Raw genomic sequence first — 57,671 nt, forward strand, 5'->3', positions numbered from 1 at the left:
GGCGTCTTGCACTTGCGGCACTTGGCGCCCAGGGCAAGCCAGCTGATCACCGGGATGTTCTCGACGGCCGTGATCTGGTGGCCGCAGCAGGGGCAGCGCGAGCGCGGCACCATCAGGTTGAAGCGGTCGGTATGCGGCGGCTCCTTGCCGCTTTCCTGCGCCACGTAGTTGTCGGATTCGCGTTGCATCATCTTCGGGACGCGGTAGATGACCACGTTCAGGAAGCTGCCGACCAACAGGCCCAGCAGGGCGGCCACGAGGGTGGGACCCAGCAGGGCAGGGGGCGCAAACAACAACGATTCCAGGGGCATGTCGATCCGGTCCGAGACGAATGGGCGGCGCCATCCGACTACCGGCGGCCTACCGCAGAGTAATTCCTTACAACAACCTCATTGTAGGGGTTTTCCCCGCGTTTGGCGAAGGCGTTCGAAGACCGAAGCCGCACCGACGGCATCGCCACACGATTGCGGTGCCTCATGTGTGGCGCGTGGCGGGCGGCTAGGCTGAAGCCGATCCTTTGCCCTGCCGCCGCCATGCCGCCATGCCGAGCCCGACCTTCACCTTCCTCAACCACGCCGGCTTCCTGCTGCGCACCGACAATGCGCTGCTGCTGGCCGACCCCTGGCTGGACGGCACGGTGCTCAACGACGCCTGGAGCCTGCTCGACCGTTCCACCAGTACCGCCAGGCTGATCGCCGAGCTCAATGCGAGCGGCTTGCCGGTGTTTATCTGGTGTTCGCGCGCCCAGCCCGACCGCCTGTCGGCGCCTTTCCTGCGCCGCTTTCGCGCCGAGTTCCGCGGCATCGCCACCTTCCTGTATCGCCAGGGCCGCGACTGGCGCCTGCAGGGCGAGTTGCGGCGCAACCGCTTCGCCATGGCCGAGTGCCCCGATGGACAGGCGCGCACGCTGGCGCGCGACCTGCGCCTGACGGCGTTCGGCAACGGCGAAGGCGACGCCTGGTGCCTGGTTCGCTGCGGCCGGCGCACGCTGCTGCACCTGGGCGAGCGCGCGCTCGCCACCCGCGCCGCCTGCCGCGCCGTCGCCGAGCGCCTGCGCAGGGCCAACGTGCGCGTCGATGTGCTGCTGACGGGCTTCGCCGACATGGCCTGGTGCGGCAATCCCGACGATTTCGCCCGGCGCGAAGCGGCGGCCGAACAGGGCCTCGAGCGCCTGGCCGTGCAGGCCGAGACCTTCAGGCCGCGGCTGATCGTGCCGGTCGCGTCCTTCGCCCGCTTCAGCCGCGTCGACAATGCCTGGCTCAATCACGGCCGCCGCACGCCGCTGGGCGTGCTGGAATCGCCGCGGCTGGAAGCGCAGCGCGGCCTGATCCGCTTCTTGCAGCCAGGCGCGCGCTTCGACCTCGAATTCGACAGCCCGGCCAGCCTGGCGGCCAAGCACGAGCAGGCACTGGCGCACTGGATGCGCTGCTGGCGCGAACGGCCCGAGCCGCTGCCGCGTCCACGCCCGGCCGCGGTGGCGGAACTGAAAGAGGCTTTCCTCGGTTATCGTGAGCGGGCGGTAGAGCGGCTGCATGGCCTGCCGCGCCTGCTGGAGCGCTTGCGCCTGCTGCGCCCGCTCGTGCTCGCGCTGCCCGACCTGCGCCAGACGGTCGAGTTGTCCTACCTGCGCGGCCTGCGCCTGCTGGCGCGCGATGCGCAGGCCGACGTGGCGATGTGTTCGGGGACGGCGCTCTACCTGCTGCGCGCGGAGGACGGATTCGATACGACCTATGCGGGAGGGTGTTTCTGGGTCATGCGCGGCAGCGGGCTGTCGGCGTTCGGGCGCTTCTTTCTGCCGCAGCGGATGGGCCGGCGCGGGCTGGACCGGCAGCGGCCCTGGGCGACGGGGAGGGTACTGCTGCGCGCGACGTTGGCATGGACGATGCGGAACATTCGGACCGCCTTGAGATAGGCCGTGCAAGGCGCCGGGACGCTCGTCGATGGGCCATGGACTTGGCCATGGCCCCTGCAGGAACATGCTGCATCTCTCACGCCATCTGACAGTCGCTTCCTCCGAACGGTGAACATGATCGGCTGGTGATGAGCGGCTGGTGATGAGCGGCTGGTGATGATCAGCTGGTGATGAGCGGCCGGTGATGAGCAGCTGGTGATGAGCGGCGCTGCATGACGGCGCCGGTCGCCCGCGCGCCGTCATCGTCACATCAGGTTTTCCATCCTGATCGGCAAGTCCCGGATCCGCTTGCCCGTCGCATGAAACACGGCGTTGGCGATGGCCGGCGCAACCCCCACCACCCCAATCTCGCCCACCGACTTCCCGCCGAGCGGGCTCGCATACAGATCCGGTTCGCCCACGGAAATGACTTGGATGTCTGGAATATCCGCGTTCACCGGCACCATATACTCCGCAAAGTTGTCGTTCGTCACCCGTGCGAATCGCCGATCGACATGCATGGCTTCGTGCAGCGCTTCTCCCACCCCCATGATCATGCCACCCTTCCACTGGCTCTCGGCCAGCCTCGGGTTGTACAGTCGTCCCGAATCGAACGCGCCGACCATGCGGCTGACCCGCACCGTGCCGTAGTCTTCGTCCACGCGTACCTCCACGAACTGCGCACACCAGTCGTAGATCGAGCGGTCGCTGGAGGGCGGCTGCATCAGCTTGAAGCTGGCAAAGGCTGCGCGCCGGTCTTCGCTGCTCGCGCCATCGGGCAGCGTATCGCGCACCACGTCGAGCCGCTCGCGTCCGGCCAGCCGCATCAGGTCCGCCATGCCGAGTGGCTGGCCCGAGCCGGCCGCCGGCATGATCATCCCGTTCCTGACCGTGAGCTGGCCCGCCTGCATGCCCTTGAGCGGCGACGCGCTGTGGCTGGTGGCCAGGGTCATCAGTTCCTCGCGCGCCGCCAGCGCCGTCTTGTGCACCGCGCGCGTGAGGATATTCGAGATCTGCGACACCCCGGCGACCGGGGCCAGCGGCAGGCTGCTGTCGCCGAGGCTGACATGCACCTGGTCCAGGGACACGCCAAGGACGTCGGCAACGGTCTGGCTCAGGATCGTATAAGTGCCGGTCCCGATGTCCGGGCCGCTGCTGGCGACCAGCACCGAGCCATCGGCAAACAGCGTGACGCGCGCCGAGCCCGGTGTGTGCACCACCGGGAACGCGCCGCCAGCCATGCCCCAGCCGATCAGCGTGCGTCCATCACGCATCGAGCGTGGCTCGGGGGTGCGCCGGGACCAGCCGAACTTCTCGGCGCCGGCCGCATACGCTTCGCGCAGGCGCCGGGTCGACCACGGCTTGTGCGATTGCGGATCCTCGCTGGCATAGTTGCGCAGCCGGAGCTCGATCGGATCGAGCTTCAGCGCGTAGGCCAGTTCATCCATTGCGCTTTCGAGCGCGAAAGCCCCGATCGCCTCGCCCGGGGCCCGCTTCCAGCTTGGCGTAAACGAATGGACGCGCACCAGGTGATCCGCCGTGCTCAGGTTGGGCACCGCGTACATGACCTTGGCGGTGCCGGAACCGCTTTCGGTATACACGTCCTCGATCGAGGTCTCGTTGAGGTTGTCGTGGATTAGCGCCTGCAGCTTGCCGTCGGCGCTGGCCCCGAGTGCAAGGGTTTGCCGGATCGCCGGCCGCGGCCCGTAGCCGCCGAAGGTCTGGGGCCGGGTGAGCGCCAGCTTGACCGGACGCCGCACCTCGCGCGCCGCCAGCGCCGCCAGCGCGGCATCGGCGTGGGCCGTCACCTTGGCCCCGAATCCGCCGCCGACAAACGGCGCAATCACCCGGATGTCGTCGATTGGCAGCCCAAACCATTCCGAAAACGTGCGCTGCGACCCGGCCACCCATTGGCTGGGCTGCCAGACGGTCAGCTTGCCGTCGCCGCTCCAGGCGGCGACCGTCCCCAGCGGCTCCAGCGGACTGGCGCTCGCGCGCGCGGTGTTATAAACCGCCTCCACGCGCACCGCCGACGAGGCGAGCGCGGCTTTCGGGTCGCCCCTGACGTTGTCCGCGCCCAGGCTGCTTGCGCTTTCCACGCAGTTGCCCGAATGCGCGTCCGCCGTATCGTCCGGTCCGCCCTGGGTTTTGCCGGCAGGGGCACCATGCATGTGCGCGCCCGCGGCGTCATCGATGTCGGCGATCGCCTGCTGCGGCTCATAGTCGACGCGAATCTTGCGCACCGCCTCGGCCGCCTGCTCGATGGTCTGGGCAATCACCACCCCGATCGGCTGGCCGAAATAATGGATGCGCTCGTCCTGCAGCGGCAGGAAGCTTTCCATGACGCTGCCTTCCGGGACCATGGTGCAGCTGTGCAGCTGCAAGCGGTCGGCGTGGGTCAGGATGCGCAACACGCCTGGCATTGCTTGCGCGTCGCTGGCGTCGATCTGGCGGATGCGCCCGGCCGCAATGGTGCTGGCGAGGACGGCGGCATGCGCCACGCCGGGCGGGTCGTTCTCGATTGCGTAAGCGGCCTGGCCCGTCACTTTGGCCACGCCGTCGACGCGGGGCAGCGGATGCCCGAGGCCGGCGCCGTTGCCGGCCGGCGCCGCCGTTGTCTGGTCAGCCATCACTCGATCCCTCCCACGGTCAGGAGCGCCCGCGCGACCACGCGCTGCGCCAACTCGATCTTGAATCCATTCATGCCATGCGAGACGGCGCCGTCGGTGGCGAGCTTGCTGGCCGAACGCACGATCTGCTCATCCAGCGGTCGTCCGTTGAGCGCCGCCTCTACCTGCCGTGCCCGCCACGGCTTGGTGGCGACGCCGCCCATCGCTACCCGCACGTCGCGCACGGTGCGTCCGTCCGCGTCGAGTTCGAGCCCGACGGCGGCGCTGGCAACGGCGAACTCATACGATTCGCGGTCCCGTACCTTCAGGTAATGCGAGCGGCGCAAGGCCGCGGACACCGGAATGTCGATTCCGACGATCAGCTCGCCTGGGGCGATCGGGTGCTCGAACTGCGGGCGGTCCTCCGGCAACAGGAAAAAGTCATTGGCCGGAATGCTGTGCGGCTGCGCGCTGCTCACATGCACGATGGCGTCGAAGGCCACCAGCGCGACCGCGAAATCGCCCGGATAGGTGGCGATGCAATGCTCGCTGGTGCCCAGCACCGCGTGGCCGCGGTTGATGCCTTCGCGCGCCGCGCAGCCCGAGCCGGGACGACGCTTGTTGCAAGCGGCATACGAGAGATCGCGGAAATAATTGCAGCGCGTGCGCTGCATCAGGTTGCCGCCGATGGTCGCCATGTTGCGTAATTGCTCGGAAGCGCCGCGCCACATCGACTCGGACAGGGCCGGAAAGTCGCGCCGGATGTCGGGATGGTTGGCCACGTCGCTCATGTGCACGAGGGCGCCGATGCGGATGGTGTCGGCGCCGATGTCGATCCGGTCCAGGCCTGGCAGGCGGGTGATGTCGACCAGCGCGGTCGGGTCTTCGACGCCGCACTTCATCAGGTCGAGCATGGTCGTGCCGCCGGCGAGAAAGCGTGCGCCGGTGTGGGAGGCAGTCGCCTTCATGGCGTCGGGCACCGATTCGGCCCGCAGATAAGCGAAGTTTCTCATGGCGTGGCCTCCTGTTTCGTGGCCGCCGCGCCGGCCATGTCGCGGATCGCCGCGACGATGTTGGTGTACGTCCCGCAGCGGCAAAGATTGCCGGACATGTATTCGCGGATGCTGGCGTCGGAATCGGCGTGGCCTTCGGCAATGCAGGCGACGGCCGACATGATCTGGCCCGGGGTACAGTAACCGCACTGGAGCGCGTCATGCCGGATGAACGCCTCCTGCATCGCATGCAGCTTGCCGTCCACGGCCAGGCCTTCGATCGTGACCACCTCCTGGCCCTCGACCTGGGCCGCGAGGGTCAGGCAGGACAGCACACGGCGGCCATTCACATGCACGGTGCAGGCGCCGCACTGGCCCTGGTCGCAGCCTTTCTTGGTGCCGTACAGGTGCGCGTATTCGCGCAGCGCATCGAGCAGGGTGACCCGCGATTCGAGCTGCAACGGATAGTCGGACCCGTTGATTTTCAGGTTGATCGTCGAGGCGGTGGTGCCCGTCGCCGCTCCCGCCAGCGCCCCGGCCGGAGCGCGCGCCAGCTTGCCTTCGTCGCCATGGCGGACGTCGAGCCGGGTTCCGGTTGTTTTTCGCGGCAGCCGCAATACCAGCACGCCGTTCGCCACGCTGGCTTCGGCCCGCGCTTCGTCGATTTCCTGCGGCAGGGTCAGGGTACGCCATTGCTCGCCATGGATGCGCTCGAGGGCGAGCATGCGGCGGTACGCCACCGCCCGTTCCTTGTCTGCCTCGGCCCGGATCGAGACGGTATTGCCGTCCACGATCACCGTGATGTGCTCGCGGTCCGCGCCAGGCACATCGGCCATCAGTATATAGCCGTCGTCGCTCTCCTCGACATCGACGAACAGGCGCGGCGCTTGCGCCAGTTCTTCCATCAAATCCGCCTTGCCCGGCGGCCCGCCGGAAAAAGCAACGTTGCTCCTTGGGCCGGAGCGGGTGAGGTTATTTTCCACAATCAGTCTCCTTGTCTGGTTCTGGGCAAGAAAAAACACGGTGGTGTTTGCAGTCGGGGAGCCTCGGGCGAACGCGGGCGCCACCTGCGGCGACGCACTTGGCAATCCAGGGCGGAGGGGGCGGGGAGGCAGGGATGCAGGCTTGGACAACATTCGTGCGGCTCCGTTTCGAGCAACCAACACCGGGAACAAGCATTACCTTGCAGTGTAGGCGAATCGGAGAGGATAGCCAGAAGATTCAGCCAGCGGCGCGGCGCGCCAAGCCTGGATCGGCTGGCGAGCCGCGCGGCGCCAGCCTACCGGTCGAACTGCCGGCCACGTCGAGGCCGGTCAGGCCATTGGTATGGATAAAAGCGGCGACATGCACCGGCAGTCGTTGCCAGAACCAAGCGGAATTGCTGCGAATCGCATGGGAACACTGCGACTTCACAGCAAAGTTTTCTGAGACACTGCGAAGTATTCTGAGAACCTACAGCTCCGTCTTCACACCACCGACCCCAGCTTGAAGATCGGCAAATACATCGCGACCACCAGCCCGCCGATCAGCACCCCGAGAATGACCATGATGAGCGGCTCCATCAGCGACGACAGCGCCGCCACCGCTTCGTCGACTTCATCCTCGAAGAAGTCCGCCACCTTGCCCAGCATGGCGTCGAGCGAGCCTGACTCTTCGCCGATCTGCACCATCTGGATCACCAGGTTCGGGAACACGTCCGCATTCTGCATCGACGTGGTCAGGCTGGTGCCGGTGCTGACCTCGTTCTGGATCTTGCGCGTGGCTTCCAGGTAGACCGCATTGCCGGAGGCCCCGCCGACCGAGTCGAGCGCTTCCACCAGCGGCACGCCGGCCGCGAACATGGTCGACAGGGTGCGCGTCCAGCGCGCGATGGTGGCCTTGCGGATCACGCTGCCGAAGATCGGCAGGCGCAGCAGCACGCGGTCCATCACCTGCTGCATCCTGAGCGAGCGGCGCCAGGCCTGGAAGAACAGGTACAACCCGCCGAACAGCGAGCCGAAGATCACGTACCACCATTGCACCACGAAGTCCGAGATCGCCATCACCACCACGGTCGGGGTCGGCAAGTCGGCGCCGAAGCTCGAGAACACCTGCTTGAAGGCCGGCACCACCCAGATCATGATCACGGCCGTGACGACCAGGGCCACCGCCAGGATCGCGATCGGATAGGTCAGGGCCGACTTGATCTTGCCCTTGAGCGCCAGCGTCTTTTCCTTGTAGATCGCCAGGCGCGTGAGCAGGTCTTCCAGGATGCCGGCCTGTTCGCCGGCGCCGACCAGGTTGCAGAACAGCGGATCGAAGTACAGCGGGAACTTGCGGAAGGCGCGGTTCAGGCTGGTGCCGGTCTCGACGTCGTTGCGCAGGTCCTGGATCAGCTTGGCCATCGACGGATTGCTGTGGCCCTTGCCGACGATGTCGAACGACTGCAGCAGCGGCACGCCGGCCTTCATCATGGTCGCGAGCTGACGCGTGAACATGGTCAGGTCCTTGTCCGTGATCTTGCGGCCGCTGCGGTAGACCTTCTTCTTGACCTTGGTGACCATGATGCCCTGGCGGCGCAGGGTCACGTTGACGATCGCTTCGCCGCCCGCGCGCACTTCGCCGCGCACGACGCGGCCGGTCTTGTCCTTGCCTTCCCAGGCGTAGACGTTCTCCTTGACCTGGGCGCCACGGCTCTTGGGTTGGTGGGATGTTGCCATTGTTCGGGTTCCTGTCCGGGTCTTATTCGTTGGTGCAGCCAAGCACTTCTTCAAGGCTGGTCAGCCCCTGTTTCACCTTCAGCAAGCCCGAGCGGCGCAGCGAGTTCACGCCTTCCTTCTCGGCCTGGGCCGCGATCTCCATCGAATTGCCGTTGGCCAGGATCAGCGCCTCGATACTGGGAGAGATCGGCATGATCTGGTAGATGCCGACCCGGCCCTTGTAGCCCGAACCCAGGCAGCGGTCGCAGCCGACCGGGCCATAGGGCCGCCAGTCGCCGTCCAGGTCGCTGTCGCGGTAGCCGGCGGCCACCAGGGCCTCGCGGCCGATCTCGAGCGGCTGCTTGCAGCCGCACAGGCGCCGCGCCAGGCGCTGGGCCGTGATCAGGATCACCGACGAGGCGATGTTGAACGGCGCCACGCCCATGTTCATCAGGCGCGTCAGGGTCGACGGCGCATCGTTGGTGTGCAGGGTCGAGAACACCATGTGGCCGGTCTGGGCGGCCTTGATCGCGATGTCGGCCGTTTCCAGGTCGCGGATCTCGCCGACCATGATGATGTCGGGATCCTGGCGCAGGAAGGATTTGAGCGCCACCGGGAAGGTCAGGCCGGCCTTGTCGTTGACGTTGACCTGGTTCACGCCCGGCAGGTTGATCTCGGCCGGGTCTTCCGCGGTCGAAATATTGATGCCTGGCTTGTTCAGCAGATTCAGGCAGCTGTACAGCGACACGGTCTTGCCCGAACCGGTCGGCCCCGTCACCAGCACCATGCCGTAGGGGCGGGCGATCGCGTCCAGCAGCAGCGCCTTCTGGTCCGGGTCGTAGCCGAGCGCGTCGATGCCCATTTGCGCCTGGGTCGCGTCCAGGATACGCATCACGGTCTTTTCGCCGAACAGCGTGGGCAAGGTGCTGACACGGAAATCGATGGCACGCGTGGCCGACAGGATGAGCCGCATGCGGCCGTCCTGCGGCACCCGTTTTTCGGCGATGTCCAGCCGCGCCAGCACCTTGATGCGCGACACCAGCTTTTCGCGGATCGACAACGGTGGCGATGCGTGGTCGCGCAGCACACCGTCGACCCGCAAACGGATCCGGTAATACTTTTCGTAGGGCTCGAAGTGGATGTCCGACGCGCCCATCTGTACCGCGTCCATCAGGATCTTGTTCAGGAAGCGCACGATCGGCGCGTCCTCGACGTCACTGGTGGCCTCGGCCGGCGTTGCCGACTGCTGGTCTTCCTCGGCGAATTCGATCTCGGCGTCGTCGCCCGCCAGCTCGCTCAAATCCTGCTCGGCGCCCTTGGCGATCACGGCCAGCAGCGCCAGCAGCGCGTCGTGCGGCACGATCACCGGCTCGACCGTCGCCTCGCTCTGGAACTTGATCTGGTCCAGGGCCTGGTTATTGGTCGGGTCGGACAGCGCGACCGACAGCTTGTTGCCGCGCTTGGCCAGCGCGATCACGCGCTGGGCCTGCATCAGCCTGGCGTCGATGGCGCTGGTGGGCAGGACCTCCGGCGCGAAGGCCGTCAGGTCGAACAGCGGATAGCCGAAGGTCTCGGCGCAGAAGGCGGCCAGCGCGCGCGGCTCGATCGCGCCGCTGGCGAGCACGGCGTCGATGAAGGCCGTCTTTTCCTGGATGGCCTTTTTGTGCAGCATGTCCGCCTGCGCGGCGCTCAGGCGATTGGCCTGCACCAGCGCGCGCGCCAGTCCCGACAGCGGAGCGCCGGTGGTCGTGTTGGGGAGGACTGCTGCCATATGCGCCGTGTGTGGGAACCTCAAGGGAAGCGACAAGGGCGCCGGGCGGGCCGGCGGACCAAGGGATCATGCCTACAGGCACTAAATTTGTAAAGTATTTGGTGCTGGTCAGATGCGTTCGTACCACGTGGACGAATTGGCATGGCGGGCAGGATCGCCCGGAATGGATGGGCGTGGTTTGCGCTGGATGGAGCGGACTGCGTTAACCCGGATGAAACAGTCTTGGCAAAGGTTTCATGGTCGTGGTTGCTTCGATCAGTCCCTCCGCCAATGCCGGGACAGGCGTCAAGGCGCCTCGGCGTAGGCCCCGTCGGTCGCGCGGATGATGGCCATCGGACGCTGGAGCATGTTGGCGTCGCCGGGATTGCGGTGGTTCGTCGCCATGAATGCCGGCAGGCCGATGCGGCCGGCGCGTGCGTTCATGTCGTCTGAAATGCGAAACTGCGCGCACGGCTGGTCTTGCCCGGCGGCGCGTGGTTCTTTGGCGTCTTGACGCGCCGCATCGCGGACGGCCAGCGCTTGCCGGTGATTGACGCTGTCGCCGGTGCGCGGATCGGGCCTGGCGTCGACCCCGGCGCGGTCCTGGGCGTGAACGGCAGGCGCGAGCAGGGAGAGCGCCAGCAGGGCGGCGCGGATGTTCTTTTTCATCTGAGGTACTGCGATTGTTACGTGGCTGCAAGAAAAGAGGGCGCTGGCGAGGGCAGCAGGCAGGGGCGCCCGTGGTTGACGGAGGTGATTCTATCCAGCAGCTAATTTGCTCAGCAACAGTTTTATAACAATTGATAAGATTTATCGTCAAATTGCCAACAGATGTGGCTGAAGTGACACACGCCGGTCAGTTCCACCAATGGCAGGTCGGGCCCGCCGTCGGCAACCTGGCCTGCACCGCTTCATGGACGATCCCCGCGCCGACCGCCTCTTCGGCGCTATAGATGCGAGCCTGGCCGGTCAGGTGCGGCCGGATGTCGGTTTCATGGCCCGCTTCGCGGGTGGTCTCGCGGAAGATGCTGGCGTAGCGGTCGGCGTCGAAATCCAGGCACTCGCGCCACTCCGACACGCGCGCATGGTCGGCCGCCACCAGGTTGCCGAAGCCCCAGTGCAGCGGGTGGATCAGGAAGCGCGTGCCGGGACAGGCATAGCGCTTCTGGCCGGCCAGGAAGATCACCACGCCGACCGATTCGACGCTGCCGATATTGTGGGTGGTGAGCGGGATAGGCAGCGACTTCAGGAAGAAGTAGAGCGCGAAGCCGGCCGTCATGTTGCCGCCCTCGGTCGACATGTGCAGCGCGATCTCGGTCGCGCCTTTTTGCAGCGCCTCCAGGCAACAGTTGCGCACCGTGCAGGCGGATTGGTGGTTGATTGGGCCGATGAAATGAACGATGTGCAATGCCATGCGCGCCTCTGCTCCAGCGGTAGTATCTCGCAGCCAAGCATAGCAATTTTTTTTTCAGCGCGGTGCGTCTTCCTGCGCGGCCCGGACAGCAGAAGTCCGCTAGCTGCCGCGGTAGGTCGAATACGACCACGGCGTCATCACCAGCGGCACGTGGTAGTGCTGGTCGGGGTCGGCGATGCCGAAGCAGAGCGTGATGCGGTCCAGGAAACGGGGGGCGGGAAGGTCGACGCCGCGCGCCGCGTAGTAGTCGCCGGCATGGAACACCAGTTCGTACTGGCCGGCCCGCAGCGAGGCCGCTTCCAGCAGGGGTGCGCCGCAGCGGCCGTCGTCGTTCGTCAGCGTGCTGGTCAGGAGCGTGCGGCCGTCGGCGCCGAGGGCGTACAGCTCGACCCGGATGCCGGCGCCGGGGCAGCCGTGGGCGGTGTCGAGTACGTGGGTGGTCAGTTTTCCCATCCTGGTCCTTGTCGGAAGAGCGTGGAGGAAAGCGCATCATAACGCCGCCGTCGACGGACAGGCGTCGCCGCATTTTTATTGCGCGCCTGAAGCGTATATCGGCGCCGAGAGCCGGCATATGCGTCTGCTCATATACCGTCGTGGTCGTTGCAATATATGATCGAGCGTATTCTTCCTTGTCGAGGGACGCCATGGCAGTTTCCTATCCGCGCGACCTGGCCGGCTACGGCCGCAATCCGCCGCATGCGCGCTGGCCCGGCGGCGCGCGCATCGCCCTGCAGTTCGTGCTGAACTACGAAGAGGGCGCCGAGAACTGCGTGCTGCACGGCGACCCGGCCTCCGAGACCTTCCTGTCCGAGATCGTCGGCGCCAGCGCCTTTCCGGCACGCCACATGAGCATGGAGTCGCTGTATGAATACGGCGCGCGCGCCGGCCTGTGGCGCCTGCTGCGGCTGTTCGAGGAGCGCCGGCTGCCCCTGACCGTGTTCGGCGTGGCGCAGGCGCTGGCGCGCCACTCCGACGCCGTCGCCGCGTTTCGCGAGCTGGGGCACGAGATCGCCTGCCACGGCCTGCGCTGGATCTCGTACCAGAACGTCGACGAGGCGACCGAGCGCGCGCACATGAAAGAGGCCGTCGAGATCATGCGCTCCCTGACCGGCGCCGCGCCGCAGGGCTGGTACACGGGACGCGACTCGCCCAATACGCGCCGGCTGGTGGTCGAGCACGGCGGCTTCGTCTACGACGCCGACCACTATGGCGACGACCTGCCGTTCTGGCAGCGGGTCGATGCGCTTGACGCCAACGGCGTCGTGCGCGCCGTGCCGCACCTGGTGGTGCCGTACACGCTCGACACCAACGATATGCGCTTCGCCACGGCCCAGGGCTTCAATTCAGGCACCCAGTTCTTCGATTACCTGAAGGACGCGTTCGACGTGCTCTACGCCGAAGGCGACCCCGTGGGCCTCAACCGGCCGAAGATGCTGTCGGTCGGCCTGCACTGCCGCCTGGCGGGGCGGCCCGGGCGGACGGCGGCGCTGGCGCGCTTCCTCGATTATGTGATGCGGCATGACCGTGTGTGGGTGACGCGCCGCATCGATATCGCCAATCACTGGAAAACGGTGCATCCTTGTGTGGAATGACGTGCCGGGCGCGCGCACAGGATATTTAGATCTGATGATAATCAATATCGGAATATGATGATATGAGTATGGCTGGCGGATGGTAGCCTTCCGCCCTTGGCGAACAGTAAAGTCCACTTCGAGACAGGCATGTCAGAACCGATCCGATTCCTCTTTCGTGGCGAGGTGCGCGAACTGCGCGACGCGCCGCCGACGCGCACCGTCCTGCAACACCTGCGGGAGGACTTGCGCTGCACGGGCACCAAGGAAGGCTGCGCCGAAGGCGACTGCGGCGCCTGCACGGTGGTGGTCGGTTCGTTGGAAAACGGCGAGGTGGCGCTCAAGGCCGTCAACGCCTGCATCCAGTTCACCCCGACGCTGGACGGCAAGGCGCTGTTCACGGTCGAAGACCTGGCCCAGGCCGACGGCGCGCTGCATCCGGTGCAGCAGGCCCTGGTCGAGTGCCACGGTTCCCAGTGCGGCTTCTGCACGCCGGGCTTTGCCATGTCGCTGTGGGGCATGTACCTCAAGCAGGAGGGCCGCGCGCCGGCGCGCGCCGCCATCGACGATGCACTGTCCGGCAACCTGTGCCGCTGCACTGGCTACCGTCCCATCATCGACGCCGCGCGCCGCATGGTCGAACTCCCGCCGGTCGCTTTCGACAAGGCGGCGCTGGCCGGGCGCCTGCGCGGCCTGCAGCGCAGCACTGGCTTGAGCTACGCGGCCGACGGCCAGCGCTTCCACGCGCCGCGCACGCTGGACGAACTGGTGGCCTTGCGCGCCGCGCACCCTGCCGCCTTGCTGCTGGCCGGTTCGACCGACGTCGGCCTGTGGGTCACCAAGCAGCTGCGCACGCTGGGCGACGTGATCTACCTGGGCCAGGTCGAGGCGCTCAAGCGCGTGCGTATCGATGCCGGCATGCTCGAGATCGGCGCCGGCGTCTCGCTGCAGGATGCCTACGCGGCGCTGTGCGAGCGCTATCCGGCCGAGCTGTCCGAACTCTGGCAGCGCTTTGCCTCGCTCCCGATCCGCAATGCCGGCACCCTCGGCGGCAACGTCGCCAACGGTTCGCCGATCGGCGATTCGATGCCGTGGCTGATCGCGCTGGGCAGCCAGGTGGTGCTCAATGGCGCCGAGGGCATGCGCGTGCTGGCGCTGGAAGATTTCTATCTGGGCTACCAGCAGAAAGATCTGCGCGCAAGCGAGTTCGTGCAAGCCGTGCGCGTGCCGCTGCCAACCGATGGGCTGCGCTTTCGTACCTATAAACTGGCCAAGCGCTTCGACCAGGACATCTCGGCCGTGTGCGCCGCCTTCGCCGTGACGCTCGATGGCGACACCATCCTCGATGCGCGCATCGCCTTCGGCGGCATGGCGGCCACCCCGAAGCGCGCGCCCGAGGCCGAAGCCGTCCTGCGCGGCCAGGCCTGGAGCGAAGCCACGCTGCGCGCGGCAATGGCCGCGCTCACGCGCGACTATGCGCCGCTGAGCGACGCGCGCGCCTCCGGCAGCTACCGCATGCGCGCCGCGCAAAACCTGTTGCACCGGTTCTGGCTGGAAACGCGCCCGGATAATCCGCTGCCGGCCAGCGCCGTCAACGCCTTTGCCAGCCTGTGAGGAAACGACCATGAACGACGCCGGCTTGAAACGCATGGACGCCTGGGCCGAAGTCGGCCGCGCACGCCAGCACGAGTCAAGCGAGCTGCACGTGCGCGGCCAGGCCACCTATACCGACGACATCGCCGAGCTGGCCGGCACGCTGCACGCGGCCCTCGGCCTGTCGGCGCGCGCGCATGCGCGCATCAAGTCGATCGATCTGGCGCAGGTGGCGGCCAGCCGCGGCGTGGTCGCCGTGCTGACGGCGCGCGACATTCCGGGCCTGAACGATTGCGGGCCGATCGTCCACGACGATCCGATCCTGGCCGACGGCCTGGTCCAGTACGTGGGCCAGCCGATCTTCATCGTCGTCGCCGACAGCCACGACAATGCGCGCCGCGCGGCGCGCCTGGCCGAGGTCGACTACGACGACCTGCCGGCCATTCTCACGCCGCAGGCGGCGCGCGCCGCCGCCTCGTACGTGCTGCCGCCGATGCGCCTGGCCCGGGGCGACGCGGCGCAGGCGTTCGCGCGCGCGCCGCACACGGTCAAGGGCGAGCTGCACGTGGGCGGCCAGGAACAGTTCTACCTCGAAGGGCAGATCGCCTATGCGATCCCCGGCGAAGACCGCGGCATGCACGTTTACTGCTCGACCCAGCACCCGAGCGAGATGCAGCACGTGGTCGCGCATGCGCTGGGCCTGCACTCGCATCACGTGACGGTCGAGTGCCGCCGCATGGGCGGCGGCTTCGGCGGCAAGGAATCGCAGTCGGCGCTGTGGGCGGCGGCGGCGGCCATCGCGGCCGTGCGGTCGGGCCGCCCGGTCAAGCTGCGCGCCGACCGCGACGACGACATGCTGGTCACGGGCAAGCGCCACTGCTTCCACTACGAGTATCAGGTCGGCTACGACGACGACGGCCGCATCCTGGCGGCCAAGGTCGACATGGTCACCCGCGCCGGCTACTCGGCCGACCTGTCGGGCCCGGTCGCGACGCGCGCGGTCTGCCACTTCGACAACGCCTATTACCTGTCCGACGTCGAGATCCGCGCCGCCTGCGGCAAGACCAACACCCAGTCGAACACGGCATTTCGCGGCTTCGGCGGGCCGCAGGGCGCGATCGCCATCGAGTACGTGCTCGACGAGATCGCGCGCAACCTCCAGCGCGATGCGCTCGACGTGCGGCGCCTGAACTTCTATGGCAAGACGGAGCGCAACGTCACCCCCTTCGGCCAGGAGATCGTCGACAACGTGCTCCCCGAGCTGGTGGCCGAGCTCGAAGCCGACAGCGACTACCGCGCCCGGCGCGCCGCCGTCCTCGAATACAACCGCGCCAGCCCGGTGCTCAAGAAGGGCCTGGCGCTCACGCCGCTCAAGTTCGGCATCGCCTTCAACGTCAGCCACCTGAACCAGGCCGGGGCGCTGGTGCACGTCTACGTGGATGGCTCGGTCCTGGTCAACCATGGCGGCACCGAGATGGGGCAGGGCATCAACACCAAGGTGATGCAGGTGGTGGCGCACGAGCTGGGCGTGGACCTGGCGCGGGTGCGCGTCACCGCCACCAACACGTCCAAGGTCGCCAACACCTCGGCCACGGCGGCCTCCACCGGCGCCGACCTGAACGGCAAGGCGGCCCAGGACGCGGCGCGCACCATCCGCGCGCGCCTGGCCGATTTCGCCGCCGGCCTGCACGGCGGGCAGGCGAGCGAGGTGCGCTTCGCGGCCGGGACCGTGTTCGTCGCCGGCATGGCGCTGCCGTTCGAGGAACTGGTGGCGAAAGCCTACCTGGCGCGGGTGCAGCTGTGGTCCGACGGTTTTTATGCGACGCCCGGCCTGCACTGGGATCCGAAGACGATGACCGGCCGGCCGTTCTCCTACTTCGCCTATGGCGCGGCGGTGTCGGAGGTCGTGGTCGACACGCTCACCGGCGAATGGAAGCTGCTGCGCGTGGATGCGCTGTACGACGCCGGCCGCTCGCTCAATCCGGCGATCGACATCGGCCAGGTCGAAGGCGCCTTCATCCAGGGCATGGGCTGGCTGACGACGGAAGAACTGTGGTGGAACCCGGCCGGCAAACTCATGACGCATGCGCCGTCGACCTACAAGATTCCGGCGGTCTCGGATTGCCCCGAGGACTTCCGCGTGCGCCTGTTCGACAACGCCAACGTCGAGGACAGCATCCACCGCTCGAAGGCGGTCGGCGAGCCGCCGCTGCTGCTGCCGTTCTCGGTCTTCTTCGCCATCCGCGACGCCATCTCGAGCGTCGGCGGGCACCGGGTCAATCCGCCTTTGAACGCCCCGGCGACGTCCGAAGAAATACTGAAAGCGGTCGCATTCGTCGAGGCGGCGCGCGCATGACGCACGACTGGCTCGATGCGCAGCAGGGCAGCGCCGCCGTGCTGGTCACGGTGGCGGCCGTGAAAGGCTCGGCGCCGCGCGAGCCGGGCGCGAAGATGCTGGTGCGCGCCGGGGATTTCGACGGCACCATCGGCGGCGGCCACCTCGAGCATCGCGCCCTGGACATCGCCCGCCTCATGCTGCAACTGGGCGAGGCGCGCCGCTTCGAGCGCTTCGCGCTGGGGCCAAGCCTGGGCCAGTGCTGCGGCGGCGTCGCCTGGCTCGCCTTCGAGCGCCTGGAAGTCGAGCAGATGGCCTTCCTGCGCGCGCGCCGCGGCCAGGACACGTGGCGCCTGGTCGCCCTCGACGGCGCCGGCGAATGGGCCCTGCGCGACGAGGCGGGCCGCCACCTGGCCGGCGCCGCCCATGCCGGCATGCCATCCTCTTCCCCGGCGTTGCAGACCCGGGTGGTGCAAGGCGAGGGCGCTCGCCGCTGGCTGCTGGACGCCGTCCTCGCCCCGCGCGCGCACCTGATGCTGTTCGGCGCCGGCCACGTCGGCGCCGCCATCGTGCGCGCGCTGGCGCACTTGCCCTGCCGCGTCACCTGGGTCGACGAGCGCGACGACCTGTTCCCGGACCACCATCCCGCCAATGTGACGGTGGAAGCGACCGACACCCCGGAAGCGCTGGTCGAGCGCGCCGCCCCCGGCACCAGCTTCCTGGTCATGACCCATAGCCACGCGCTCGACCTGCGCCTGTGCCACGCGATCCTGTCTCGAGCGCACGGCGATTCCTGCAAGGATTGGTTCGGCCTGATAGGATCGGGTACCAAACGCAGCCAGTTCGAGGCGCGCCTGCGCGAACGCGGCGTCGATGCCGCGCGCATCGGCGATATGGTGTGCCCGATCGGCCTGCCCGGCGTCAAGGGCAAGGCCCCGGCCGTGATTGCCGCCTCCGTCGCGGCCCAGCTGCTGTCCGTGTGGGAAGCTGCCCACCATCCTGAAGAACAACCGGAACTCTCGTAATGTCCACCGTATCATCCAATGTGCAAGCCTACCGTGCCGGCTTGCTGCACTTTCGCGCCGACCCGGCCTTCGACGACGGGGCCGCGCTGTGGCATGAAGACGGCCTGCTGATCATTGAAAATGGCAGGGTCAGGGCCGCCGGCGACTACGCCGCGCTGGCGCCGACCCTGCCGCCCGGCCTGGAGCCGGTCGACTACCGCGGCAAGCTGATCGCGCCCGGCTTCATCGACACCCACCTGCATTACCCGCAGACCGACATGATCGCCTCGCCGGCGCCGGGCCTGTTGCCATGGCTGGAGACCTACACCTTCCCGACCGAGCGCCGCTTCGAGGACCCGGCGCATGCGCGCCCGACCGCCGAGTTCTTCCTGGACGAGCTGCTGCGCTGCGGCACCACCACCGCCGTGGTGTACTGCACCGTGCATCCGCAGTCGGTCGACGCCTTTTTTGAAGCGAGCGAAGCGCGCGACTTGCGCATGGTGGCCGGCAAGGTGCTGATGGACCGCAACTGCCCGGATTTCCTGCGCGACCTTGAGGGCGACCTGGGGCAAAGCGAAGACCTGATCAATAAATGGCACAAGCGCGGACGGTCGCTGTACGCGATCACGCCGCGCTTCGCCCCGACCTCGACCGACGTCCAGCTGCGCCTGACCGGCGAACTGGCGGCGCGCCACCCGGACACTTTCATCCAGACCCACGTCTCGGAAAACAAGGACGAGTGCACCTGGGTGAGCGAACTGTTCCCGCAGGCGCGCAGCTACCTGGATGTGTACGAACGTTTCGGCCTGATGCGTCCGCGCGCGCTGTTCGGCCACTGCATCTGGCTCGACGACGAAGACTTCGCGCGCATGGCGGCCACCGGGTCGGCCGCCGCCGTGTGCCCGACCTCGAACCTGTTCCTGGGCAGCGGCCTGTTCGATTTCGAACGCGCCGACAGCGCGCGGGTGCTGCTGTCGCTGGGCACCGACGTCGGCGCCGGCACCTCGTTCTCGATGCTGCAGACCATGAACGAAGCCTACAAGGTGGCGCGCCTGAAGGGCAGCTACCTGCCGGCGCTGCGCATGTTCTATCTCGCCACCCTGGGCGCGGCGCGCAGCATGCGCCTGGACGACACGATCGGCAGCTTCCAGCCTGGCCTGGAAGCCGACTTCGTGGTGCTCGACCGCGAGGCCACGCCGCTGCTGGCGCGCAGGACGCGCCATTGCAATTCGCTGGAAGAACTGCTGTTCGCGCTGGCGCTGCTGGGCGACGACCGCACGGTTGCCGCCACCTATTCGGGTGGACGCCGGGTGCATGCACGCGCGTGAAACGGACGGGTTTCACAATATTGCCAATGGTGAACGAAGCAGTTAGAGTGGCGCGATTCGATCTCATCCAGAAAGCACACCATGCACAAGCTATTCCCCGGCGGCGCGCTGCTGGCGCTGGCCGTGGCCGGCGCCCCGGCCTGGGCCAAGGAGCCCGCCGCCAGCGCCAATGAAGCGGCCACCGCCCGCCACTACGCGGGCCTGATCGCGGGCGAGCAGCCGAAGCTGTCCGAGCTGACGCTGTTCTTCACCCAGATGCCGAAGGGCGGCGACCTGCACCACCATTATTCGGGTTCGGTGTACGCCGAGACCTATACCGAATTCGTCGACAAGCAGGGCTTCTGCATCGACACCCAGACCTGGCGCATCGAGACCGACAAGGCCACCGTCGCCGCCGAGCGCGCGAAACCGGCGGCGCAGCGGGTCTGCCGCTCGGGCGCCGAGGTGCGCGCCGACGAAGATGCCTGGCGCGAAGTGGCCAAGCGCTGGTCGAACAGGGATTTCTACAACCACACGCATCTGCAGCCGGCGCCCGACCAGCGCTTCTTCCAGACCTTCGGCTACTTCGGCCCGGTGGCCAACGACAACCTGCGTGAAGGTCTGCTTGAGATCAAGGGGCGCGCGATCGCGGAAAATGTCGGCTACATCGAAACGATGTTCCTGCTGTCGCCCTTCATCGCCAACCCGGATTTCGACAGCCAGACCTGGACCCATGTGAACGACGACAAGGCGCTCGACGATGCGCTGCGCGCCAAGCTCAAGGCGTTGGACCAGGACGCCGCCTTCAACAAGTCGATCGACGACTTCGTCGCGCAGATCCATGCGGCCTCGGAAGGCATCGACGACGAGCGCTTCACCATGCGCTACCAGAACTACACGCTGCGCCTGTTGAACCCGTCACAGGTGTTCTCGGCCATGGTGTCGAGCTTCAAGGCGGCGAGCAAGGGCGGGCGCATCGTTGGCCTGAACATCGTGGGCCAGGAAAGCACCCACGTGGCGATGCGCGACTACGTTCTCCACATGAAGATGTTCCGCTTCCTGAAGTCGGTCTACCCGGACGTGAAGGTGGCGATGCATGCGGGCGAACTGGCGCTGGGCGACGTGCCGCCGGAAGGCCTGAAATTCCACATCGACCAGGCGCTGGCGGTGGCGGGCGCCAACCGCATCGGCCACGGCCTGGACCTGGCGCACGAGGCGAATGCCCTCGGCATCATGAAGACCATGCGCGAGAAGGACATCCCGGTCGAGATCAACCTGACCTCGAATGCCTTCATCAGCGGCGTGTCGAGCGCGAACCACCCGCTCAACCTGTACCGCAAATACGGCGTGCCCTACGTGATCTCGACCGACGACGCCGGCGTGACCCGCCACACGCTGTCGCATGAGTACGTGCAGTTCGCCAGCCAGTTCAAGCCGAGCTACGCGGAAGTGAAGAAGGCCTCGTACAACAGCATCCGCTACGCCTTCCTGCCCGTGGCGGAAAAGCAACGGCTGACCCGCCAGCTGGACCAACGTTACACCGAATTCGAAGCAAAGATCGCGGGGCTGAGCGCCCTGGCGGTCCGCGCCAAATAAAGTGTGACTTGCGCGGCCCGGCGCCCGCCGGGTCGCCATCTTGTCATCATCCCCCGCGACTCCCCGGCACTAAGTTAATTAAAAATTAACTTATGTCGTCTTCACGCTACAAAAATCTTCGTTCCCACGGCGCTTCGACGGAATTTTTATCAAAAAAATTCCGCGCAAGATTGCCGCACATATAATCCCGCCTTGTCATATTTGGGCCGACAGCACTCTGATTATGTCGCGTACAGACAACACTTACACAGCGATTTATACGTAAAAGCTCTGAATAGCCAAGCCAAAACGAATTTGTCGGGTTGTTCAAAGCTCATGCATATTGGGCGGGATTGCGCTGTATCTCACTACTCTGTCGTGTAACTTTGTTGAAACATTGTAACGATAAAATCGCAGCCGCTTGCCGGCTGAAGCGCTGGCCGCATCAAGCAAAAAATACAAGCAGTACATCGTAGGGGAGGGCGTCCGCCCGGGCGTCCAACAATAAATTGAAGTTCTTTTTGGGGTAATCAATGATCACTCAACAGCAGATCCGGCTCACCAAATTGGCGCTGGCTTTGTCGGTTGCATTGGCGGCGTCGCCGTCGTTTGCACAGAACACCACGTCCGCCATCGGCGGCCGCATTTCGAACGCTGCGGGCGCACCGGCGGCCGGCGCACAAGTGCAGATCGTGCACGTCGAGTCGGGTTCTGTCAGCAATGTCGTCACCGACGCCGAAGGGCGCTACACCGCGCGCGGCCTGCGCGTGGGTGGTCCCTACACGATTACCATCACCAAGGATGGCGTCACCGAGACCCGTAACGACGTCTACGTCGAACTGGCCCAGACCGCGACCGTCGACGCGACCGTCGGCATCCAGACCGTGACCGTGGCCGGCTCGGCTGTTCGCTCGGAAATCTTCTCGAGCAATAACATGGGCGCGGGCACCTCTATCAGCAATACCCAGCTGCAGACCCAGGCGTCGATCAACCGCAACCTGCAGGACTATGCCCGTGCCGACCCGCGCGTGTCGCAGACCGACAAGGACCGCGGCGAAATCTCGGTCGCCGGCCAGAACTCGCGCTACAACTCGATGACCATCGACGGCGTCGCCATCAACGACACCTTCGGCCTGGAATCGAACGGCAGCCCGACCGCGCGCCAGCCGATCTCGATCGAAGCGATCCAGTCGGTGCAGGTCAACGTCGCCAACTACGACGTGACCCAGAAGGGCTACACCGGCGCCAACATCAACGCCGTGACCAAGTCGGGCACCAACACCTATCGTGGCGGCGTGTACTACGTGTTCCGCAACGACACCATGGCGGGCGATCGCTACGACGTGGTCACCGACACCTACAGCGAACCGCCGAAGTCGAAGGAAACCACCAAGGGTGTGTGGGCATCGGGTCCGCTGATCCAGGACAAGCTGTTCATCTTCGCCCTGGCCGAAAACTTCGAGAGCTCGCGTTCGAGCCCGGACTTCGGACCGATCGGTTCCGGCGCCGGCACCACCGTCGGCATCACCCAGTCGGCCATCGCCGGCGCGCAGCAGATCGCCCAGGGCTATGGCCTCGACATCGGCACCCCGGCCGTCCCGACCGGCGCCATGCTGACCTCGAAAGAGCGCATGGTGAAGTTCGACTGGAACATCACCGACGACCACCGCGCCAACCTGCGCTACGCCAAGACCACGCAGGGCGAGCCGTTCTTCCCGGGCTTCTCGAACACCGGCGTCGGCCTGTCGTCGAGCTTCTACAACCAGGGCAAGGAAATCGAGACCGTCGTCGCCCAGGTGTTCTCGGACTGGACCGCGAACTTCTCGACCGAGTTCAAGTACTCGACCCGCGACTACGATTCGGCCCCGGTCAACGCGACCCGTACGCCATCGATGGCCCTGCAGTTCTCGGGCGCGCTGCCGCCAGGCGCGCCGGCCGGCCTGGCCAGCGGCAACCGCTTCCTGAACTTCGGTACCGAGCGTAGCCGTCACAACAACGTGCTGGGCAACAAGACCACCGACCTGTACGCCGGCGCGAACTGGATCGTGGGCGACCACGAACTCAAGTTCGGCGCCGACCACACCAAGACCGAGATCTACAACGCCTTCCTGCAGGGCGTGTTCGGCGAATACACCTTCGCCTGCCTGGATTCGGCCGATGCGAACTTCTACAGCTTCGGCGCGCTGCCGAGCTGCGCGCGCGCGACCAATGCGCAAGTCGAAGCCGCCGTGCTCGAGAACTTCCGCCGCGGCCGTCCGCTGAGCTACAGCGTGCAGCGCGGTCTGCCGGGCGCATCGATCGAGGACGCGATCGCGCGCTTCGACACCAAGAACACCGGTCTGTTCCTGCAGGATACCTGGGCCGTCAACGACCAGCTGACCCTGACCTACGGCGTGCGTTACGACCGTAACGACATCAACAACCGTCCGCTGTACAACGCCGCCGCGGCCCAGCCGCTGGTCGCAGCCAACCCGGCCACCGGCGTGCGCCAGTCGGGCGGCTTCGGTCTGGACAATACCCGGACCATCGACGGCACCGACCTGGTCCAGCCACGCGTCGGCTTCAACTACCGCTTCGACAATTCGCCGCGCCCAACCCAGCTGCGCGGTGGTTTCGGCCTGTTCCAGGGCGCCGCCGCCGCCGTGTGGATGTCGAACCCGTTCTCCACCTCGGGCGTCGCCACCGCGACCATCAGCTGCTCGGGCGTCGGCGCAACCCGTTGCCCGACCACCGGTGGCCTGTTCAGCACGAATCCGGACAACCAGCCGAACGTGTCGGGCGCCGTGCCTGCCGCCAACGTCGACTTCCTGGATCCGAGCTTCCGCCAGCCGGCGATCTGGAAGACCAACCTGGCCTTCGATACCGAACTGCCATGGGGCGGCCTGGTGTTCGGTGGTGAGCTGCTGTACACCAAGAACAAGCACGCCATCTATTACGAGCACCTGAACCTGGGCGCCCCGACCGCGATCGGCTCTGCCGATGGCCGTCAGCTGTTCTGGAATGCAGCGGGCCTGAATCAGGCCAGCTATGGCGTGTCGAACAATGCCGCGACCCTGATCAGCAACAGCGGCGCAACCAACCGCGCGCTGAGCAACCGCAGCTTCAACAACGTGCTGGTGGCGCGCGATACCGACAAGGGCGACGCGAAAGTGGTCACCATGTCGCTGTCGCAGCCGATGACGAAGGGCCTCGGCTGGTCGGTGTCGTACACCTACACCGATGCGACCGAAGTCTCGCCGCTGACCTCGTCGGTGTCGAACTCGAACTTCAACGGCCGTTCGGTGTTCAACCCGAACGAAGAAGTCGCCGCGACCTCGAGCTACGCCATCAAGAACCGCGTGAACGCGTTGCTGAACTTCCAGAAGAAGTTCTTCGACAACTACAACACCCGTTTCGGCGTGTTCTACGAAGGTCGTGAAGGCCGTCCGTACAGCTGGACGTTCAACAACGACATGAACGGCGACAACCTGTCCGGCAACGACCTGATGTACATCCCGACCGCGTTCGGTTCCGGCGAAGTCGTGTTCTTCGGCGACACCGCGGCCAACCGTTCGAACGAGCAGCGTTTCTGGGACGTCGTCAATGCCAACAAGGGCCTGCATGGCGCCGCCGGTGGTGTCGTAAAGCGTAACAACAGCACCTCGCAATGGGTCAACACCTTCGACGTGCGCATCAGCCAGGAAATTCCAGGCCTGTTCAAGCGCAACAAGGCAACCTTCACGCTCGACTTCATGAACTTCGGCAATCTGCTGAACAAGAAGTGGGGCCGTACCGAAGAAGTCGCGTTCCAGTCGGCCGGTGGCCAGGCGCGTAGCTTCGTCGACTTCGCAGGTACCGATGCACAAGGTCGTTACGTCTACGTCGTGCGTAACGACGTCGAGCGTCAAGACCTGAAGCAGTCGAAGGGCGAGTCGCAGTGGGCGATCCAGGCAACCCTCAAGTACGAATTCTAAGCACGTCGAATTCGTAGCATGAGCATGTCGAAACGGCCGGTGGCAACACCGGCCGTTTTTTCTTTTAAAAAGGTAGGAGCCCAGCCAGCGTAAGGATTTTCCGCGCACGAGCCGCGTGGGATAATGTTGGCTGTCGAGTTCGCTCGAGCTCCGTTTTTCCGGATCCGCCGTTCGCGCCGGTCCGCATCCACTAAAGGTGTTCCGATGATCGTTTCGCGCCGCGCATGCGCCAGTCTTTCCACCCTCACCATGGCGCTGCTGCTGGCCGGCTGCGTCAGCGCGCCCCAGGGGCCGGTGACCCTCAATCTCGTGTCGCTGAACGACTTCCACGGCAACCTCGAACCGAGCCGCTACGTCCTGAAGCATGCGGACGGCAGGGAAGAAGTCATGCGCGCCGGCGGCGCCGAAGCGGTGGCCGCGGCCCTGCAGGCCTGGCGCAAGGAAGACAAGGACCTGCTGCTGGTGTCCACCGGCGACATCGTCGGCGCCAGCCCGGCGCTGTCGTCGCTGTGGGCCGACGAGCCGACCATCGAAGTGATGAACATGCTGGGCCTGCGCGCCAGCGCGCTTGGCAACCATGAATTCGACGGCGGCCGCAAGGAACTGCTGCGCCAGCAGAAGGGCGGCTGCGATTCGCCGCATCCGACCCGCGCCTGCAAGTTCACCCCGGACTTTGGCGGCGCCAGATTCACCTACCTGGGCGCCAACGTGATCGACGCGGCCACCGGCAAGCCCGTGATCCCGGGCTTCAAAATCGAGGAAGTGAAGGGCATCAAGGTCGGCCTGGTCGGCGTGGTGCTGAAGGACACGCCGAACATGGTGGTGGCTTCCGGCGTGGCCGGCCTGCGCTTCGATGACGAGGCCGAGGCGATCAACCGCACGCTGCCGGCCATGCGCGCCGCCGGCGCGCAGGTCATCGTGGCGCTCGTGCACCAGGGCGGCCGCACGGTGGAGTCGCCGCTGCAGGCCGGCTGCGCGCAGCTCAAGGGCGACATCGTCGACGTGGTGAAAAAAATCGACCCGTCGGTCAGGCTGGTGCTGACCGGCCACTCGCACCAGGGCTACCTGTGCGAGGTCGACGGCCGCACCGTGACCCAGGCCGACACCGCCGGCCACCTGCTCACCCGCGTGTCGATGCAGGTCGAGCCGGCGACGGGGGCGATCAGCAACCTCGAGGTGAAGAACGTGGTGATGAAACCGGGCGCGTACCCGGCCGACCCGAAGATGACGGCCTTCGTGGCGCAGGTGAAGGAGCGCAGCAAGGAAGCCCTGAATCGCCCGATCGCCCGGGTGGCCGGCGCCCCCGTGCTGCGCAAGACCAATGATGCCGGCGAGTCGGTGCTGGGCAATATGATCGCCGATGCGGCGCTCGATTCGGCCCGTCACCTGGGCGCGCAACTGGCCTTCATGAACAATGGCGGCATCCGCCGCGACCTCGAGGCCGGGCCCGACGGCATGGTGGCCTTCGGCCAGGCCCAGGTGGTGCTCCCGTTCGGCAACACGACGGTCGTGATGGACCTGAGCGGCGCACAGATCCGCTCCCTGCTCGAACGCCAGTGGGCCGACGGCGTCGATTCGAATTCGTCGGTGCTGCAGATTTCCGAGGGCTTCACCTATGCCTGGGACCCGAAGCGTCCGGCAGGCAGCCGCCTGGTGCCGGGCAGCCTCAGGTTGAACGGCAAGGAGATCCAGGACGGCGCCACCTATCGCATCGCCACCAACAACTTCCTGGCCGAAGGCAGCGACGGTTATCCGGAGTTCCGCCACGGGACGGCGCGCGTCGACACCGGCATGCGCGACCTGGACGGCTTCATCGCCTGGCTGAAGAAGATCGAGGGGCAGGGCGCCGCCATCGCCCCCGGGGTTGCCAACCCGGCGCCACGCATCCGCAAGGTCAACTGAAACGACAAGGAATCACCATGAAAAAACTCGCATGCGCGCTGGCGCTGACCGGCGTCTTCGCATCGGTGGCCGCGCCCGACGCCGCCGCCTGGGGCCGCGACGGCCACCGCGCCATCGGCGCCATCGCCGACCGCCTGCTCAAGGGCAGCAACGCGCACAAGGAAATCGCGCAGCTGTTGCAGCCGGGCGAATCGCTGGCCTCGGTCGCCAACTGGGCCGACTGCGTCAAGGGCACGTTCTGCGGCCCGCAGACGCCCGAGATGGTCGAGTATGTGGCCGGCAATCCGCGCCACGGCGAATACCACTACACCAATGTCCCGTTCCAGCTGGACCACTACCATGAGCATGGCGTGGGCACGAGCGAGGTCGACATCGTGCAGACGCTGGAGCAGTGCATCGCCGTCCTGCAGGGCAAGGTTGACCCCGCCCTGAATCCGCACAAGTTCACCAAGCGCCAGGCCCTGATCCTGCTGGCCCACTTCGCCGGCGACATCCACCAGCCGCTGCACGTGGGGTCGGCGTTTGTTTCCAGGGACGGCAAGTTCGTGGTGCCGAAAAACCGCGCCGAGATCGACGAGACCCTGGTCTTCGACTCGCGCGGCGGCAACAACCTGCTGCTGGATAACGCACGCCTGTCCGCCCTGTCGGACGGCGTGATTCCTCCAGGGGAGCCGGTGGTCGTCAAGGAAGGCGTGCCGGCGGCGCTGACCAAGCCGTTCCACTCCTACTGGGACAGCACCACGGTCGACTATGCGTTCCGCCGCATCAAGACGCGCACGCCGGAGCAGTTCGCCGACGTGGCGGTCGCCAGCCAGCCCCAGCTCAAGCGGGCGCAGGGCGACGTCTCGACCTGGCCGGTGCAGTGGGTCGAGGACGGCCTGGTGTCGGCCAAGCTGGCCTACAAGGACGTGGTGCCGGGCAGCCTGACCCCGCAGACCGGCAAGAAGGGCGAGACCTACTACACCTTCGCGCTGGAGGTGCCGCAGCACTATCCGGTGCCGAGCTCCGAGATCGCCAAGACCCAGCTGATCAAGGGCGGCTACAACCTGGCGGCGATGCTGCAGGCGATCTGGCCGTAACAGCTACATGCGCGCATGGGCGATGAAACGCCTACTTCGCCTGGCCGGGCAGGCCAGGCGATCGCTTCACCGCGTCGAAGAACACGCCCTTCCAGAGGACCACGATGTGGTCGTGACCCTTGACCAGCGCTTCCGTGCAGGACAGGTCGATGACCGTCACGGTCAGGGGCAGGCCCAGTTTCCACGATGAGGCATGCGCGTCTTCGCGCAGGTAGCGCACCGCGTCTTCATAGTGGCGCGTGAACTCGGGCTCGTCGCACACTTCGCCATCCATCGACACCATGCCCGGTTCGACCACGAAGAGCTTGCCGACCAGGCGCGCGGCCTGCCGGTCGTCGAGCGCCGTGACGTTCGAAGCATCCAGCATCCGGGTGATGCGCCATTGTCCCAGGATGTCATCGTTCGGCCTGATCGGCCCGGCGGCGAGTGCAGGCAGGAGCACGCTTGCAGCAAGTGCGAGGATTGCGGCAGGCCGCAGGCAGGCGAGGGTGCGTAAGCTCATGCGGGATCCTGGTTCGATCGGGATGGCGCCAGGAACGGCGCCGCTTCTTCGGCACGGCGCGAGACCAGGCCGCGTGCGACCACCAGCCTGCCATCGATCGTGGTCTTGGTCAGTTTCTTGATATTGATGGCGGCCCCCGCCATATCGCCCTTTTCGACGAGCTTCCACGTGCCCCTGCTGCCGCGCGCGCCGGCGTTGTAGGCCAGGCTGACCAGGGCATCGAACTGCGCCTGGGTGAGCGGCTGCCTGCGTACGCCGTTGCGCACTTCGCGTTCGGCCCGCGCGACCCGGCGCGCGAATTCGGCATCCATCTCGGCCTGGCTGACGGGGCGTCCCAGTTCTTCTTTGGTGCATGGCCCCCGGTGTGCAAGAATGCCCGGACCCCAGGTGCAATGGCCTACCCCCGGTCGCCCGCCGTCGTCATAGTAGTGATAGACGTCCACTTCTCGCTTGCGCATGCGGGCACGCGCTTCAGTGCTCATGCCGAGATGGTCGTTGACGCCTGCCGTGCCTTGTCGTGTGTTTCCGTTCCCCATGATCGCTCTCCGCCAATCCGCGGATCTTCAATTTACCGGCTGGCCGTCCGAGGTCGGTTGAGTGCACTCAACCGATCGGCGCCGGGGCCGCTGAATAATGAGCGCTCTCATCAGAAGGTTGACATGGCAATCGACGTGTATCTGCAAATCGACGGCATCAAAGGCGAGTCGCAAGACGACAAGCACAAGGACTGGATCGAGTGCGTTTCGGTGAACTGGGGGATCCGCCAGCCCCGCAGCGCCACCGCGTCGACCAGCGGCGGGCACACGGCCGAACGCGCCGAACTGCGCGAGATCGCGCTCAGTAAGCTGGCCGATCTGTCGAGTCCCATCCTCATGCAATATTGCGCGATGGGGAAAACAATTCCCAGAGCAAAGCTGGAATTCATGCGGGCCGATGGCAGCGGCAATCCGATCCGCTACTTCGAAATCGAACTCGAGAACGTGCTGATCGGCGCCGTCGAGCCCAGCATCGAACCGGGCGCCATCCTGGATGAGCACGTCAGCCTGAAATATTCCAAGATCAAATGGCGCTATACACAGCAGAAAATCGCCGGCGGCGGTGGCGGCAGCACGGTCGGTGGCTGGGACCTGGCCGCCAACCGCATCGCGGCATGATTGCGCGCCTGCGCGGTGGCCTCGGCTAGAATCTGGTGAACCCGACCAGACCCCGAGGCCCCATGCATCCCACCTTCAAGGCCGCCATTGCGGCTGTATGCCTGCTTCCCTCCCTCCACGCCGGTGCGCAGTCGTCCGAGCCGGCCGACTTGCCGCTGTGGGAATTCGGTCTCGGCGCCTTCGGCCTCACCGCGCCTGCCTATCCCGGCGCCGAAGATCGCAACAACCGCGTGTTGCCCGTGCCCTACCTGCTGTACCGCGGTGAAATCCTGCGCGCCGACCAGTCGGGCATCGGGGCGCGCCTGTTCCGTTCCGACCGGCTCGAGTTCGACGTGGGCCTGGCCGGCGCCTTGCCGTCCGACTCCGACGACGTCGACATCCGCGCCGGCATGCCCGACCTGGGCGCCCTGTTCGAGTTCGGGCCGCGCCTGAAGATCCGGGTGGCCGATTTCGACGGGGGCAGCCAGATGCGTAGCCGCCTGCGCGCGGAACTGCCGCTGCGCGCCGTGATCGAGGCAAGGGGAGGGCTGCGGCGCCAGGGCTGGACCTTCGAGCCCAAGCTGGCGTATGAGACGCGCGGCGAGCGCCGCTTGTGGAGCGTCGAGGGCAATGTCTCGGTCGTGTTCGGCGACAAGCGCATCAACCGCTATTTCTACGAGGTGCAGCCGCAGTACGCCAACGCCGCACGCGCCGCTTATGACGCCGACGCCGGCCTGATGCTCACCCGCGTCGGGCTGTTTGCCACGCGCCAGTTGAATCCCGACCTGCGCCTGTTCGGCTTCGTGCGTTTTGAATCGTATGCCGGCAGCGCCAACCGCGACAGTCCGCTGCACCTGAAGAACACCGGCACCTCGGCCGGCATCGGCTTTGCCTGGACCCTGGCGCGCTCGAGCCGCCGCGCGGCGGGCTACGAGCCGGTCGATCCGGTCACGCCATAAAAAACGCCGGGACCAGCCCGGCGTCAAACGGAGACACGAATCGTCGGCGTCAGGCGGCCTGGCGCATCGCCAGCGCCGGACGGCCGGCATGCTTGAGTGCAGGACGGCCGCCCGCTTGCGGCTCGAAGCGGAAGGTCGACACCAGCTGCGCCAGCAATTGCGCCTGTTCGCGCATCGAGGTCGAGGCCGCCGCCGCTTCTTCCACCAGCGCCGCGTTCTGCTGCGTCACCTGGTCCATCTGGGCGATCGCCTGGTTCACCTGTTCGATGCCGGCCGACTGCTCCTGGCTGGCCATGGCGATGTCCGACATGATCGCGGTGACGCGGCCGATGCTGTCGACGATTTCCTGCATGGTGTGGCCTGCGTCCGACACCAGGCGGCTGCCTTCCTCGACCTTGGCGCTCGAGTCGCCGATCAGGGTCTTGATTTCCTTGGCCGCCGCCGCCGAGCGCTGGGCCAGGTTGCGCACTTCGCTCGCCACGACCGCGAAGCCGCGGCCCTGTTCGCCGGCGCGCGCCGCTTCCACGGCGGCATTCAGGGCCAGGATATTGGTCTGGAACGCGATGCCGTCGATGACCGAGATGATGTCGACGATCTTCTTCGACGAATCGTTGATCGCGTCCATGGTCTGCACCACGCGGCCGACGGTCTCGCCGCCGCGGCCCGCCACCTGCGAGGCGGTCTGCGCCAGCGTATTGGCTTCGCGCGCATTGTCGGCGTTCTGCTTCACGGTCGAGGTCAGTTCTTCCATCGACGACGCGGTCTCTTCCAGCGCGCCGGCCTGCTGCTCGGTGCGCGACGACAGTTCGAGGTTGCCGGCCGAGATCTGGTCGGCGGCTTCGACGATGGTCTCGGTGCCGCTGCGCACCTGGCCGACGATGCCCACCAGGTTGTCGTTCATGTCCTTCAGGGCGCCCATCAGCGCGCCGGTCTCGTTCCGCCCCCGGGCGACGATCCGGCTGCTCAGGTCGCCAAGGGCGACGGTCTGGGCGACGGCCACGGCTTCTTCCAGCGGCGCGGTGATGCGCCGGCCGATCCACCAGGCGAAGGCGGCGCCGGCCACCAGGGCGATCGCGGCCAGGGACATCTGCAGGTTCAGGCTGGTCGCGAAGCCATCGTGGATCAGGCCGGCGTCCACTTCAACCACTTTCTTCTGGTACGCGACGATCGCGCGCAGGCTGTCGATATACGATTTCACGCGTGGCAGCATGTCGGTGGCGAGGAACTGACGCACCGCTTCGTCGTCGCCGGCGGCCTTCTTTTCGAGCACGCTCTTGCGCGCGGCGCGGTAGCCTTCGCGCTGTTCGTCGACCTTGGCGAACAGGGCCATTGCTTCGGCGTCGCCCTTCAGGTTCTCGACCAGTCCCTTGTGCAGCACGTCTGAGCGCTTGGACGAGGTGGCGATATCGTCGAGGAAGAATTTCTCGTCGCCGGGATCGACCATCTTGATCGCGGCGATGGTGCGCGCCGCGTTGGTTTCGATGATGGCCTGCCATTCCTGCAGCATGGCGAGACGCTCCATGCTCTCGTTGGTGAGCTTGTCGGTCAGGTTTTCCGCCTTCTTGGTCTGGATCAGGCCGATGCCGACCAGCAGCACCATTGCCGCGAGCAGGGTGGCGAAGCCGCCCAACAGGAGGCTGCGCAACTTGATATTCTCGATTGTCATAACTTTCCTATAGCAAAAATTCTAACCGCAACGACGACAAACATTTAGTTGTCGTGGGGAAAGTAGGTATTTTCTCAGACTCTAGGACAAATGCCGAGAAGCATTGCATTTTGTATGCAAAATATCGACGAAGTGTGGCGGCAAGGTGACGATCAGATGTCACCCCAGTCCATGGCGGCTGGATGCAGGCGGTGCGCCGGCGCGGGAAGGGGAATCGAGGAGGAGGAGGAGGAGAAGGCCGCCTGCCCGCGAGCGCGGGCAGGCGAGGCGGTCGCTCAGCGCGACTTGACGAAGGGCTTGCCCAGCGCCTTGGGCGCCACCGACTTGGCCATCAGGCCGGCCAGCACGACCACGGTGACGATGTACGGGATCATCTGGATCAGCGAACCCGGGATGCGGCCCACGACCGGCAGGTCGACGCCTTCGATCTGGATCTGGACCGCGGCGAAGAAGCCGAACATCATGCAGCCCAGCACCGTGTGCAGCGGACGCCAGTTGCCGAACACCAGGGCGGTCAGCGCCAGGTAGCCGGCGCCGGCCGACATGTCGCGCAAGAAGAAGCCGCTCTGGACGATCGACAGGTAGGCGCCCGAGAACGCGCACAGCACGCCGGCGATGATCATCGCCGTGTAGCGGGTGCGCTGGACCGGGACGCCGGCGGCGTCGGCCGCGTGCGGGTTCTCTCCGCAGGCGCGCAGGCGCAGGCCAAAGCGGCTGTGGAACAGCACCCAGTGCACGATCGGCAGCAGGGCGAAGGCGAAGTACACCAGCGGCGAGTGGCCGCCGATCAGGCGCGTCCAGACCCAGCCCAGGCCGGGAATGTCGGCCACCAGTTCCGACCCCGGCAGCACCACGGTCGACAGGCGCGCCTCGCCCAGGTCCGGCGTGCGGCCGCCCTGCTGGAAGAAGTACTGGGCCACGACGAAGGTCAGGCCGCTCATCGCGATATTGATGGCGATGCCCGCCACCAGCTGGTTGCCCTTCTGGGTGATCGCGACGAAGGCCTGGACCAGGGCCAGCGCGACTGAGGCGAGGATGCCGGCGGCGATGCCGATCCACGGGTCCTGGTAGGTATAGGCGACGCCGGCCGAGACGAAGGCCGAGGCCAGGATCTTGCCTTCGAGGCCGATGTCGACCACGCCGCTGCGTTCGGCGAACAGGCCGGCCATGGCCGCGAAGATCAGCACCGGCGCATTGCGGATGGTGGAGACGACGATGCTGGCGAACTGGAAGTCTTCCATGGCTTATCCCTTGCGTGCGCTGTTGCCGCGCGTTGCGTTGATCAGTTTCAGCAGCGCCGGCGCGTACATGTTTTCCATGGCGCCGCAGAACAGGATGATCAGGCCCTGGATGAAGATGAAGGTCTCTTGCGGGATGTTCGGCTTTTCCAGCGACAGGTCGAAGCCGCCCTGGATCAGCGCGCCGAACAATACCGACGACAGCAGGATGCCGACCGGATGCTGGCGGCCCATCAGCGCGATCGCGATGCCGATGAAGCCGGCGCCGGCCGGGAAGTTCAGGCTCAGGTAGTGGGTCGAACCGAGGATCGAGTTCACCGCCGCCAGGCCGGCCAGGGCGCCCGAGATCAGCATCGCGACGATGATGGTGCGGCTGATGCGCACGCCGGCATAGTGGGCGGCGTGGGCGTTCAGGCCGGTCGCCTGCAGCTTGTAGCCCCAGCTCGAACGCGACACCGCCACCCAGTAGATCGCCAGCGCGACCAGGGCGAGGATGAAGGCCAGGTTGAGCGGGGTGTTCTCACCGAAGAACGGCAGCCAGGTCGACAGCTGCGGGATCGCCGCGGCGTCCGAGAACACGCGGCTGGCCGGGTTCTGGTCGCCCTCGGGGATCAGGTACTTGACGATGATAAAGTTCATCAGGCCGGCGGCGATGAAGTTGAACATGATGGTCGTGACCACCACGTGGCTGCCGCGCTTGGCCTGCAGATAGCCCGGCAGGAAGGCCCAGGCCGCGCCGAACAGGGCGCTGGCGACGATCGCCAGCGGGATCAGGAGCCAGCCGGAGAGGGTGGAATCGAACGCCAGCATGGCCAGGGTCAGGCCCAGCCCGCCCAGGTACATCTGGCCTTCGGCGCCGATGTTGAACAGGCCCGCCTTCATCGCGATCGACACGGCCAGGCCGGTGAAGACGAAGGTCGAGGCATAGAACAGCGTGTAGGAGAGGCCTTCCGGATTGATGATGGCGCTGCCCACGAGGATCTGCAGCGATTCGACCGGGCTCTCGCCCAGCAGGTGGATGACCAGCGCGGCGACCAGCAGCGCGGACAACAGGTTCAGGACCGGCAGGACGAAGCCCGAAGCCCAGCGGGGAAGTTCAGTCGTTTTCATGATTTGTGCATCCCGCCCATCAGGAGGCCGATGCGGGTGGTGTCGAATTCGTCAATATGGAGTTCGCCGGTGACGCGGCCGCCCGACATCACGACGATGCGGTCGGCCAGCGCGCGCACTTCTTCCAGCTCGGTCGACACCAGGAGGATGGCCACGCCTTCGTCGCGCAGGCGCAGCAGCTGGGTGTGGATGCTCTCGATGGTGCCGATGTCGACGCCGCGGGTCGGCTGGCCGACCAGCATCAGCTTGGGCGCGGCGGAGACTTCGCGCGCGATCACGACCTTCTGCTGGTTGCCGCCCGAGAGCAGGCCGATGCGCACATCGGGATCTTTCGGACGCACGTCGAAGGCCTCGAGCAAGTGGGCGCAGCGCCTGGCGATGGCGTCGAAGTCGAACAGGCCCAGGCCTTTGGTGACCCGGTCCTGGTAGCCGAAATAGGTGTTCTGCATGACCGAGAAATCCTTGATCACGCCGTCGCGCAGGCGGTCTTCCGGCACGTGGCCGATGCCGAGGTCGCGGAAGGTCGCGGGCAGGCCGTCGGCGTTCGCGCGGCCGGCGAAGGGCAGCGGCGCGCCTTCCATCGTCACGGTGCCGGAGGTCGGCAGGCGCATGCCCGCCAGGATTTCCATCAGCTCGCTCTGGCCGTTGCCCGAGACGCCGGCGATGGCGACGATCTCGCCGGCGCGCACGTCGAGAAAGACGTCGGCCAGCAGCTGGACGCCATTGGCGTCCTTCAATTCCAGGCCCTCGACCTGCAGCACCGGCGCGCCGGGCGCGTGCGGTTTGCGCGGCAGGTTGCCCTCGATCGGGCGGCCCACCATCATGTTCGCAAGCTGCTCTTTCGAGGTGTCGCGGGTGGCGACGGCGCCGGCCACGCGGCCTGCGCGCATCACGGTCACCTGGTCGGTGATCTCCATGATCTCGCCCAGCTTGTGGGTGATCAGGATGATGGTCTTGCCCTGTTCCTTGAACAGCCGCAGGATGTCGAACAGCGAGGCGATCTCTTGCGCGGTGAGCACCGCGGTCGGCTCGTCCAGGATCAGGATCTCGGCGCTGCGGTAGATCTGCTTGAGGATCTCGACGCGCTGCTGGGCGCCGACCGACAGGGTCGAGATGACCGCCAGCGGATCGACGTCGAGGCGGTAGCGGGTGCAGATCTCGCGCAGCTTGGCCTCGATTTCAAGGCGCTTCTTCGACAATTTGAAGCCGCCCTCGGCGCCGAGCATCACGTTATCGAGCACGGTCATGTTCTCGACCAGCATGAAGTGCTGGTGGACCATGCCGATGCCCAGGTCGATCGCTTCCTGGCTGGAGCGGATCTTCCGTTCGACGCCATCGATGACGAGCTGCCCGCTGTCGGCGTGGTAGTAGCCGTACAGGATGCTCATCAGGGTGGATTTGCCGGCGCCATTTTCGCCGATCACGCCATGGATCGAGCCCTTGGCGATCGAGAAGCTGACGTCGGCGTTCGCCTGCACGGGCCCGAAGGCCTTGCTGATGTTGCGAAATTCTACGGCTGGCTGCATTGCGGTCTGTCGTAAATATGAAGTGTCTTTATCATTCAAAAGCGCGCCGGGCCGGTTGGAGCCGGCGCGGCGCGCTTTGAATGGAAATGAAAGGATCAGACCGGGCAGCTGCTGCCTGCGCGGTAATCGATGACCTTGATCTTGCCGTTGATGATGTCGCTGCGCACGGCGTTGACGCGCTTTTCGATCTCGGGCGTGACGACCTTGCGGTTGTCCTTGTCCAGCACCCAGTCCACGCCGCCTTCCTTCAGGCCCTTGTGGTGCACGCCGGACTTCCAGGTGCCGTTCTTGACGGCCATGAAGGAGTCGTACACCGCCACGTCGACGCGCTTGACCATCGAGGTCAGCATGGTGCCCGGATGCATGTAGTTCTGGTTCGAATCGACGCCGATCGCCAGCTTGCCGCGCTCCTTGGCCGCCTGCAGCGTGCCCATGCCGCTGCCGCCGGCCACCGCGAACACGACGTCGACGCCGCGCGCGAACTGCGCGCGCGCCAGCTCGCCGCCCTTGGCCGGGTCGTTCCAGGCGGCGGCGGTGGTGCCGACCATGTTCTGGACGACCTCGACCTTCGGCGCCTGGGCCTTGGCGCCCTGGCCGTAGCCGCAGGCGAAGGCGCGGATCAGCGGGATGTCCATGCCGCCCACGAAGCCGAGCTTCTTGGACTTGGAGGCCATGGCGGCGGCGACGCCGACCAGGTAGGAGCCTTCCTGTTCCTTGAACATCACCGATTCGATGTTCGGGCCTTGCGCCACGCTGTCGATCAGCACGAAGCGCACGTTCGGGAACTCACGGGCGACTTTTTGCACGGCCTGGGTTTGCGAGAAACCGATGGCGGCGATCATGTCGACCTTCTTGCGAGCCAGGCCGCGCATGACCTGCTCGGCCTGGGTATCGCTATTGGCCTGGACTTCGAACACCTTGACGCCGGTCTCTTTCGAGAAGCGCTGCAGGCCCTCGAACGCCGACTGGTTGAACGATTTGTCGAATTTGCCGCCCGCATCGTAGACCATGCCGAGCTTGGGCTGCGCGATCGGGCCTGCTGCCGGCGCTGCGACCGCACTGCCTGCGACGCACAGCGCCGCGATGGTCATGCTGAATTGCTTAAATTTCATCAATGGGCTCCTGGAATAGCGATATTGTACATGCGGCATTGTGGCCGATGGTAGGGCTGCGCAATTGCGACCTCGAGCGGCATGGCGGGGGCGACACATCGCGCTGTGCGATTGTGTCAGTCCGGCGATCCGCAGGAGGTTACGGTTTGTATCTGGCGATCATTTTCTCAGCAGAAGGGCAACCGTGTAGCACGGCCACAACAGGCTGGAGAGTCGATCTGGCTGATGTGAGCAAAAACATGCGCAAACTCACGCCATCCCAGCGCAAGCTGTCAAATATGCATCAACCTGCAAGTTGATGACAAATACGATTTTACTTGCCAATTTATTCGTTGGAAATATAACTGCTGCCAACTTTAGCAATTATTTTGTGGCAAGGGCGAAATCGGCGGGCGTCGGGACCGCCTCGGCGGGTGGTTCGGCGGTGGCGACTGCGTCGGCGACGGCCGCCGCGGCGGCCGGCGTTACCGGCAGGCTGAACTGGCGCGTGAGGAAGCCGGCGATCATGTCCTGCGTCGCTTCCAGGTAAGGGATGTTCATGTGGTCGGAGCCGGGCACGACGTCGTCGGCCACCAGCTGGCCGAGCTTGGCCACCAGCAGGTCGGTATGCGTGTGCGGCACCACGTCGTCGCTGGCCGCGCGCAGCACATAGGTGGGCGCCTTGAGCGAAGGCGCGTACTTGATCGACTCGAAGCGGTGCTGCAGCATGTATTCGATCGGCATCACGCGGAAGCGCCGCTTGGCGATCGCCAGGATCGAATCGTAGGGCGTGATCAGGACCACCGAATGGGCGGGGCGCTCCTTGGCGACCTGCACCGCGACGCCCGAACCCAGGCTGCGGCCGACCACGGCGATGCGGTGCGGATCGACCTGGCCGCGCGTGGCGAGCCAGTCGTACAGCAGGCAGCCGTCTTCGATCATGTGGATCTCGGCCGGCACGCCCTGCGACTCGCCATAGCCGCGGTAGTTCAACGCCAGTACGGTCATGTTGGGGAACAGCTTGCCGGCATCGCGCACGACCCAGGACACTTCTTCGGAACGGCCGCCGAAATACAGCACCGCCGGGCGCGGACCGGGAATGGTCGGGGTCATCAGCCAGCCCGAGAGGCGGGTGCCGTCGTTGGCGCGCAAGACCACGGGACGGGTGCGGTGGCCGCTGCTGCGCGGGCTTTTCACCTCGCGCTCGAGCGTGGGATTGAAGACCAGACGGCGCTGGTTGGCGGCGACCGCCGCCGTCAGCCCCAGCCACAGCATGCTGGCAACGCCCGTGATCCCTGCCGCCATTTTCTTCGACATATCCATGACTGACAGTCTACGCCAGCCGCTGAGTTTTGTTTCGTCTGACACCTCTCACTGTTGGTCGGGCCATGCGAAATGGGTCAGAAAGTTGTTTTAAGCCAACATCGGGCGCTGCCGTCGTGCGGGGGTTCCGCTGGCGCGCTGGCGTGCCGATCAGGCGATTGCGGCAATTGCGGTTACGATGGGCATTCACATTCATCCCATGCCCCCTGGAGACGCCGTGCACTATCTGCTCACCTATGACCTCGCCCCCGACTACCTCGAACGGCGCGGCGAATTCCGCGATCGACACCTGAAGCTGGCCTGGGAAGCGCAGGAGCGCGGCGAGCTGGTCCTGGCCGGCGCGCTGGCCGAACCGGCCGATCATGCGGTGCTGGTGTTCGATTGCGCGAGCGCCGAACCGGTCCAGCTGTTCGCGGCGCGAGACCCCTACGTCACGCACGGTCTGGTGCGCGCCTTCCACGTGCGCCAGTGGAATACGGTCGTCGGCGACCTGGCGGGCAATCCCCTCAAGCCTGCCTGAGTTCTTGCCGGATCAACACACGACATGGAGTAAGATTCCCGGCTTGTAGAACATTGCCGGGGAATCCATGCAATCTGCTGTCAATCTGTGGCCACTGCTCGGCGTGGTCGTCGTCGTCGCCGGCTTCCTGCTGCGCGCCAATCCGGTGCTGGTCGCCGTCGCTGCCTGCGGCGTGACCGGCGTCGCGGCCGCCATGCCCGTCATGGCCCTGCTCGAGTCGCTCGGCGCCGCCTTCGTCAAGACGCGCAACCTGCCCCTGATCCTGCTGCTGCCGCTGGCCGCGATCGGGCTCTTGGAGCGCTTCGGCCTGCGCGAACGGGCGCAAACGGTGATCGCGAAAGTGCGCTCGGCCACCGCCGGCCGCCTGTTGATCGTGTACCTGTTTGCGCGCGAGAGCACCGCCGCGATGGGCCTGACCAGCCTGGGCGGCCATCCGACGATGGTACGACCGCTGGTCGCGCCGATGGCCGAGGCGGCCGCGGAAACGCAGCACGGCAAGCTGCCCGAGCGCGTGCGCCACCGCATCCGCGCCATGTCGGCTGCCACCGACAATATCGGCCTGTTCTTCGGCGAAGACATCTTCGTCGCCTTCGGCGCCATCGTCCTGATGCACACCATCCTGCAGGCCGAGGGCATCGAGGTCGATCCGCTGCACATCGCGCTGTGGGGCATCCCGACCGCGATCACGGCCTTCGTGATCCATGCCTGGAACCTGCGCCGGCTCGACGCCGAGATCGGGCGCGAGATCGAGCGTGAGCGCGCGCGTGCGGCGCCGCAGGAGGCCGCATGACCCTCACCATCGACCACTTCTACATCCTGGTGGGTCTGCTGCTCTCGAGCGTGGCCATCATGAACCTGGTGGACCGCAGCAATCCGCGCCGTGTCACCACCGCGCTGTTCTGGGGGCTGTACGCCATGCTGTATCTGGCCGGTGAGCGCATGCCGCCGGCGGCGGTCGGCGCGCTGATGATCGTCATGGCCTTGCTGGCCGGCTTTGGCGGCGTCAAGGCCGGCGCGCCGAAGGCGCTGGGACCGCAGGAGCGCCGCGCCAGCGCCGCGCGGCTCGGCAACCGCATCTTCATCCCGGCGCTGCTGCTGCCACTGGTGACCGTGATCGGCGCCACCGTGCTCAAGGACGTCCAGATCGGCGGCTTGCCCATGCTCGACCCGGCCCACCTGACCCTGGTGAGCATGGGCTGCGGCGCGGTCGTGGCCCTGATCGCCGCCTGCTGGCTGACGCGCGCCACGCCGCTGCAGGGCGTGCGCGAGGGGCGGCGCCTGGTCGACGCCATGAGCTGGGCGGTGGTGCTGCCGCACATCCTGGCGGTGCTCGGATTGCTGTTCTCGGAAGCCGGCGTCGGCAAGGCGGTGGCGCACCTGGCGACCACCTATATCGGCATGGACTCGGCATTCGTCGCGGTGGCGGTGTACTGTATCGGCATGGCGCTGTTTACCATCGTGATGGGCAACGGCTTCGCCGCCTTCCCGGTGATGGCGGGCGGCATCGGCATCCCGGTGCTGATCGGCGTGTATGGCGCCAATCCGGCCGTGATGGCGGCGATCGGCATGTTCAGCGCCTATTGCGGCACCCTGATGACGCCGATGGCGGCGAACTTCAATATCGTGCCGGCGGCGCTGCTCGAGCTGCCCGACAAGAACGCGGTGATCCGCGCCCAGATACCGAGCGCGCTGCCGATCCTGATAGCGAATATCTTCCTGCTGTATTTTTTGATGAACTTGTGAGGCCGCGATGATCAAGACCGTACTGCTTACCGGTTTCGAGCCGTTCAATGGCGCCAGCATCAACCCGGCATGGGAAGCGGTGCGCGCGCTCGAAGGCTGGGAGGGCGTGGTGGGCGAGCATCGTTTCCGGGTCGAGGTGCGCCAGCTGCCCTGTGTGTTCGGGCAGGCGATCGAAGACCTGGTGGCGGCGGTCGACGAGCTGCATCCCGATGTGGCGATCGCGGTCGGCCAGGCCGGCGGCCGGCCCGACATCTCGGTCGAGCGCGTGGCGATCAACGTCGACGATGCCGCGATCCTCGACAACGGCGGCCAGCAGCCGGTGGATGCGCCGATTGCGGCCGAGGGTCCCGCCGCCTATTTCTCGACCTTGCCGATCAAGGCCATCGTGCGCGCGCTGCGCGAGAAGGGGCTCGTGGCCGGCGTGTCGCAGACCGCCGGCACCTTCGTGTGCAATCACGTGTTCTATGGGTTGATGCACCACGTGGCTGGACAGCCGCAGCCGCAGCCGATCAAGGCGGGCTTCATCCACGTGCCTTTCCTGCCGGAACAGGCCGCGGCGCGGCCCGATGCGCCGCCGTCGATGGCGCTGGACGACATCATCGCCGGCGTCAAGCTGGCGGTGGAGGTGACGGTGAGCGTCGACGCCGATGTCCGTGAAGTGGGCGGCGCCACGCATTGAGCGTCGTGCCGGCCTGCTGGCCGCAACCGTGAGTACGAGAAATCCGACAAGCGAACGGCCTTCCCGCTGGCACTATTGTCGAGCAGTCGGTGAATAGAATAAGTTCACCGAAGCTCAAGCGAAAGATGATGTCGTTTCAGAAAGTAAATCCGTCAAGAAGGCGAAGGGAAGGCTGTTACTGTGGGCGAAGCAGCGCCGCCAGCGGCCGGCGCAAGCACGTGCGCAGCCAGACCTGCGCCGGTCATCCTCCCGGCGCGGGCAGCGCCGAACTGGAGGTGACCTGCCGGCGAATCCGGCGCGAGCCGCCGGGCTGATGCGGCCGCCCGCCCGCCGTCAGGGACAACCTCAGGGACGCGGCTGGGCCAGCAGGAACCGCAGCGGGATGCGCAGCGGGATGTCGAGCCTGGCCGACCACGCCCGCTCGCTGTGATCGGTGCCCGGGAACACCCGCTGCATGTAATTCGCATCGGTCTAACCGCGTTCGCGGATGACGTCAGCGCCGAAGTCGAAGCTGGGGCCATACAGCGCGTCGAGCGCGTCGGTGCCGCGGTCCAGGTATAGCGGTGGCCGGCCGGATCCGGCAGGTGCGCGCTCAGGCAGGCAAAGGTGGCCGTCGGGATCGCGGCGTTGCGCTCGAACGTGCCGATCCAGTTGCGGCGTCAGGGGAAGAAGGCGGATTGTATCAACGGCAGACGCCGGGACGCCTGTCGAGCGATCCGGCGGCCGCTGCCGCAAATTGCATCAGCGCAATTTGATATGGCTGACCGCCTTCTCGTCACGCAGCACGAACGCCGCATCCTCGAAACTCGGCGGCCCGAAACGGCCGCGCGCGTCGCGGCTGAAGGCATACCGTTCCTTCGGGATGCCCAGCGCATTGCGATCGAGCTTTCCGTTGTCGTTCTCGTCCTGGAACGACAGCACGGCCCAGGCGCCGGGCGGCACGTCGTCGACGGTGACCACGGTTTCGCCCATGCGCGCCGCGGCCGATGCGGCATATGGGCAGTCCTTCAGGAAGGTCGCCTTGTCGCAGATCGCGACCCGCACCGTGCCCTTGTTGCTGGTGATGCCCTGGACCCTGACCTCGATCGCCGCGGCCGAAGCAAGACCGGCGGCGCCCATGCTCGAGGCCAGCAGGAGGGATAGACCCAGGGTACGAAAGATCGATTGCATGAAGACTCCATCAGGTTAAGTGTGAATCGTGTTTGACCGCCGGGCGGCAGCGCCGCGCAACCGTGCGCATGCGCCGCCATGGTAGGCTGTTGATATCCCGTCATCATGCCCTGGCCGCCATCATTATGCTTTCCAACGCGCTCATCGTCCTTGCCACCATCGCGTTCATGGAAGTGTTTTCCATCGTCGCGCACAAGTACGTGATGCACGGCTTTGGGTGGGGCTGGCACCGCTCGCACCACGAGCCGCGCACCGGCTGGTTCGAAAAGAACGACCTGTACGCCGTGGTGTTCGCCGGGGTCGCCATCGCCCTGATCTGGTTCGGCACCCGCGGCCATCACCCGCTCGAGTGGATCGGCGCCGGCATGACCGCCTACGGCGCCCTGTACTTCATCGCCCACGACGGCCTGGTGCACCAGCGCTGGCCGTTCCGCTATGTTCCGAAAAGCGGCTACCTCAAGCGCCTGTACCAGGCCCACCGCATGCACCATGCGGTGGAAGGCAAAGAGGGCGCCGTGTCCTTCGGCTTCCTGTACGCACCGCCGGTCGCCCGCCTCAAGCGTCAGCTGCAGGCGCAGCAGGGCCAGGTGCGCCGCCCGCGCGGCCCGGACGCAGCCACAGACCGCGCTGCCGCGGCGCCTTCGCTGCACGAGCAGGGCTGAGGCGCGACGCCAGCGCCTGGGCCCCGCCCAGCGCCAACAGCCGCAGCTTGGCCGCCTTCGAGGTGCCCACCCGCTCGTCCCAGGCATGGGGTCCACGCCGCTTGACCTCGATCCCGATCTGGCGGTAGACGTTGCGCGCGGTGGCGATCGCCCAGGCCGAGCGCAGGGGCAGGGCGGCGATGCCCAGCGTGGCCGACGCGTAATACGGCTCGGCATGGTCGACCAGGCGCGCGGCGACGCTCGCCAGCGCCGCGCGGTGGCGCGGCAGGGCCACGTGGTCGGGCGGGATGCCGGCCTCCATCAGCCATTCGGACGGCACGTAGCAGCGCCCGATCCTGGCATCGTCGATGATGTCGCGCGCGATGTTCGTCAGCTGGAAGGCCAGGCCCAGGTCGCAGGCGCGGTCCAGCACCAATTCGTCGCGGGCGCCCATGATCGAGGCCATCATCAGGCCGACCACGCCGGCCACGTGGTAGCAGTAGCGCATGGTGTCATCGATGGTGCGGTAGCGCGTTTCGCCCACGTCCATCGCGAAGCCGGCCAGGTGGTCGAAGGCATAGCGCGGCGCGATCGCGTGGCCCAGCGCCACTTCCTGGAACGCGGCGAACGCCGGGTTGCGCATCGGCTCGCCCGAATACGCGCGCCGGGTGTCGTCGTACAGGCGGTCGAGCTCGAAACTGGCGCCGTAGGCGCTCGGCGTGGCGGCGGCAAAGCCCAGTTCCTGGCCGTCGACCACGTCGTCGCAATGGCGGCACCAGGCGTACAGCATCAGCACGCTGCGCCGGGTGGCGGGCGGGAACAGCCTGGCGGCCGCCGCGAAGCTCTTGGACCCGACCTCGATGGTCTGGGTCGCGTGTTCCATCAGCTTGGTGCCGGCGTACGCACTCATGGGTGCACCCCGGCATGCAGGCCTTCCAGCATCAGGCCGGCGGTCGCCTTGGCCGAGCCGATCACGCCCGGCACGCCGGCGCCGGGATGGGTGCCGGCGCCGACCAGGTACAGGTTGGGCAGCTCGGCGTCGCGGTTGTGCGGGCGGAACCAGGCGCTTTGCGTGAGGATCGGCTCCAGCGAGAACGCCGAACCCAGGTGGGCGTTGAGCTCGTCGCGGAAGTCGTGCGGCGTGAAGATGCGGCTGGTCACCAGCTGGCTGCGCAGGCCCGGCATGTAGCGCCGTTCGAGGTAGTCGAAGATGCGGTCGCGGTAGCGCGGGCCTTCGGTCTCCCAGTCGATCGGCGCGTTGCCCAGGTGCGGAACCGGCGCCAGCACGTAGTGGCTGCCGCAGCCGGGCGGCGCCAGCGACGGATCGGTGACGCAAGGAGCATGCAGGTACAGCGAGAAATCGTCGGCCAGCGTCTTGCCGTTGAAGATGTCCTTGATCAGCTCACGGTAGCGCGGCCCGAAGCACACCGTATGGTGCTGCAATTGCTCGTGGTGCTTGTCGAGGCCGAAGTACAGCACGAACAGCGAATTGCTGAAGCGCTTCTTCTTGAGCGCCTCGCCCTGGCTGCTGCCGCGCCCGTGGGTTTTCAGCAGGTCGGCATAGGTATGCACGACGTCGGCGTTGGATGCGACGGCGTCGGCCATGAACCAGCGGCCGTCTTCGAGCCGCACGCCGCTGGCGAGATTGCCGGCGGTCTCGATGCGCGCCACCGATGCATTCAGTTCCAGCTTGCCGCCCATGTCCTCGAACAGCCGCACCAGGCCTTTCACGAGCGCGCCGGTGCCGCCGCGCGGGAACCACACGCCCCAGCGCCGTTCCAGTGCGTGAATGAGGGTGTAGATCGACGACGTGGCGAACGGGTTGCCGCCCACCAGCAGCGAGTGGAAGGAGAAGGCCTGGCGCAGCTGCTCGTCCTTCACGAAGCGCGACACCATGCCGTACACGCTCTTCCAGGCTTCGAGCCGCGCCAGTTGCGGGCCGGCCTGGATCATGTCGCGAAAGGACAGGAACGGCACCGCGCCCAGCTTCAGGTAGCCCTCGTCGAACACCGCCTTCGAATACGCCAGAAAGCGCCGGTAGCCGGCGACGTCCGCCGGGTTGCGCGCATGGATCTGGCGGTCCAGCGCCTCCTGGTCGTTGGCGTAGTCGAAGTGGCTGCCGTCTTCCCAGCACAGGCGGTAGAAGGGCGCAACCGGCAGCATCTCGACGTAGTCGCCCATCTTCTTGCCGCACAGGGTGAACAATTCCTCGATCGCCGACGGATCGGTGATGACGGTGGGGCCGGCGTCGAACACGAAGCCCTGGTCCTCGTAGACGTAGGCGCGGCCGCCCGGCTTGTCGCGCCGTTCGAGCAGGGTCGTTTGCATGCCCGCGGCCTGCAGCCGGATGGCGAGCGCCAGGCCGCCGAATCCGGCGCCGATCACGACGGCGCGTTTCGGTTCGCGTCCCGGCTTGAAATTCATCTGGTTCATTCTGCGATCCCGATTTGATGTGGTTGTGTCTTGCGGACGGCGGAAAAAGCCGCCAGCACCGGCACCGGCGGCTTGCCGGTCAACAGGCGCGCCTTGTCGGCCAGGGTCGGACGGCCGGCGTAGAAGCGCGCGATCAAGGGCGCGGGCAGGCCATAGAAACGCTGCATCACGCGCCAGCGGTGATCGGGGCTGCCGGCCAAGAACAGCATGCGGTTGAGCATGCGGAAGAAGCGCTGGTCATCCCAGGCGTGCCGCGCCTGTTCGCGAATGGCGGCGAACAGGCTGGGCGGCGACAGGTCGGGCAGGCCGGCGATGCGCTCGGCCAGCCGCACCGCGTGCGGCAGCGAATAGCCAGTGGTCGGGTGGAACAGGCCGGCGCGCAGGCCGACGCTGGGCTGGCCCTGCAACGCGTCCCAGAAGCGGTCGAAGTCGCCGGCCAGCACGATCGGCAGCGAGCCGTGTTCTTCGCGCAGCACGTCGCGCACGCGCCAGCCGCGCGCGTCCACATAGGCGGCGATGTTGGCGCGCAGCCGCTCCGGATCCCAGGCCGCGCTGTCGACGTAGTGCGTGTCTTCGACCAGCACGCGGTCGGGTCCGAAGGGCAGCAGATAGACGAAGCGGTAGCCGCCCTGCTGGGCCACGCTGGCGTCCATGATCACCGGCGCGCTCAAGCCGTGGGCGGCGTCGAGCCGCAATTCCTGGCCCAGGAAGGTCTGGTAGCCGAGCGCGAGGTGGCTGCTGGCGCGCATGCCGCGGCCGTCGATGACGGCGTGCGCGCGCACCGTTTCGCCATCGGCCAGGCGCACGCTGGTCGGCGTCACCTCGTCGATCCAGACGCCGGTGCGCAGCGCCGCGCCCAGGGCCGGTGCGACCACGCGGGCCAGGTCGTGCGAGGCGATGCTGGCGTAGCCTCCTTCGAGGGTGCGGGCGAGGTCGGGAAACACCACGTCGTAGCGCGGCCAGCGGTGCGTGACCAGCGGCGCGATCCAGCGCAGCTGCGCGGCATCCAGATCGCTGTCGTGGAACGACCAGGTATGGTTGCCGCCCAGGCGCTTGCCCTGTTCGAGCACCAGGATGCGCAGCGCGGGACGCTCGGTGCGCAGGCGCCACGCGATCAGGCTGTTGGCCAGGCCGCCGCCGGCCAGGATCAGGTCGTAGTCGACCCCGCTGCGCTCATCCATGGCTGGCCAGGCGTTGGGTCGCGGGTGCGAGGCCGAGCGCGGCCTCGATGAGGTCGGCCGCGCGCGGCGCGCCGCCGGCCTGGCGGATCTGCTCGGCCAGCGGTTCCATGCGCTGCCGGAAGCCTGGCTCGTCCAGCAGGCGGCGCAGCTTGCGCGACAGCTCGGCGCTCGTCGCGAAGCGCGGCGAGGCGCGCAGGCCGACGCCGGCATATTCCACGCGGGCGGCGGCGCCCGGATGGTCGAAGGCGATCGGCAGCGCCAGGATCGGCGTGCGGGTGGCGATGGCTTCCATCACGGTGTTGGCGCCGGCATGCGAGATGACGGCGTCGGCGCGCGCCAGCACGGCCAACTGGGGCACGAAGGCGTGCACGCGGGTGTCGCCGATGCGTTCGAGCGCGCGCGCCTGGGATTCGTCCAGGCCGCCGCAGTGGGCGACCAGCAGTTGCGCGTCCTGGCGTGCGCAGGCTTGCGCGATGCGCTTGAACAGGCCGAAGCGCTGGCTGACCAGGGTGCCGAGCGAGGTGTAGACGAAGGGGCGCGTGCTCGATGCGCTCGGCAGCAGCGCGGCCAGTTCGGCCGGCGTGTGGGCCGGCGCCGCGGCTGCCCCGTGCAGCGGGCCAACGTGATGAAAATGCGGCGGCAGCGCGCGCCGTGGAAAATCGAAGCCCGGCACGACCTGCCCGATCTGGGCCAGCGGCGACAGGCATTCGTGCAGTTTTCCGCGCGGGCGCACTCCCAGCTGGCGGGCCGCGGCGGAGATGGCGCGCTCGTGCGGCCGCATCATCCAGTCGTAGACCATGGTGCTGCCTTCGACGATCTTGAAGGCGCGCTCGCTGTCTTCATGCATGAACGGCATGACGGGCAGCGGCATGCCGGGTTCGCGGTTGACCGGCAGCGCGCAGGCGACCGACACGAACGGCATGCCGAGGCTTTCGGCCACCAGGCCGCCGGCCGCTTCCATCTGGTCGGCGATAAGAAAGTCGACCTGCAGACCGCACAGGGCTGCCGGCAGTTCACGGCACAGCATCGTGGTGCTGGCCGCCATGTCGAGGATCACGCGGCGCAGGCCCAGCGGCGAGCCGGGATTGGCGACCCGCGCCAGCATGGCCGGCAGCGAGCCCGCCGGGTGCGTGTCGCTGCCGATCGCGTGGAAGCCGATCCGCGCATCCTTGACGTAATCGATGGCGTCCGGACGATGCACGAAGGTGACGCGGTGCCCGCGCGCGACGAGTTCGAGCGCCAGCTTCGACAAGGTATTGAAGTGGCTGTAGAGGGCCGGGGCCACGACCGCGAAATGCGCCATGCGAACCGCCGGCCGCTCAGTTGAGGCGCAGCTCGGCCAGGTGCGCGCCCGGACGCGGCTCGCGCGCCTTGGTCAGCTCGGGCGCGAAGCGCTTGCCCGCGCCTTCTTTCGCGAACAGGCTGGACACGAAGCCGCGCGTGCGGCCGTGGGCGCCGATGGCGGCGCCGAGGCAGCGGTCGGCTTCGACCAGGCAGGCCGCCAGGCGGCGCTGGGCTTCGTCGCGGCCCAGCGTGTTGATCAGGGTGGCCTTGCCGACGTCCTTGCCGGTGTCCTTGCCCGTGACCGCGCTGTCGTTGCCGGCGCCGTCGAGGAAGTCGTCCTTGATCTGGAAGGCCTGGCCGGCCGCCAGCGCGAAGGCGCGCAGCTGCTGCGCGACAGCGTCGTCGGCATGGCAGACGATGGAGGCCATGTCGACCGCCACGCCAAGCAGCAGGCCGGTCTTGAGTTCATTGGTGGTGGCGATCGCTTCGGGCGAACGCGCGCCGCCGTGCAGGTCTTCGAACTGGCCGCGCACCAGGCCCTGGTCGCCGACCGTCTGCGCCAGGGTCGCGACCAGGCGCGCACGGGTGGCGGGGGCGATGTCCTGGGCCTGCGACAGCACGCCGAAGGCGCGGCTGAGCAGGGCCACCGAGGCGAGGATGGCGACGTCTTCGCCATACTGGATGTGGATCGCAGGCTTGCCGCGCCGCAGGCTGGCGTCGTCCATGCACGGCAGGTCGTCGAGGATCAGCGACGCCGCGTGCACCAGTTCGACCGCGCAGGCGACGTCGATCAGGGCGGGCGAATTGCAACCCAGGTCGCGCGCGACCAGCATCAGGAGCAGGGGACGCATGCGCTTGCCGGCGCTGAGCGCGGACGAGCGCATGGCCCTGGTGAGCTGGTCGTGAGGGCTGCCGGACAATAGCTGGTCAATCCGTTCGTCCACCGCCCGGCGCAGCGATGCGATGTCATCGAAGGCAGCGGCGTCGCCGGTTTCCACGCCGATCCCATCGTACCGCCGCGTCGCTGTAGTCATACGGAATCCTGTAGAAATTGATGAACTTGGTAACTATCATACCGGAGGTAAAGTTGAGAATTAGTTAATTGAACTCAATCGTGCGGGGTTTGCTTGCGCAAAAAATGTGCAATTTACGCTGTTGCTCGTGGGAAGGCGGTGCAAAGACGGTTCAGCCTGCTTGGGTAAGCCGACCGCGGCGGGGAACCCATCCGGCCGTCAGGCCGGCGGCTCTTCGGGGAACAGGATCTTGAGGAAGGCGCGCACCACCGGCGCATCGTCCTGGGCCGGGTAGCTGATGTACAGGTTGGCCGATGGCGCGTGGGCGTGGATCGGCAGGAAGCGCACGCCCGGCCAGCCGATGCGGCTGGTGGTCTCCGGCATCAGGGCCACGCCCAGGCCGGCGCCGACCATGGCCAGCAGGGTCTGGGGCTCGGCCGCCTCCTGGAAGATGGTGGGCTGGAAGCCGGCGTTCACGCAGCACTGGAGCAGGTAGCGCGGCTCGGCCGACTGGTCCAGGTGCAGGGTCAGCATGGGTTCATCGGCGATCTCGGGCAGGGCGATCGACGCGCGCCCGGCGAGCGGATGGCGGGCATTGACGGCCACGCAGAACTGCTCCCTGAAGCAAAGTTCCTGGCGCAGGTTGGCCTGCTTGAGCACGTCCTGCTCGATGCGCGGCTCGCGCCAGAAGCCGACGTCGATCTGCTTGCTGCGCAGCGCTTCCCACTGGTCGTTCGGGCCCAGCTCGTGGATGGTCCAGCTCACGCGCGGAAACTGGCTCTGGAACTGCTCCAGCAGGCCGGGGATCGGGCCCCACATCGCCGAGCCGACGATGCCGACCCGCAGCCGCCCGACCTCGCCGCGGTCGATCTGGCGGATCGTGTCGATGGTCATGCGCATCTTGCCGAGCAGCTCGGCCGCCTCGACCATCAGCGCGCGGCCGGCCACCGTCAGCTCGAAGCTGCGCGTGGTGCGGGTGAACAGCTTGACCCCCAGCTCGCTCTCGAGCTTCATGATCTGCTGCGACAGCGGCGGCTGCGAGATGTGCAGGCGCTCGGCGGCGCGGCTGAAGCTTTTTTCTTCGGCCACCGCCAGGAAGTACTTGAGCTGTTTCAGGTCGATCGACATGGGGGCCGGTGGTTGGTTGTCGTCAGGCGCTCTTGTGGTGCAGCGCCACAGCCAGGCGCGCGCCGACCAGGGCGTTGTGCTTGACCAGCGCGATATTCGTGGCCAGGCTGCGCCCGCCCGTCAGCTCCTTGATGCGGGCCAGCAGGAAGGGCGTGACCCGCTTGCCGGTCACGGCCTGCTGCTGCGCTTCGCGCAGGGCCTGGCGGATGATGGCGTCGATCTCGTCGGGCGCCATCGCCGCCTCGGGCGGCACCGGGTTGCTCACCACCACGCCGCCTTTCAGGCCGAGCTGCCACTTGGTGCGGATGAAGGCGGCCTGGCTCTCGGGCGAATCGAGCTGGAAGTCGGCCTGGAAGCCGCTGTCGCGCGTGAAGAAGGCGGGAAAGCCGGGCTGGCCGACGGCCAGCACCGGCACGCCTTGGGTCTCGAGGTATTCGAGCGTCAGGCCGATGTCGAGGATCGACTTCACGCCGGCGCACACCACGGCCACACTGGTGCGGGCGAGTTCCTGCAAGTCGGCCGAGATGTCGAAGCTGGTCTCGGCGCCGCGGTGCACGCCGCCGATGCCGCCGGTGACGAAGACCTCGATGCCGGCCAGTTCGGCGCAGATCATGGTGGCGGCGACGGTGGTCGCGCCCAGCCGGCCCTGCGCCAGCACGTAGGGCAGGTCGCGGCGGCTGACCTTGATGGCGTCCGGCGACGAGCCCAGCGTTTCGAGCTGGTCGCCCGACAAGCCGACGCAGATCTTGCCGTTGATGATGGCGATGGTGGCCGGCACGGCGCCGGCGTCGCGGATGACCTGCTCGACTTCGCGCGCGGTGTGCACGTTCTGCGGGTAGGGCATGCCGTGCGAGATGATGGTCGATTCGAGGGCGACGATCGGCTTGCCGGCGGCGCGGGCGGCCGCCACTTCGGGCGCGAACAGGAGGAAGGATTGCATGGTCGGGTCTTTATTCAATCGGTCACGAGGTCCTGGGCCGGGGCGTCGAACAGCCCCGGGGCCAGTTGCGGGCAGACGGTCTGCGCGCAGGCGATGGTCATGGCGGCCAGCATCTGGCCGCGGCGGCAGGCCAGCGCCAGGTCCAGGCCCGGCTGGCCATGGTACAGGGTCCAGCAGACGGCGGCGGCGAAGGCGTCGCCGGCGCCGGTGACATCGACCACGTCGGCCGCGTCGACAGCCCCGCCTTCCAGCAGCTCGATGCCGGCCGCGGTCGTGAACATGGCGCCGCGCACGCCGCGCGTGACGATCACGTCCTCCACGCCGTCGCGCCGCAGCTCGGCGCAGGCCGCGGCGATGTCGGCGTCGGTCGCCAGCGCCCGGCCGGCGCGCGCCGCCAGCTCGCCCAGGTTCAGGATCAGGAGGCGCAGGCCGCTCAGGTCGCGCGGCAGGCGGTCGATCTTCGGTTCCGAGACGGCGACGATCACCATCGGCACGCCGTCGCGCCGGCTGCCTTCGAGCAAGGTGGCGACCGCCTCGCGCGGCAGGTTCAGGTCGGCGACGATCAGGGCGGCGCCGGCGCGCTGCTGTTCGCGGGTCGCGAGAAACGCAGGCGTGAGCGACGCGTTGATCTCCATGTCGGCCAGCGCCACGCACATGTCGCCGTCCTGGTCGAGCACCGCGGTATAGGTGCCGCTGGCGGCGCCGTCCACGCGCAGCGCGCCGCGGGTATCGATGCCGGTTTCGTCGGCATAGGAAAGCAGGGCGCGGCCGGACGAATCGCCGCCGACCGCCGTGATCAGCGCCGTGGGCGCGCCCAGGCGCGCCAGGTTCTCGGCGATGTTGCGGGCGACGCCGCCGAAGGATTCGGTCTGGCGCGCCGGGTTCGAGGTGCCGAGCGCCAGCCTGGCCGTGGTGCGCAGCTTGCGGTCCAGGTTGGCCGCGCCGATGCACAGCACCGGCCGGTGATCGGGCAACACGTAGGCGCGACCGAGGATGCGGCGCTCACGCACCAGGGTGGCGATGTAGTTGGCGACCGCGGAGCGCGACAGGCCGAGATGGCTGGCCAGGTCTTGTTGCGAGATGAAGGGGTTGGAACGGATCAGCTCGTATAACTGTTCTTTTTTCGGCATCGCGCTCGGGTGCGCCATCAGGCGGCCAGGACAATTGTTTGAAGATGCTAGACAATTGTTTAAACCTTGTCAACGAGTCTTTGTTCCAGTGTAAGCAGCTTCCTGGCGGCGTGCCTGATTTATCTTTAAAAGATATAAATCGGCAAGAAAAAGTGTATTTGCCATACATATCGGCATTCATGCATAGTTATAATATCTGGTTGTCCACGCCGCACGCACGCGCTGGGCGCCTGCCTTTCTCGTCCGCGCCCCCACATCACCCAGTTTTCAACAAGGAATATCATGTCCAGCAATACCCCATTCGAAGCCGCCGACGTCATCCGCGCCCGCAAGCCGGGTTTCACCCCGCGCGTGGCGCTGATCCTCGGTTCCGGACTGGGCGTGCTGGCCGAACAACTGGTCGACGCGGTGTCGATCAGCTATGCCGACCTGCCGGGCTTCCCGATCTCCACCGTCCACGGCCACGCCGGCGAACTGGTGCTCGGTACCCTGGCAGGCGTGCCGGTCGCCTGCATGAAGGGCCGCGGGCACTTTTATGAAGGCTACGGTCCGGGCGTGATGACCTCGGCCATCCGTACGCTCAAGGAAATCGGCAGCGAACTGCTGTTCGTGACCAACGCCGCCGGCTCGCTGCGCGTGGAAGCCGATGCCGGCAGCCTGGTCGCGATCACCGACCACATTAATTTCTTGCCGGGCAGCCCGATGGCCGGCCCGAACGACGAACGCTTCGGCCCGCGCTTCTTCAGCATGTCCAACGCCTACGATGCGCAAACCCGCGAGCAGATCAAGCTCGTCGCCGCCGAGAAGGGCATCACCCTGCACGAAGGCGTGTATCTGGCCGCGGCCGGCCCGCACTTCGAGACCGTCGCCGAAATCCGCTCCTTCAGGACGCTGGGCGCCGACGTGGTCGGCATGTCGCTGATCCCGGAAGTGATCGCCGCGCGCCACTGCGGCCTGAAGGTCGCCGCCGTCTCGGCCATCACCAACCTGGCCGAAGGCCTGTCGCCGTTCGCGCTGTCGCACGAGCAGACCCTGAAGTACGCGGCGGTCGCGGCCAAGGACATGGTGACCCTGATCCACGCCTTCATCGAGCAAATGAGCGAGCGCCCGGGCGCGACCCCGCGCGCAGAAGGCTAACCCACACCGAAAAGAGCGAAGACATGTCACGCGCATTCATTCTCCTGCTGGATTCCTTCGGCCTCGGCGCCTTGCCGGACGCCGACAAGTACGGCGACGCGGGCGCCGACACCTTCGGCCATATCGCCGCATGGGCCGCGAAAGAGGGCAAGCCGATGTCGCTGCCGAACCTCGAGAAGCTGGGACTCGCGGCGGCCGCGCACAAGGCCAGCGGCGCATGGGCGCCCGGCTTCGACCTGCGCGAGGGCTTCAGCGGGGCCTGGGGCGTCGCCCGCGAACAGTCGACTGGCAAGGACACGCAGAGCGGCCACTGGGAAATCGCCGGCGTGCCGGTGCTGTTCGACTGGGGTTACTTTCCCAAGACGGTGCCGTCGTTCCCGGCCGAGCTGACCGACAAGCTGCAGGCGTTGACCGGCGTGCCGGGCTGGCTGGGCAACTGCCACGCCTCGGGCACCACCGTCATCAACGAGCTGGGCGACGAGCACGTCGCCACCGGCAAGCCGATCCTGTACACCTCGGCTGACTCGGTGCTGCAGATCGCGGCGCACGAGGAACACTTTGGCCTTGAGCGCCTGTATCAGGTGTGCGAGGCCGCCTACGAGCTGGTCAAGCCCTACAACATCGGCCGCGTGATCGCGCGTCCTTTCGTGGGCGCGAACGGCGACTACAAGCGCACCGCGAACCGCCACGACTATGCCGTGCCGCCGGTCGCGCCGACCCTGCTCGACCATGTGAAGGATGCGGGCGGCGAAGTGATCGCCCTCGGCAAGATCAGCGACATCTTCGCGGCCCAGGGCGTGACGCGCCTGGTCAAGGGCCCGGACAATATGGCGCTGTTCGACCGCCTGCTGGAAGTGGCCGATGAAGCGGGCGACAAGTCGCTCACGTTTGTGAACTTCGTCGACTTCGACATGCACTTCGGCCACCGCCGCGACGTTGCCGGTTACGCGAACGCGCTGCACGAGCTGGACGCGCGCCTGCCGGAATTCATGGCCAGGCTGAAGGATGGCGACCTGGTCGTGATCACCGCCGACCACGGCTGCGACCCGACCGCGCCCGGCTCGGACCACACCCGCGAACACATCCCGATGATCTTCTTCGGCCCGAACGTGAAGGCGCGGGAGCTGCCGACCGCCGACACCTTCTCGAGCATCGGCGCCACCCTGGCGCACCACCTCGGCGTCAAACCACTTTCGAACGGAACCGCACTGCTATGACCCAGCCCCTGGATTTCAAACGTAATGCCGGCATGGCGCTGGACCTGGGCCTGGTGGGCAGCCTCAAGGTCAACCGCAATGCGGCCGACCACCGCGCCGCCAGCCTGGCGAATCGCCGCACGGTCAAGAAGGAATACCAGGCCGCCTGGCTGGTGCGCGCCATCGAGTGCATGGACCTGACCACCCTGAGCGGCGACGATACGCCGGGCCGCGTCGAGCGCCTGTGCATGAAGGCGATGCGCCCGCTACGGGCCGACCTGATGCAGGCCCTGGGCCTGGAGACCCTGTCGACCGGCGCCGTCTGCGTGTACCACGAGATGATCCAGCCCGCCGTCAAGGTGATCCAGGGCCGCCTGCCGATCGCCGCCGTGTCGACCGCGTTCCCGGCCGGCCTGTCGAGCATGGAAACCAAGGTGCGCGAGATCGAATTGTCGGTGGCCGCCGGCGCGACCGAGATCGACATCGTCATCACCCGCCAGCACGTGTTGACCGGTAACTGGCAGGCGCTGTACGACGAGATGGTGGCGTATCGCCAGGCGTGCGGCGAAGCGCACGTCAAGGCGATCCTCGCCACCGGCGACCTGGTGACCCTGGAAAACGTGGCCAAGGCATCCATGGTGTGCATGATGGCCGGCGCCGACTTCATCAAGACCTCGACCGGCAAGGAAGGCGTCAACGCCACCATCCCGGTGTCCCTGGTGATGGTGCGCGCGATCCGCGACTACCACGAGTTGACCGGCTTCCAGGTGGGCTACAAGCCGGCCGGCGGCGTGTCGACCGCGAAGTCGGCGCTGCAATACCTGACCGTGATGAAGGAAGAACTGGGCAACGACTGGCTGCAGCCGCACCTGTTCCGCATCGGCGCTTCCAGCCTGCTGACCGACATCGAGCGCCAGCTGGAGCACTACGTGACCGGAAACTACTCGGCCGCCCATCGCCACGCGCAACCTTAATACCGGACTTCGTCATGCCAACAATCAAAGAGATTCTGAACACCATGGATTACGGTCCTGCACCAGAGAGTACCAAGGAAGCGCTCGCGTGGCTGGACCAGCATGGCCGCCGTTTCGGGCTGTTCATCGACAACGCCTGGAGCGATGCCGGCGCGACCTTCGCCACCAACAATCCCGCCGACGGCAGCGAGCTGGCGCAGGTGACGCAAGCGACGCCGGACGACGTCGAGCGCGCCGTCGCCGCCGCGCGCCGCGCGCAGCCGGGCTGGGTCGCCCTGGGGGGCCATGGCCGCGCGAAAATCCTGTACGCGCTCGCGCGCCTGCTGCAAAAGCACGCGCGCCTGTTCGCGGTGCTCGAAACGCTGGACAACGGCAAGACCATCCGCGAAACCCGCGACGCCGACCTGCCGCTGGCCGCACGACACTTCTATCATCACGCCGGCTGGGCGCAACTGCAGTCTGAAGAATTTCCGGAGTACCGCGCCGTCGGCGTGGTGGGCCAGATCGTGCCGTGGAATTTCCCGCTCCTGATGCTGGCGTGGAAGATCGCGCCGGCGCTGGCCGCCGGTAACGCGGTCGTGTTCAAGCCGGCCGAGTACACGCCCTTGACCGCGCTGCTGTTCGCCGAGATCTGCCAGCGCGCCGGCGTCCCAAGCGGCGTGGTCAACATCGTCACCGGCGACGGCCGCGTGGGCGAGGCGATCGTCAACCATCCGGGCGTCGACAAGCTGGCCTTCACCGGCTCGACCGAAGTCGGGCGCCTGATCCGCAAGGCCACCGCCGGCAGCGGCAAGAAGCTGTCGCTGGAACTGGGCGGCAAATCGCCGTTCATCGTGTTCGACGACGCCGACCTGGATGCGGCGGTCGAAGGCCTGGTCGACTCGATCTGGTTCAACCAGGGCCAGGTCTGCTGCGCCGGTTCGCGCCTGCTGGTGCAGGAATCGGTCTACGAGCGCTTCATTGGCAAAGTGAAGGCGCGCATGCAGAACCTGCGCGTCGGCTCGCCGCTCGATAAATCGAACGACATCGGCGCGCTGGTCGATCCGGTGCAGCAGCAGCGCATCCACGGTCTCGTGGAATCGGCGCGCGCCGAAGGCTGCGAAGTGTGGCAGCCGGACGTGGAACTGGCGGCCACCGGTTCGTGGTACCTGCCGACGCTGATCACGGGCGCCTCGACATCGGCGGCCGTGGCCCAGGCCGAGATCTTCGGCCCGGTGCTGGTGGCGATGAGCTTCCGCACCCCGGCCGAGGCGGTCCAGCTGGCCAACAATACCGTGTACGGCCTGGCGGCCTGCGTGTGGAGCGAGTCGATCAGCCTGGCGCTGGACGTGGTCCCGCAGATCAAGGCCGGCGTGGTGTGGATTAACACCGCCAACCAGTTCGACGCGGCGTGCGGCTTCGGCGGCTACAAGGAATCGGGCTATGGCCGCGAAGGCGGCAAGGAAGGCATGGTCGAATACCTGGTGCCGCTGGCCGAAGATGCGCGTCCATCGGCGCCGGTCGTCGCCGCGAAGGCGAAACCCAGGCCGGCGCCGGACGAGAGTCCGTTCGCCGTCGACCGCACCGCCAAGCTGTACATCGGCGGCAAGCAGGTCCGCCCCGACGGCGCCTACAGCCGCGCCATCCACGGCGCCAACGGCGACTTCCTGGCGGACATCGGCGAAGGCAACCGCAAGGACATCCGCAACGCCGTCGAGGCGGCGCACAAGGCGTCCGGCTGGGCCAGGGCCACCGCGCACAACCGCGCGCAGGTGCTGTACTACATCGCCGAGAACCTGGCGATCCGCGCCGACGAATTCGCGCAGCGCATTGCCCGGCAGACCGGCTCGAACGACGCGGCACGCGAAGTGGCGGCCTCGATCGAGCGCCTGTTCTACTGGGCGGCGTGGGCCGACAAGTACGACGGCGCGGCGCACCAGCCGCCGATGCACGGCATCACCGTGGCGCTCAATGAGCCGGTCGGCGTGATCGGCATCGTGTGCCCGAACGAGAATCCGCTGCTGGGCTTCATCTCGCTGGTGGCGCCGGCGCTGGCGCTGGGCAACCGCGTGGTCGCGGTGCCGTCGGAGCAGTATCCACTGTCCGCGATCGACCTGGTCCAGGTGCTGGATACCTCGGACCTGCCGGGCGGCGCGGTCAACATCGTCACCGGGTCGAGCGACGAGCTGGCGCGCACGCTGGCCTCGCATGGCGACGTCGATGCGGTGTGGCGCCATGATGGATCGCAGGAAGGCTGCGCCGAGGTCGAGCGCTTATCGAGCGAGTCGCTCAAGCGCACCTGGACCGGCGGCGCCAGGGGCC

The 57,671-nt window shown here is 66.9% G+C and carries 47 protein-coding genes (2 of these 47 only partly in view); 21 read left to right on the forward strand and 26 right to left on the reverse strand.

The genetic code is table 11. From position 1 onward, the window contains the following. Positions 1–311 carry the 5' portion of a prepilin peptidase gene (locus ABIB38_RS12015; RefSeq protein ID WP_429204113.1) on the reverse strand. Its footprint begins 565 nt before the window's first position, so the window shows 311 of its 876 coding nt (coding positions 1–311); it begins with the start codon at positions 309–311; its stop codon lies beyond the left edge, outside the window. Between the two features lie 230 nt (positions 312–541). On the opposite strand from ABIB38_RS12015, the gene ABIB38_RS12020 reads away from it, so the two are divergent. Next, positions 542–1,912, forward strand: coding sequence for a hypothetical protein (locus tag ABIB38_RS12020; RefSeq protein ID WP_429204115.1), 1,371 nt, complete (start codon positions 542–544; stop codon positions 1,910–1,912). A gap of 245 nt (positions 1,913–2,157) precedes the next feature. On the opposite strand, the gene ABIB38_RS12025 is transcribed toward ABIB38_RS12020, so the two are convergent. The 8 genes from ABIB38_RS12025 to uraH all read right to left on the reverse strand — a co-directional run bounded on the left by ABIB38_RS12025 (position 2,158) and on the right by uraH (position 11,787). Further along, positions 2,158–4,521 (reverse strand): xanthine dehydrogenase family protein molybdopterin-binding subunit, encoded by a 2,364-nt coding sequence (locus ABIB38_RS12025; RefSeq protein WP_429204117.1) that lies wholly within the window; start codon positions 4,519–4,521, stop codon positions 2,158–2,160. Beyond that, on the reverse strand, positions 4,521–5,513 hold the full coding sequence (locus ABIB38_RS12030) for an FAD binding domain-containing protein (protein ID WP_429204119.1): 993 nt from the start codon (positions 5,511–5,513) through the stop codon (positions 4,521–4,523). Before ABIB38_RS12030 ends, ABIB38_RS12025 begins: the two co-directional genes overlap by 1 nt. Beyond that, positions 5,510–6,475: a 2Fe-2S iron-sulfur cluster-binding protein gene (locus tag ABIB38_RS12035; RefSeq protein ID WP_429204121.1), complete on the reverse strand. Its 966-nt coding sequence runs from the start codon at positions 6,473–6,475 to the stop codon at positions 5,510–5,512. Before ABIB38_RS12035 ends, ABIB38_RS12030 begins: the two co-directional genes overlap by 4 nt. A gap of 483 nt (positions 6,476–6,958) precedes the next feature. Next, positions 6,959–8,191, reverse strand: coding sequence for a type II secretion system F family protein (locus tag ABIB38_RS12040; RefSeq protein WP_429204123.1), 1,233 nt, complete (start codon positions 8,189–8,191; stop codon positions 6,959–6,961). Between the two features lie 22 nt (positions 8,192–8,213). Next, positions 8,214–9,941, reverse strand: a complete 1,728-nt coding sequence (gene pilB, locus ABIB38_RS12045; RefSeq protein ID WP_429204124.1) for a type IV-A pilus assembly ATPase PilB — start codon at positions 9,939–9,941, stop codon at positions 8,214–8,216. A gap of 285 nt (positions 9,942–10,226) precedes the next feature. Then, positions 10,227–10,589 carry a hypothetical protein gene (locus ABIB38_RS12050; RefSeq protein WP_429204126.1) on the reverse strand — a complete coding sequence of 121 codons (363 nt, stop codon included), beginning with the start codon at positions 10,587–10,589 and terminating at the stop codon, positions 10,227–10,229. A gap of 187 nt (positions 10,590–10,776) precedes the next feature. After that, positions 10,777–11,334: a ClpP family protease gene (locus ABIB38_RS12055; RefSeq protein WP_429204127.1), complete on the reverse strand. Its 558-nt coding sequence runs from the start codon at positions 11,332–11,334 to the stop codon at positions 10,777–10,779. A gap of 99 nt (positions 11,335–11,433) precedes the next feature. Beyond that, the gene (uraH, locus tag ABIB38_RS12060; protein ID WP_429204128.1) at positions 11,434–11,787 is read right to left on the reverse strand and encodes a hydroxyisourate hydrolase; all 354 of its coding nucleotides are present in this window, start codon (positions 11,785–11,787) and stop codon (positions 11,434–11,436) included. Between the two features lie 191 nt (positions 11,788–11,978). Here uraH and puuE point away from each other — a divergent pair, with 191 nt between their 5' ends. The 9 genes from puuE to ABIB38_RS12105 all read left to right on the forward strand — a co-directional run bounded on the left by puuE (position 11,979) and on the right by ABIB38_RS12105 (position 27,653). Beyond that, positions 11,979–12,926 (forward strand): allantoinase PuuE, encoded by a 948-nt coding sequence (gene puuE / locus ABIB38_RS12065; protein WP_429204129.1) that lies wholly within the window; start codon positions 11,979–11,981, stop codon positions 12,924–12,926. A 129-nt stretch (positions 12,927–13,055) separates the two neighbouring features. After that, positions 13,056–14,519, forward strand: coding sequence for a xanthine dehydrogenase small subunit (gene xdhA / locus ABIB38_RS12070; protein WP_429204131.1), 1,464 nt, complete (start codon positions 13,056–13,058; stop codon positions 14,517–14,519). A 10-nt stretch (positions 14,520–14,529) separates the two neighbouring features. Next, on the forward strand, positions 14,530–16,854 hold the full coding sequence (gene xdhB, locus ABIB38_RS12075) for a xanthine dehydrogenase molybdopterin binding subunit (protein WP_429204133.1): 2,325 nt from the start codon (positions 14,530–14,532) through the stop codon (positions 16,852–16,854). Then, complete coding sequence (gene xdhC / locus ABIB38_RS12080; RefSeq protein WP_429204135.1) at positions 16,851–17,858, forward strand: xanthine dehydrogenase accessory protein XdhC; 1,008 nt, start codon at positions 16,851–16,853, stop codon at positions 17,856–17,858. The genes xdhB and xdhC overlap by 4 nt, the downstream gene beginning before the upstream one ends. Then, positions 17,858–19,165: a guanine deaminase gene (gene guaD, locus ABIB38_RS12085; protein ID WP_429204137.1), complete on the forward strand. Its 1,308-nt coding sequence runs from the start codon at positions 17,858–17,860 to the stop codon at positions 19,163–19,165. The genes xdhC and guaD overlap by 1 nt, the downstream gene beginning before the upstream one ends. 81 nt (positions 19,166–19,246) lie before the next feature. After that, on the forward strand, positions 19,247–20,740 hold the full coding sequence (locus ABIB38_RS12090; RefSeq protein ID WP_429204138.1) for an adenosine deaminase: 1,494 nt from the start codon (positions 19,247–19,249) through the stop codon (positions 20,738–20,740). A gap of 512 nt (positions 20,741–21,252) precedes the next feature. Continuing rightward, positions 21,253–24,672: a TonB-dependent receptor domain-containing protein gene (locus tag ABIB38_RS12095; RefSeq protein WP_429204140.1), complete on the forward strand. Its 3,420-nt coding sequence runs from the start codon at positions 21,253–21,255 to the stop codon at positions 24,670–24,672. Between the two features lie 204 nt (positions 24,673–24,876). Next, on the forward strand, positions 24,877–26,574 hold the full coding sequence (locus tag ABIB38_RS12100; protein ID WP_429204141.1) for a bifunctional metallophosphatase/5'-nucleotidase: 1,698 nt from the start codon (positions 24,877–24,879) through the stop codon (positions 26,572–26,574). Positions 26,575–26,591: 17 nt separating this feature from the next. After that, a complete protein-coding gene (locus tag ABIB38_RS12105; RefSeq protein ID WP_429204142.1) occupies positions 26,592–27,653 on the forward strand; it encodes a S1/P1 nuclease in 1,062 nt (353 codons plus the stop codon). 31 nt (positions 27,654–27,684) lie between these two features. Here the strand turns inward: ABIB38_RS12105 and ABIB38_RS12110 are convergent, their stop codons facing one another. After that, positions 27,685–28,155 (reverse strand): hypothetical protein, encoded by a 471-nt coding sequence (locus tag ABIB38_RS12110; RefSeq protein WP_429204143.1) that lies wholly within the window; start codon positions 28,153–28,155, stop codon positions 27,685–27,687. Next, positions 28,152–28,691 carry a lysozyme gene (locus ABIB38_RS12115; RefSeq protein ID WP_429204145.1) on the reverse strand — a complete coding sequence of 180 codons (540 nt, stop codon included), beginning with the start codon at positions 28,689–28,691 and terminating at the stop codon, positions 28,152–28,154. The genes ABIB38_RS12110 and ABIB38_RS12115 overlap by 4 nt, the downstream gene beginning before the upstream one ends. A 123-nt stretch (positions 28,692–28,814) precedes the next feature. On the opposite strand from ABIB38_RS12115, the gene ABIB38_RS12120 reads away from it, so the two are divergent. Both ABIB38_RS12120 and ABIB38_RS12125 read left to right on the forward strand, forming a co-directional pair. Then, positions 28,815–29,309: an Hcp family type VI secretion system effector gene (locus ABIB38_RS12120; RefSeq protein ID WP_429204147.1), complete on the forward strand. Its 495-nt coding sequence runs from the start codon at positions 28,815–28,817 to the stop codon at positions 29,307–29,309. A 62-nt stretch (positions 29,310–29,371) separates the two neighbouring features. Beyond that, positions 29,372–30,247 (forward strand): MipA/OmpV family protein, encoded by an 876-nt coding sequence (locus ABIB38_RS12125; protein WP_429204149.1) that lies wholly within the window; start codon positions 29,372–29,374, stop codon positions 30,245–30,247. Between the two features lie 49 nt (positions 30,248–30,296). Here ABIB38_RS12125 and ABIB38_RS12130 read toward each other — a convergent pair whose 3' ends face one another. From ABIB38_RS12130 to ABIB38_RS12155, 6 genes are all read right to left on the reverse strand, one after another. After that, positions 30,297–31,913: a methyl-accepting chemotaxis protein gene (locus ABIB38_RS12130; RefSeq protein WP_429204151.1), complete on the reverse strand. Its 1,617-nt coding sequence runs from the start codon at positions 31,911–31,913 to the stop codon at positions 30,297–30,299. A 275-nt stretch (positions 31,914–32,188) separates the two neighbouring features. Beyond that, positions 32,189–33,154 (reverse strand): ABC transporter permease, encoded by a 966-nt coding sequence (locus ABIB38_RS12135; RefSeq protein WP_429204153.1) that lies wholly within the window; start codon positions 33,152–33,154, stop codon positions 32,189–32,191. Between the two features lie 3 nt (positions 33,155–33,157). After that, entirely contained in the window at positions 33,158–34,261 is a 1,104-nt protein-coding gene (locus ABIB38_RS12140; RefSeq protein ID WP_429204155.1) for an ABC transporter permease, read from the reverse strand. Next, complete coding sequence (locus tag ABIB38_RS12145; protein ID WP_429204157.1) at positions 34,258–35,787, reverse strand: ABC transporter ATP-binding protein; 1,530 nt, start codon at positions 35,785–35,787, stop codon at positions 34,258–34,260. Before ABIB38_RS12145 ends, ABIB38_RS12140 begins: the two co-directional genes overlap by 4 nt. 95 nt (positions 35,788–35,882) lie before the next feature. After that, positions 35,883–36,899 carry a BMP family lipoprotein gene (locus tag ABIB38_RS12150; protein ID WP_429204159.1) on the reverse strand — a complete coding sequence of 339 codons (1,017 nt, stop codon included), beginning with the start codon at positions 36,897–36,899 and terminating at the stop codon, positions 35,883–35,885. A 363-nt stretch (positions 36,900–37,262) separates the two neighbouring features. Beyond that, a complete protein-coding gene (locus ABIB38_RS12155) occupies positions 37,263–38,201 on the reverse strand; it encodes an alpha/beta hydrolase (RefSeq protein ID WP_429204161.1) in 939 nt (312 codons plus the stop codon). 217 nt (positions 38,202–38,418) lie between these two features. On the opposite strand from ABIB38_RS12155, the gene ABIB38_RS12160 reads away from it, so the two are divergent. From ABIB38_RS12160 to pcp, 4 genes are all read left to right on the forward strand, one after another. Then, complete coding sequence (locus ABIB38_RS12160) at positions 38,419–38,721, forward strand: YciI-like protein (protein ID WP_429204162.1); 303 nt, start codon at positions 38,419–38,421, stop codon at positions 38,719–38,721. 67 nt (positions 38,722–38,788) lie between these two features. Further along, a complete protein-coding gene (locus ABIB38_RS12165; protein WP_429204164.1) occupies positions 38,789–39,511 on the forward strand; it encodes a DUF969 domain-containing protein in 723 nt (240 codons plus the stop codon). Beyond that, a complete protein-coding gene (locus ABIB38_RS12170) occupies positions 39,508–40,464 on the forward strand; it encodes a DUF979 domain-containing protein (RefSeq protein WP_429204166.1) in 957 nt (318 codons plus the stop codon). The genes ABIB38_RS12165 and ABIB38_RS12170 overlap by 4 nt, the downstream gene beginning before the upstream one ends. Before the next feature lie 7 nt (positions 40,465–40,471). Next, the gene (pcp, locus tag ABIB38_RS12175) at positions 40,472–41,143 is read left to right on the forward strand and encodes a pyroglutamyl-peptidase I (RefSeq protein ID WP_429204168.1); all 672 of its coding nucleotides are present in this window, start codon (positions 40,472–40,474) and stop codon (positions 41,141–41,143) included. 741 nt (positions 41,144–41,884) lie between these two features. Here pcp and ABIB38_RS12180 read toward each other — a convergent pair. Then, positions 41,885–42,313: a DUF2141 domain-containing protein gene (locus ABIB38_RS12180; protein WP_429204170.1), complete on the reverse strand. Its 429-nt coding sequence runs from the start codon at positions 42,311–42,313 to the stop codon at positions 41,885–41,887. 125 nt (positions 42,314–42,438) lie between these two features. Between ABIB38_RS12180 and ABIB38_RS12185 the strand changes: the two genes are divergently transcribed. After that, on the forward strand, positions 42,439–42,975 hold the full coding sequence (locus tag ABIB38_RS12185) for a sterol desaturase family protein (protein ID WP_429204171.1): 537 nt from the start codon (positions 42,439–42,441) through the stop codon (positions 42,973–42,975). On the opposite strand, the gene crtB is transcribed toward ABIB38_RS12185, so the two are convergent. From crtB to ABIB38_RS12225, 8 genes are all read right to left on the reverse strand, one after another. Continuing rightward, the gene (gene crtB, locus ABIB38_RS12190) at positions 42,869–43,864 is read right to left on the reverse strand and encodes a 15-cis-phytoene synthase CrtB (protein ID WP_429204172.1); all 996 of its coding nucleotides are present in this window, start codon (positions 43,862–43,864) and stop codon (positions 42,869–42,871) included. The genes ABIB38_RS12185 and crtB overlap by 107 nt on opposite strands. Continuing rightward, entirely contained in the window at positions 43,861–45,387 is a 1,527-nt protein-coding gene (locus ABIB38_RS12195) for a phytoene desaturase (RefSeq protein WP_429204173.1), read from the reverse strand. The genes crtB and ABIB38_RS12195 overlap by 4 nt, the downstream gene beginning before the upstream one ends. Beyond that, positions 45,384–46,568: a lycopene beta-cyclase CrtY gene (gene crtY, locus ABIB38_RS12200; protein ID WP_429204174.1), complete on the reverse strand. Its 1,185-nt coding sequence runs from the start codon at positions 46,566–46,568 to the stop codon at positions 45,384–45,386. Before crtY ends, ABIB38_RS12195 begins: the two co-directional genes overlap by 4 nt. Next, the gene (locus ABIB38_RS12205) at positions 46,561–47,871 is read right to left on the reverse strand and encodes a glycosyltransferase (RefSeq protein WP_429204176.1); all 1,311 of its coding nucleotides are present in this window, start codon (positions 47,869–47,871) and stop codon (positions 46,561–46,563) included. The genes crtY and ABIB38_RS12205 overlap by 8 nt, the downstream gene beginning before the upstream one ends. Before the next feature lie 16 nt (positions 47,872–47,887). Next, positions 47,888–48,886, reverse strand: a complete 999-nt coding sequence (locus tag ABIB38_RS12210) for a polyprenyl synthetase family protein (RefSeq protein ID WP_429204178.1) — start codon at positions 48,884–48,886, stop codon at positions 47,888–47,890. 198 nt (positions 48,887–49,084) lie between these two features. After that, positions 49,085–49,993, reverse strand: coding sequence for a LysR family transcriptional regulator (locus tag ABIB38_RS12215; protein ID WP_429204179.1), 909 nt, complete (start codon positions 49,991–49,993; stop codon positions 49,085–49,087). A gap of 22 nt (positions 49,994–50,015) precedes the next feature. Then, complete coding sequence (locus ABIB38_RS12220; protein ID WP_429204180.1) at positions 50,016–50,933, reverse strand: pseudouridine-5'-phosphate glycosidase; 918 nt, start codon at positions 50,931–50,933, stop codon at positions 50,016–50,018. Positions 50,934–50,947: 14 nt separating this feature from the next. Continuing rightward, positions 50,948–52,063, reverse strand: coding sequence for a carbohydrate kinase (locus ABIB38_RS12225; RefSeq protein ID WP_429204182.1), 1,116 nt, complete (start codon positions 52,061–52,063; stop codon positions 50,948–50,950). 282 nt (positions 52,064–52,345) lie between these two features. Between ABIB38_RS12225 and xapA the strand changes: the two genes are divergently transcribed. The 4 genes in view from xapA to ABIB38_RS12245 are tightly spaced (at most 23 nt apart) and all read left to right on the forward strand, a layout consistent with a single transcriptional unit that may run on beyond the window. After that, complete coding sequence (xapA, locus tag ABIB38_RS12230; protein WP_429204184.1) at positions 52,346–53,200, forward strand: xanthosine phosphorylase; 855 nt, start codon at positions 52,346–52,348, stop codon at positions 53,198–53,200. A 23-nt stretch (positions 53,201–53,223) separates the two neighbouring features. Beyond that, complete coding sequence (locus tag ABIB38_RS12235; protein WP_429204185.1) at positions 53,224–54,417, forward strand: phosphopentomutase; 1,194 nt, start codon at positions 53,224–53,226, stop codon at positions 54,415–54,417. Next, positions 54,414–55,370: a deoxyribose-phosphate aldolase gene (deoC, locus tag ABIB38_RS12240; protein WP_429204186.1), complete on the forward strand. Its 957-nt coding sequence runs from the start codon at positions 54,414–54,416 to the stop codon at positions 55,368–55,370. Before ABIB38_RS12235 ends, deoC begins: the two co-directional genes overlap by 4 nt. A gap of 14 nt (positions 55,371–55,384) precedes the next feature. Continuing rightward, positions 55,385–57,671, forward strand: partial view of an aldehyde dehydrogenase family protein gene (locus tag ABIB38_RS12245; RefSeq protein ID WP_429204187.1) — the 5' portion only. The gene runs 92 nt beyond the window's last position; 2,287 of the gene's 2,379 nt are visible here — the first part of the coding sequence; the start codon lies at positions 55,385–55,387; its stop codon lies off the right edge, out of view.

It is taken from the genome of Massilia sp. UYP11, from assembly GCF_050434805.1.
Lineage (GTDB): Bacteria > Pseudomonadota > Gammaproteobacteria > Burkholderiales > Burkholderiaceae_D > Telluria.

Excerpts from the sequence above, each read along its gene's own strand:
- crtB (WP_429204172.1), bottom strand. The coding sequence starts at position 43,864 with ATGAGTGCGTACGCCGGCACCAAGCTGATGGAACACGCGACCCAGACC.
- ABIB38_RS12195 (WP_429204173.1), bottom strand. The coding sequence starts at position 45,387 with ATGAACCAGATGAATTTCAAGCCGGGACGCGAACCGAAACGCGCCGTC.
- ABIB38_RS12165 (WP_429204164.1), top strand. The coding sequence starts at position 38,789 with ATGCAATCTGCTGTCAATCTGTGGCCACTGCTCGGCGTGGTCGTCGTC.
- ABIB38_RS12105 (WP_429204142.1), top strand. The coding sequence starts at position 26,592 with ATGAAAAAACTCGCATGCGCGCTGGCGCTGACCGGCGTCTTCGCATCG.
- ABIB38_RS12235 (WP_429204185.1), top strand. The coding sequence starts at position 53,224 with ATGTCACGCGCATTCATTCTCCTGCTGGATTCCTTCGGCCTCGGCGCC.
- xdhB (WP_429204133.1), top strand. The coding sequence starts at position 14,530 with ATGAACGACGCCGGCTTGAAACGCATGGACGCCTGGGCCGAAGTCGGC.
- ABIB38_RS12205 (WP_429204176.1), bottom strand. The coding sequence starts at position 47,871 with ATGGCGCATTTCGCGGTCGTGGCCCCGGCCCTCTACAGCCACTTCAAT.
- ABIB38_RS12055 (WP_429204127.1), bottom strand. The coding sequence starts at position 11,334 with ATGGCATTGCACATCGTTCATTTCATCGGCCCAATCAACCACCAATCC.
- pilB (WP_429204124.1), bottom strand. The coding sequence starts at position 9,941 with ATGGCAGCAGTCCTCCCCAACACGACCACCGGCGCTCCGCTGTCGGGA.
- ABIB38_RS12210 (WP_429204178.1), bottom strand. The coding sequence starts at position 48,886 with ATGACTACAGCGACGCGGCGGTACGATGGGATCGGCGTGGAAACCGGC.
- ABIB38_RS12020 (WP_429204115.1), top strand. The coding sequence starts at position 542 with ATGCCGAGCCCGACCTTCACCTTCCTCAACCACGCCGGCTTCCTGCTG.
- ABIB38_RS12095 (WP_429204140.1), top strand. The coding sequence starts at position 21,253 with ATGATCACTCAACAGCAGATCCGGCTCACCAAATTGGCGCTGGCTTTG.
- ABIB38_RS12040 (WP_429204123.1), bottom strand. The coding sequence starts at position 8,191 with ATGGCAACATCCCACCAACCCAAGAGCCGTGGCGCCCAGGTCAAGGAG.
- xapA (WP_429204184.1), top strand. The coding sequence starts at position 52,346 with ATGTCCAGCAATACCCCATTCGAAGCCGCCGACGTCATCCGCGCCCGC.
- ABIB38_RS12150 (WP_429204159.1), bottom strand. The coding sequence starts at position 36,899 with ATGAAATTTAAGCAATTCAGCATGACCATCGCGGCGCTGTGCGTCGCA.
- ABIB38_RS12185 (WP_429204171.1), top strand. The coding sequence starts at position 42,439 with ATGCTTTCCAACGCGCTCATCGTCCTTGCCACCATCGCGTTCATGGAA.
- ABIB38_RS12225 (WP_429204182.1), bottom strand. The coding sequence starts at position 52,063 with ATGCCGAAAAAAGAACAGTTATACGAGCTGATCCGTTCCAACCCCTTC.
- pcp (WP_429204168.1), top strand. The coding sequence starts at position 40,472 with ATGATCAAGACCGTACTGCTTACCGGTTTCGAGCCGTTCAATGGCGCC.
- ABIB38_RS12155 (WP_429204161.1), bottom strand. The coding sequence starts at position 38,201 with ATGGATATGTCGAAGAAAATGGCGGCAGGGATCACGGGCGTTGCCAGC.
- ABIB38_RS12170 (WP_429204166.1), top strand. The coding sequence starts at position 39,508 with ATGACCCTCACCATCGACCACTTCTACATCCTGGTGGGTCTGCTGCTC.
- crtY (WP_429204174.1), bottom strand. The coding sequence starts at position 46,568 with ATGGATGAGCGCAGCGGGGTCGACTACGACCTGATCCTGGCCGGCGGC.
- xdhC (WP_429204135.1), top strand. The coding sequence starts at position 16,851 with ATGACGCACGACTGGCTCGATGCGCAGCAGGGCAGCGCCGCCGTGCTG.
- ABIB38_RS12145 (WP_429204157.1), bottom strand. The coding sequence starts at position 35,787 with ATGCAGCCAGCCGTAGAATTTCGCAACATCAGCAAGGCCTTCGGGCCC.
- ABIB38_RS12090 (WP_429204138.1), top strand. The coding sequence starts at position 19,247 with ATGCACAAGCTATTCCCCGGCGGCGCGCTGCTGGCGCTGGCCGTGGCC.
- ABIB38_RS12135 (WP_429204153.1), bottom strand. The coding sequence starts at position 33,154 with ATGGAAGACTTCCAGTTCGCCAGCATCGTCGTCTCCACCATCCGCAAT.
- ABIB38_RS12140 (WP_429204155.1), bottom strand. The coding sequence starts at position 34,261 with ATGAAAACGACTGAACTTCCCCGCTGGGCTTCGGGCTTCGTCCTGCCG.
- ABIB38_RS12120 (WP_429204147.1), top strand. The coding sequence starts at position 28,815 with ATGGCAATCGACGTGTATCTGCAAATCGACGGCATCAAAGGCGAGTCG.
- ABIB38_RS12130 (WP_429204151.1), bottom strand. The coding sequence starts at position 31,913 with ATGACAATCGAGAATATCAAGTTGCGCAGCCTCCTGTTGGGCGGCTTC.
- xdhA (WP_429204131.1), top strand. The coding sequence starts at position 13,056 with ATGTCAGAACCGATCCGATTCCTCTTTCGTGGCGAGGTGCGCGAACTG.
- guaD (WP_429204137.1), top strand. The coding sequence starts at position 17,858 with ATGTCCACCGTATCATCCAATGTGCAAGCCTACCGTGCCGGCTTGCTG.
- uraH (WP_429204128.1), bottom strand. The coding sequence starts at position 11,787 with ATGGGAAAACTGACCACCCACGTACTCGACACCGCCCACGGCTGCCCC.
- ABIB38_RS12050 (WP_429204126.1), bottom strand. The coding sequence starts at position 10,589 with ATGAAAAAGAACATCCGCGCCGCCCTGCTGGCGCTCTCCCTGCTCGCG.
- ABIB38_RS12125 (WP_429204149.1), top strand. The coding sequence starts at position 29,372 with ATGCATCCCACCTTCAAGGCCGCCATTGCGGCTGTATGCCTGCTTCCC.
- ABIB38_RS12030 (WP_429204119.1), bottom strand. The coding sequence starts at position 5,513 with ATGAGAAACTTCGCTTATCTGCGGGCCGAATCGGTGCCCGACGCCATG.
- ABIB38_RS12110 (WP_429204143.1), bottom strand. The coding sequence starts at position 28,155 with ATGAGCTTACGCACCCTCGCCTGCCTGCGGCCTGCCGCAATCCTCGCA.
- ABIB38_RS12025 (WP_429204117.1), bottom strand. The coding sequence starts at position 4,521 with ATGGCTGACCAGACAACGGCGGCGCCGGCCGGCAACGGCGCCGGCCTC.
- ABIB38_RS12115 (WP_429204145.1), bottom strand. The coding sequence starts at position 28,691 with ATGGGGAACGGAAACACACGACAAGGCACGGCAGGCGTCAACGACCAT.
- ABIB38_RS12215 (WP_429204179.1), bottom strand. The coding sequence starts at position 49,993 with ATGTCGATCGACCTGAAACAGCTCAAGTACTTCCTGGCGGTGGCCGAA.
- ABIB38_RS12100 (WP_429204141.1), top strand. The coding sequence starts at position 24,877 with ATGATCGTTTCGCGCCGCGCATGCGCCAGTCTTTCCACCCTCACCATG.
- deoC (WP_429204186.1), top strand. The coding sequence starts at position 54,414 with ATGACCCAGCCCCTGGATTTCAAACGTAATGCCGGCATGGCGCTGGAC.
- puuE (WP_429204129.1), top strand. The coding sequence starts at position 11,979 with ATGGCAGTTTCCTATCCGCGCGACCTGGCCGGCTACGGCCGCAATCCG.
- ABIB38_RS12220 (WP_429204180.1), bottom strand. The coding sequence starts at position 50,933 with ATGCAATCCTTCCTCCTGTTCGCGCCCGAAGTGGCGGCCGCCCGCGCC.
- ABIB38_RS12180 (WP_429204170.1), bottom strand. The coding sequence starts at position 42,313 with ATGCAATCGATCTTTCGTACCCTGGGTCTATCCCTCCTGCTGGCCTCG.